Genomic DNA, 55,162 nt, shown 5'->3' on the forward strand with positions numbered 1-55,162 from the left:
CACACCCCCCCCTCCTCGCGCCGCCGGCCCCCCCGCGGCCCGCCGCCCCGCGCCCCCGTGCGCCCGCCCCCCCCCCCCCCCGGGCCCCCCGCCCGCCCCCCCCCCCCCCCCGCCCCCGCCACCGGTGTCAGTGGTGCGCCGGAGTTACCAGCACCACTCCAACCAGAGCCGGCGGGCGTTGCCGGTCAGTGCGACGGTGCCGGACTTACGGGTCGTCATCTTCCGCATGTCTGTCTCCTTCGGTGCGTGTGGGGGCGGTCGGCCGGGACTCGCGGCGACCACCGCCAATGGTGGTGATAATTCGTATGAACTGTCAAGGAATTGGGGACTCCGCTAATCAAAGAGCTTCGGGACAGAGGGCGCTGGGGAATCGGTCAGACGGGCAGGTTCCAGGCGGGGCCTTCTTCGGTGCCGATCCACACGCGCTGGCCGTCGCCGTCGATCGTGATGCCGAAGCCCTCCTGGTGGGGGGCGCCGTGTTGCTGCCAGGCCAGGATGGCGGCCTCGGCCTGGTCCCACAGGCGCAGGGGCCCGCGCTGGGTGACGATCCAGCCGCCGTCGGGGTTCGGCGCGGTACGGGCGTGGGAGCCGGTGGCGAAGTCCACCAGGATCTGCTGGTCTCCGGCGCCGATGATCTCGGCGGAGGGGGCGGCGAGCTGGGCGACCCACTTGCCGGTCCAGTCGCCCAGGATCGCCGGGTCGATCGCGCTGGACCGCGCGTCGCCGGAGAGCAGGGTGACGGGCTGGCGCGGGGGCCGGTCGTGCGGCCGGGCGACCATGAAGTTGACGTAGCCGGGCAGGAACCGGCCGCTCGCGCAGCCGGGCCCGGTGACGGTGAGCAGTGCGAGGCCGAAGGCGAAACTCCACCCGGTGAAGGTGGCGAGGATCCTGCCGCCGGGCCTGACCTGGTGGAGCCACGGGAGCGGGAGGTGGCGGATCGAGCAGGTCGCGATCAGCCGGTCGTACGGTCCGCCGTCGGCGTACCCGGCGAGGCCGTCGCCGATGACGAGGGTCGGAGAGTAGCCCGCGGCTCTGACCGCCTCCGCCGCCCGCGCCCCGACCTCCGGGTCGACTTCGACGCTCACGACGTTCCGTTCCCCGAGGCGGTGGGCGCCGAGGGCGGTGGAGTAGCCGGTGCCGGTGCCGATCTCCAGCACATGGTGGCCGGCCTCGACGTCGAGCTGCTGCCACATCCCCAGCACGAGGGAGGGCAGGGTGGAGGAGGACGAGGGGGCGCCGGCCACCGGCCCCCGGACGTCGGAGGGGCTCAGGCGCCCGTCGAGCTGGGTGACCAGCGTCTGGTCGCGGTAGACCCCTTCCAGGCGGCCGGGGTCGTCGCGCAGGACTGGAGCGTAGGCCGTGGGCACGCTTGCGGGCACGGGCAGGAAGTACTCGGGGACGAAGGTCTCGCGCGGCACGGCGGCCGCGGCCGCGCGCCAGGCCGGGTCGGTGAGGGCGCCGTCGGCGGTGAGCCGGTCGACGAGGGCAGCGCGCAGTTCGGCGGGGGTGCTCACGGGTTGGTGCCTCTCTGGAGTCGGTCGGCCAGAGCCTCGGCGGGGCGCGGCCTGTCCCCCGCTGTTCCCGTCGCCGTCGCCCTGACCGGTGCGGGTCGGGCTACTGGTGTCGAAGCACAAGCAGGTCTCCACACTGAGTAGTTGAGAGAATGCCTACCGTAGCGCGCATGCTGTTCGCCATGGGCGCCGGCCAACCTCGGCCGCATCCACCAACGGTGGCAAGAGCCGGTTCGTGGGCGGGCGGGGACGGTCGTGCTGGTTCAGGTGATGGGCCGGGGCAGGGCTCGCAGTCGAGGCAGACGATTCCATCCGGTCAGGAGACCGTGGAAGCCTCGCCACCCACGACGTCGACTCCGACAGCCTTGAAGGCTGATCCGACACCGTCATTGCCGAACAGGACTGACAGAACTCATAGTTGGAGCATGCGTGAGCTGATCTATCTGTCCGAACGGAAGCTGAGCCAGTTCGTCGATGACGGAAAAGACGGACGCAAGCGGCGCGTCAATCAGATAGGGGCGACCGCGCCCATGGGGTTGGGCGGGCTTCAGGTCGGGCTCTCCGAGTCGAAGCCCGGCGACCACCCGCGACTGGCCGAGGTCGTCCGCCATCTCGAAAAGACCAATCCGGCACCGAAGTCGTTCACCGACGAGGACCTGCGGCCAGGACAGTGGGTGCGGTTCACCGCCGACATGAACTACCAGATCTTCCACGACCCCGAGGGACGCCGCGGCCCGGACATCTCAGGACCCCCTGCACTGCTGTTCTGGGATCCCCAGCCACCCGACAGCGATGTCGCTTGGCCCACCCGGTTGCTGCTGCACGGATCACCGGAGCACCTCGTCGGCACCCGCGCGGAAGAGGTACCAAACGTCACATCCCGTCACACCGCGGTGATGTCTTCGCCGATCGGCCTGGTCGACTTCCTCACGGGACTGACCCAGCAGGGCTTCTCGCAGACCTTGTGGTTCACGCTGAGAGACCTGGACCAGCGCTATCCCGCTGAGATCGCTGCCAGGGTGACCGGATACGCGCGTGTGACGGCGAACGTCAGAGTCGACGACTCACCGTTCAATGACAGGGAGGCGGCCAGGGTCGTGGTCGCGAGCCCGCTGTTCGTGGAGTTGGCCAGGTAGGGGCAGGAAGTGATCCATCGAGGTCCAGGTTCCCGACGCCCGCTTCCTCCACCGGGCCAACCGATCAGCCCGGACCGACGCCGAAGGTCCGCAGTTCGTAGTAGTCGCCGCCGTACGTGCCGTCGGGTCCCTTCTGGAGCATGGAGGCCACCGGGCCGGAGCGGTGGAGCGGGCTGTCGACGGGGGCCCGGCCGGCGGCGAAGGCGGTGTCCACTCGGGGCTTCATGGCGTCCAGCCAGGTCTTGGTGGACTCCGGTTCCGCCCCCGGATGATCCAGACCGGCGCAATCATGGAGGAAATCGGCTTGCTTCGCGGCGGTGGCCGTCACGTGGCAGGACCAGGTCGTCAAGTCGCCGTCGATGGTCCACGTCTCGGCGATCCACATCGCGGTGTTCCCGTCCTCCTTGACGCCCGAGGCGTGCCAGACCGTCGGCCGGCCGGGGAAGTCGACCTTCTCCCGGGCCTTCATGGTGATGCCCCAGGTGGTGGCCACGTGGTTCAGGTACGACTCGCCGGTGTACCCGGCCTTGATCACCTGGCTCCTGACCGTCGGAGCCTCGGCGGCGGCCACCGGCTCGGTGGGCCAGTCCGCCGGACTCCCCACGCTCGGGGCGGCGCTAGAGGGTGCTGCCGTACCGGCCGGGGGCGGTAGGTCCGGGCCTTCGCCTGGGCCGGGCCGGGTGACGGCTTCGGCTCCGGGCCGGTTCGGCTCCTTGTCGTGCGAGGACGAGCAGCCGACCAGGACGGCGAGAGTCGCTGCGGCCGCGGCCAGGCGCGTCACGGGGTGAGTGGGACTCAAGAACGGCTCCTTCGGGCTACGGTGTCGCGCGGTCGACCGGAACGGCCCCGGGACGCCCGTGAGTCAGGCCGGTTGCTGGTCCGTCTCTGCTTTTGAGGGGACCTGGATTCGGAGCTGGGGCCCGGCGGTCATGTCAGCTTAGGGATGCTGGTCGATGGGCGTCAGCTCGTACAGGGTGTTCTGGAGCACGAGCGCCACGGTCGGCTGCCGCAACCGGAAGCCGTGCGGTGGCGTCCACCCGGATACGAACGGTCACCCAACCGTCGTACTCATGGGGGGATTTCCACACATGCCGGTCAATGACGCCGTACCCGTACCACCGCCGCACGGCACCCTGTCGCCCTGCCCCGGCTGCGGGCTGACCGACCAGGTCCGCAGCGTGCCGGCGGTCCACATGAGCGAGCGGCGCAACGTCACCGTGCGCAGCTCCGGCAGCGACGGCCGGACCGAGACCCGCGAGGAGGTCTCCGTCCTCGGCCGGGCCCTGGCGCCCGCGCCGCCGAGGACCAGCACCACGATCCAGGCGCTGGCGGCTCTTGGCTTCGTGGTGCTGGTCGGGGCGGTCTTCACGTTCATCCAGGGCACCATGGCGCGCGACGCGCCCGTCCACCAGAAGCCCGACCTCTCGCCGCCGGACTGGGTGACCAAGCACCCGGGGTTCCCGAACGACTTCCCCACCGACCTCCCGGGCTACCTTCCGAAGGCCGCTCCGGCGTCCCCGGCCGCGCACGTGGCGGCCCCGCTCGCCGACGCGAACGACGCCCTGGTCCCGCTCTGGGGGTCGTGCCTGATCCTGGCCGCCGCGATCGCCCTGCTGGCCGGCGCGACCGCGCTGTTCCTCAGCCGGCGGCGGCGTCTGGAGGGCCGGCCCCAGGCCGAGCGGCTCTGGAACCAGGCCTGGTACTGCGCCCGGTGCGGCACCGCTCACTTCCCACCCACCGCCGGGCAGGGCGCCCAGGCACTCGTCCTCGCGGACTTCCGCAAGGCGGTCTGGACGGCCGGCGGTTACGGCGACCTCGCCGAGCAGTACCGGCCGTAGGCACACGTCCGCCCGGCCCCACCAAGTCGGCTGGCCCGGCCGGGGCGGGCGCGCGTCTGGGGGGTGGGTGAGGCGGTTCGGGCTGGTGGCGCCGGGTCAGCGGGAGGGGCCGATGCCCCAGGCGGCGGCCCGGGCGGCCGCGGCCGCGCGGTTGGGCAGGTCGAGCTTGGCGAGGATGTGCTCGATGTGGGTTCCCACGGTGCGGGGCGTGATGTGCAGGCGCTCGGCGATCTGGCGGTTGGGGGTGTGCAGCTCCTGTCTCTCGTTGACGTCACGGAGGCACTGCCGAGCCGATGGCACGCCGCTTCCCCGCCCCCGTGCCGCGCACCAGTCTCCGCCAGCCCGGCCGCGACGCGCAGCCCGATCCGTGATTTGCCCCCGACCGGTTCGTCGTCGGATCAACGCGAACTCGCCTACAGGACAAGCGTGTTGTGACACCGGGGGGGCGACTCGCGGCCGGATCCTGGGGGACGAAGGGCAGGTATCCCGCTATATGGTCGGCTGGGCACTCGGGATCCGGGGTACCGGTCATCGACGGAAGCGGGGCTGGAATCGTCATGGTCAGGTCTGTGGTGCGGTTGATCACCGGGGCACCGGGAGCGGGCAAGTCGACACTTCTGGGCCGGCTGCGGGAACGGCCGGTCACGGTGGTCGACTTCGACGAACTGCCCGACGAGGACGGTCGGTTGCTCGGTATCGACATCACCTCCCCGGACGCGTCCGGCACCTGGCCCGACTACAACCGCCTGTGGGTACGGATCGCGGGCATGCTCGCGCGGGGAGGCGGGCCCGTCCTCGTCTCCTGCCCCCTCACCCCGGCCGAGTGGGAGGCCGCCGCGGCCGATGTGCCGGACGCCCCGGAGGTCGTCTGGGCGCGGCTGGACTGCACGGACCACGACCGCCGCGTCCGGTTGGCCGCCCGCGGCTGGAGCGCAGAGCAGGTCGAGGAAGCGCTCCAGGACGCCGACGAACTGCGCGGACTCGTCCCCACGGCCTTCACCAGCTCCGACCGTGCCCCGGTGGAGGTCGCCGAGGACGTCCTGCGGTGGATCACCGGCTCCCCCGACGCCTGATCCGGCGGCGATCGGAGCCGGCTCCCCCTCCCCCTCCCCCGGCCGATTGACGGGTGTCGGGGGTCGGGTACCGAGTGTCGGGTGTCGGGTTGACGAGATCGTTCGTACTCGGGAGCATGTGTCGCCGCGCGCGTGCGCGGGTGTGTGCAGACCGGATTCGTGGGGTGTGGGGTCATGAGGTTCGTGGTGTCCGAGCGGTGCGTGGGACGGGTCGGGCTGGCCGTCGGCGCGGTACTGGTGTTGGCGGCCTGCGCGGCAGGCGGGGGCGATGCAGCGTCGGCCGGTTGGCCGGGGGCCGCCAAGTCGGCGTACGGCCCGGGCCCCACCGAGGCGGTCGACTCCGGCAACGCCGTCAGCACCGTCAACTCCGTCAACTCCGTCAGCACCGTCAGGGCCGTCAGCGCCGCGTTCGGCAAGGCTGTCGGGACCTCGGCCACCGGGCCCGGCCCGGTGGCCGAGGTCCGGCAGGCCGGCGCACCCGCGACCACCCTCTCGATCACGGAGGGCGAGGTCGGCGAGGTCGGTCCGCACGGGACGATCACCTACCCGTCGGTGACCAGCTGCCTGGTCGTCACCGTCTACCTGCGGGACGGCGGCAAGGTCGGCGGCCATGTCAGCCTGTTCCAGGTCCCGGGGAAGTACTACTCGGACGAGGTCCTGCCGGCCATCAAGCGTGCCGTCGGTGGCCGACGGGTGGCGTCCGTCGACGTCAGCGGGGCCGTCGGGGCCTGGAACCCCTCGTACCTCCAGAAGGCCATCGAGCGGTACACCGACGGGTCGGTCCCCGAGCCGACGGGCGACGCGAAGGCGATCGGTGACGCGGTGGCCAAGATCCTGGGCGGCAAGCGCGGGCAGGTCACCGTCCAGGACGTGCCGGACGGCGACATCGTCAGGTGAGCACCACGTCGACGGCCCGGCCCCGTACGCGAGGCGAATGACCACGGCCCGCGCGTCATGGCCTCCGAGGAGAACGAGCCGACGGGGCACCGACCACCGGGGCGCGGGCCCGGCCTTCGGGGGGACGGGACACCCGTCGGCCCCACTCAGAGCGCCAGTTCGACCAGGCCTGCGAGCAAGCCGACCACGATGCCCAGGACCACCACGGCCGTAAACCCGATGAGGAGACCGAACAGCAGGGTCATGAACTCCGGGGCCTCACCACGCCGGACACCGACCAGCAGCCAGCCGGCCGGCACCGCGCCCATGACGAGGGCCATGCCCGCGCCGATGCCGTACTTCACGGCGGGCGCCGACGACGGCTCGTAGGCCACGCCCCGCACCAGCCGCACCGGGAGCCGGGTGCCGGCCCGGTGCTTGCCGGCCGTGCCGCTCACCACGATCGGGCGGGCCTCGTCGGCGGAGGCGCCGACCGGCGTGAACTGCCCCTGGCAGTCGGTGCCGTCGCTGTAGCCCTCGCTGTCGGACACCTCGTAACAGTGGTCCACCAGCACCACGCCGTCCGGCGGGCCCAGCCCCATGGCCGCGCCGATCCGCTCCGCGCTCAGCCACCAGGCCAGCCACACCGCCCCGGTCAGGAGCGCCACCGCCAGCAGCCCCGCCACCGCGCGCACCGCCACACGCGCTGCCACACCCCACACGCCGCCTCCCCGCGCACGCACCACGACCGCCGCCCCCGTAGTTGCTGCCGCGCCCACCGCCCCGCCGCGAAGCCGCGCGAGCCGAACGGACCGCACGGACCGCACGGACCGCACGGACCGCACGGACCGCACGGACCGCACGAGCCACGCGAGCCACGCGAGCCACGCCCGTGGTGCAGGTTCTGCCCGACCGCCGGGACCGGCGCGGCCAACTGAGGATGTCAGCAAGGGAGTTGACACGCAATGCCCCACCCGGGCCCGGCGGCACCCGACGCCGGTGAGCGGCGCGGCGCCGGACGAGCGCGCCCGCGCGCACGCGGAGGCGGTGCCGACGTGGCGGAGGCCGCGGGCCGGGCCGCTCCTCTCCTCAGTTCGGCGCGGGCGCCGCACCGTCGAGGACGAGGTCGATGATCCGCCGGCTCGCCCGTTCCGGGTCCAGCTGGTCGGTGCTGCCCGATGCCATGCGGGCGAGGAGGGGGGACACGAGGAGTTCGGAGACCAGGTCGAGGTCGATGTCGGGGCGGATCTCGCCTCGTTCCACGCCGCGTCGCAGGACACGGTTCATGGCACTCCGGCGGGGAGTGACGATCTCCTCGAAGTAGCGGCTGTGCAGCCGCGGGAAGGTTGCGGCCTCGGCGTTGAGAGCGCGCAGCATGCTGCTGGCCCGTTCGTCAACGACGCGCTCGGCCAGGGCCCGGAGAAGGACCGCGAGGTCGGCGCGGGTGTCGGCATCGGAGTCGGCCGGCAAGGGCCGCGGTTCGTTGATCGCCTCCAGCACGTCGAGGTAGAGCTCGTCCTTGGTCTTCCAGCGCCGGTAGACGCTGTTGCGCGAGACCCCGGCCTGCTTGGCGATGGTCACCAGCGACAGGCCGCTGAGGGTGGCGCCCGAGGCGACCATGCCGAGGACCGCATCGATGATGGCCGTGTCGGTGGCGGGGTCACGCTGCCGGCCGCCGCGGCGACTGGGGAGTTCCGGGCTCTGGCGCTGATCTTGTGACGCTGCCGATGTCAGTGACAGCTGTGATTATGGCTCGCGTGTTCTTCGCGGAGCTTCGAGGTGCTGTTCCCTCATCTCGCTGGTGTCGTGGTGGAGTTGGTCGAGCGGGCTGTGGCCGGGGCGGTCACGAGCATGCGCGAGCCCGCTCGGCGGGTGCGGACTGTCCGCACTGCGGTAGTGCGTCGGACCGGGTGCACGGCCGGCACATGCGACGGCTCGCGGATGCCGCGGTCGGTGGTACCAGCGTGGTGATCGAGCTGCTGGTTCGGCGGTTCAAGTGCCCGAACCCGGCGTGTCGGGCGGTGACGTTCGCCGAGCAGATCACGAGGCTGACCAGCCCGCATGCCCGGTACACCCCACTGGCGCGTGAGCAGTTGACCTCGATCGCTCTCGCGTTGGCCGGACGCACGGGCGCCCGTCTGGCCGGGGTATTGGGCCTGCGTGTAGCCAAGGACACCCTGTTACGCCTGGTCCATGCCACGTCGGAAGGTCCCGTCGGACAGATCCGCGTGCTCGGTGTCGACGATTTCGCGCTACGCAAGGGCGACTCGTACGCCACGATCCTGGTGGACCTGGAGACACGCCGCCCGGTGGACGTGCTGCCCGGCCGGGATGCCGAACCGCTGGCCGCCTGGCCGAAGGGCCATCCGGAAGCGGAGATCATATGTAGGGACCGGGCCGGGGCTTATGCCGAGGGCGCCCGCAGCGGAGCCCCGCAAGCGGTGCAGGTCGCCGACGCCTGGCATCTGTGGCACAACCTCGGCGAGGCCGTGGATAAGACCGTCTCCTCCCACCACGTCGGTGTCCGGACCGTATTCGAGAATGGCGTACCGGCTGCCTCACCGACCAGCGACGACATCTGGCTGACGCCCCATCAGTCGACACCGGCTGCGGGGATGCTCGACGTCTGCGGACGAGAACGCCGCCTGGTGACCCGGACCAAGGAACGCCACACCGCCGTACGACAGCTCCTGGAGGGCGGCAGCACGCTGGAGAACATCTGCCGAACACTTCAGCTGGACCGGTCCACCGTGCGCCGCTTCGCGCGCGCCACCAGCATTGACGAACTGCTGGTCAAAGCGACGAACCGCTCCACCATCCTGGACGAGTACAAGCCCTACCTCCACCAGCGGTGGAACGAGGGCTGTCACAACACGGCCGAGCTCCACCAGGAGATCGTCACCCTGGGCTTCGCCGGAAGCATCCAGACCGTCCGCCGCTACCTCCGCCCCTTCAAGGCCACCACCGCCGCACCACCCGCGCCCCGCCCGGCTCCACGGCCCCGCCGCATCGTCCGCTGGATCATGATCGACCCCGCAAACCTGACAGCCGATGATGCCGTCGACCTTAAGGAGATCCAGGCCGGCTGCCCCGAACTCGACGCCGTCACCCACCACGTCCGCGACTTCGCCGCCATGATGCGCGACCTGCGGGGCGACCAACTGCCCGCCTGGATGGAACGCGTCCTCGCCGACGACCTGCCCGCCCTGCACTCCCTCGTCAATGGACTGAGCCGCGGCATCGACGCCGTCACGGCCGGGCTCTCCACCCCGTGGAGCTCTGGACAGGTCGAGGGACAGGTCACAAGGGTGAAACTGCTCAAAAGGCAAGGATACGGACGAGCCAACCTTGACTTCCTCCGCAAGCGTGCACTCTTGACGCCCTGACCAGACTACGTCACAGGATCGGCGCTGATCTTGTGACGGCCCGGATGTCGACCTGGGCCGGCACCCGGCAGCTGAGCCGCAGCTCGCTGGCATGATGGGAAGTCAGGCGTAGTCAGCAGTGGGTTGGGCAAGTCTGGGGCCACCCATGTGTGGGGTCCGAATGTAGTCCTCGGGAGGCTTGGGAAGGATCTGCAGGCAGGCTGCGGAGCAGGCGTTGACCAGGAGCGGCAAGACGTCGGTGGCAACCCGCAGCGAAATCCATGCCTGGTGGATCTTGGTTCCCTCCAGCGACCGGTCACACGCGCTGCACCTTCGGAGTGCCGTAGCACCCCATTCTCCGGGGTCGACGTCGTCGAGGTTGAGGTCTGCGGTCTCCACGCCGCCAGGTTGGAGCGGGGGGAACGGTGGGCGGAGCTTCTCGTTGCCGTACAGAGCGCGTGTGCTCACAGTGCTGCGTTTCAGGCTCGGGCACCTGATCAGCTCGTACGGGAACCAGTGCAGTCGGTAGGAGGTGTACGGGGTAAATTCCTGCAGGCTGCTCATGGCACCGATCTCCGGAGGGATCCGAACCAGATTGCTGCCGTAGAGGATGAACTGCTTGACGGCGGTGAGCTTCGCGATGCTGGGCGGCAGGGTGACGATCTGACGTCGCTCTCGGGGACTCATCTCCACCAACGGCCGAAACACCTCCCGTCCGTCGGCGGCGGCTTCCTCGATCAGCGCCAGGAGATGCTGCCAGGCCGGCGAAGATGTGTCCTGACGCTCACTGTGGAAGCCCACCCGTCGCCGGTTGCTCACCCGGCCCTGGTCGAAGCACGTGCAGACGTCCCGGTAGGACTCGCTGCTGCCCGGGACCGAATTCGCCGTGTTGCCCCACCGATTGGTGTGCGATGCCGGCTCTGCTTCATTCGCCATGGCACCAAAGATACGAAGACGCGGGCGAGACGGATCAGTGGGGCCTGCGGCTTGGCCCGATCACAAGATCAGCGCAAGAGCCCGTTTTCCGCCTCCCTTTCAGCCACCTATGATGGCCGACCCCGCGCACCACACCGGCATGAGGATCGGAACGTCATGAACCGCGAACCAAACCCAGCCATCCTCTACCCGGACGTGGCCGCCCACGGCAGCCTGGCCGCAGCACTCCAAGCCGAAGCTGCGGCCCAAGGCATGTCCCTTCCCCTGGCCGTGACCTCGTCCGATCCACTGCGTCATGCCACGATCACCAGTGTCGTCCCGCATCGACACTCGTCCTACGTCGCGGCGTGGCATCACGAGCGGAACTGGGCCTTCTGGGGCTCGTCCAACGACAGACTCATGATCTGCGGCAGCACCAAGGACATACGCGAACTTCCCCAGGTGATCCGAGGCTGGGCCGAGGGGGCCAGCCTCGACGAGATCAGGAAGACCGCGACCTTCGACCTCCTGACCGGTCGTTTCGAGGTGCCCGACAACAACCCCGCCGACGTCATCGCCTCGGAGTGGCAGTGGCTGCTGAAGGAGGCCGATCGCGCCGACTGGCCGCAGTACCAGGCGCTCGTCGAGTCCGCCCACGCCGAACCGAAGCTCCGCAGGCTCTACCCCTACACCAGCCACTGGGCTCTGGGTTTCGCCGAGAAGCCTGACGGCCCGTACACCCCGTCCTTCGTCTCCATCGGGTCACCCCACGGAGCCGGCGACTACACCATCAGAGAGTGCTGGAACGGCCCCGCCCTCCACCACGTCACCACAGCCGCCGAAGCGATCGCCATCGCCGTCGAACGGATCCCCGCCGACCTGCTCCAGAGGTCTTCCGAGCACCCTGTGCGAGGCTCCTGAAAGCGACATCAGCCACCCAGAAGGTGGTCAGGATGTCAGCAGGACTCGTTTCCGCAAGAGGCCGGGCTGGCTTCGCCCTCCTGCGGAAACATGTTCTGCTCGCATCCTGAGCTGATCAAAGAACTCACGGATCACGTGAGTAGCCGGAAGCCGGATTGCTTTGACCATGCCCTGAGGAATTCTGCGGAGCCATACACAGCCGGCCACGGCCAAGTACCCGTCGTCGTGGCGACCATCCCTGGAAGACCGTCCACGATCGCTCTCTGCCCCTGGGCCAACTCGGCGTTGGCGAAACCCCCGATCACATCCATAATTGCCACGGTCAGCAAGGCGGTCGCGATGTGGTCGATCGGCTCGTTGGCAAGAGCGATGACATCGACCGCATGCGTTGGTGTGAAGCCGATGAGAGCTTCCTGATCGACCTCGTCGGGGTGCTCAGCCTCGAAGATCGACTCGTCGCCGACACCAGGCCCCATGAGCGAGACCACGAACGGCCGATGGCCATCGACTTCACCGGCGTCCGTAATGCCCAAGCTCTCCACCTGGAGCTGGATCTCGTACTCGCCGACGAAAGGGCAGCAATGGGCGACAGGTCACCGAGGGAGCTCATCCACCTCGCTGATGACGAGGGGAACAGCGTCACGGTCAACGTCCTGGGACGTAACCTCAGGTGGTCCGCCGGGATCGATGCCGAGATCGTCGTCAAGACGCCCTTCGTGTCCGGCCGCATCGACCTGGCGTTGTCCGTTTCGAAGCTGGAGAGCTGGACCGACGCGCTGGACCGGCTCGACGCCGGCGAGGACGTTGCGTGGATGGAGATGAGCAGAGGGCCGTCCATCTTCATCCAGCTCACCGGCGAACGTGACTGTCCGGAAGTGGTCGTGGAGGACGAGTCCAGGTCCATGGTCACCGTGCGGGTCCCGCTCGTCCCGCCGGACGACTGGATCGCCGACCATCGCCAGCGTCTGCGCCAGGTGATGGATCACTGGGTTCCGATGCTGTCGAGGTAGGAAGACAAGCTGCCGCCGACAGATGAGTGCGCATCCGAGAGTGAGGAAGACTTCGTAGATGCGTCGCGGATCTCCCGGCGGATCCACAGACGGCGGAACCAGCACAAATGGACGAACCCGCGCTCTACGAGCCGACGTTGAGTGCCGACTCCGGAGCCTGGGAGGTAGCGCGTCGGGCGATCACCGGCTTCACTCCGAGGGCCCGGACGAGGCGGCGGTCCCTGTCGTGTTCGTAGCCGCGGTCGCCGAGCACGATCTCCGGGCGACGTCCGGGGGCGTCCGCGCCTGCCGCGTACTGGCGGCACGGCATCAAATAGTGGGATGAGCTGGGTGACGTCGTTGCGATCGCCGCCGGTCCGGATGCCGCTTGTGCCCGGGATGCCGAACCCGACGCTCGGCCTTGGACAGCAGTGGCTCGACCACTACCCACCACTCGTCATCGACGTCTCACGGCTTCGGTCGGGGCACCCCGCACCCCCGGATCAACGCTCCCGGGGTGCTCCAACCGCCTCGGAGGTCATTTCGTTAGGAGTTCTGAGGCGGCTTCGGCCGACGGCCGCAAACCGGTGCCGAAGCGGCGGAGTGCTCTACCGGTCGCGCCGGGCGCCGGGCGTCGTCGGGTGGCTGAGCGCCACGGCGGCCTGGACGGTGTTCGCCTGGTGCTCTGCCTGGCGGGCGACGGGCAGCCAGGTCGGCTGGAAGCGCCGCTGGTACTGGGCGCACCAGGTCTGGAGGAGGTGGTCGAGTCGGGCGGTGGCCGGTGGGGTGGGTGCCTTGGCCGCCTCGGCGGCGCGGCGGAGCAGTGCGGCCGCGCGGACCGGGATCCGGTGGGCCCACAGTTCGATGCCGGCGAGCTTCGCCTCCGTCATGGGCGTCGGGTGGAGGAGGCGCTGTCCGGCGGCCTGCGGGTCCCATTCGTGGGCCAGTTGTCGCGCTGCCGTCAGCGGCGTGCGCGCGGCCCGGAGCAGGGCGGTGTCGCCCAGGTGGGGCAGAGATTCGTCCAGCAGGTCGGTGAGCAGGCGGCCTCGTTCCCGGACCTGGTCGGCGCAGGCGGTCAGGCGCGCGTGGGGGTCGTCGGCCGGGCGGGAGTCCCCGAGGTGGGCGCTGGCCCAGGCCGGCGTCTCGACGATGACCGTCTCGCCGCCGTGGCGCTGGGGGGCGAACCAGGTGGTGGCGCGGACGCCTCCTGTCGCCTGCCGGGGCTGGGCGGGGTGAGGTCGGTCGGGGTGAGGTGGCGCCAGCATTCCGGTGCTGCTTTCCTGCTGGTCGATGTGGTGCGGCGCCATCATGAAGACGCCCGGGCCCGCTTCGCGCAGCCAGAAGGCGTCGTAGGGGCCGGTCTCGACCGGGATCCCGAGTCCGGCGGCGGAGGTTGCGAACGGCTCGGCGAGGCCGGCCGGATCGCAGGTCGACTGGAGGAAGGTCCCGCCGACGTCGGCGCTGTGGAGGGAGAACTGGAGGGACGGTCGGAGGTCGTCGATCAGGTCGAGGAGGACCCGGCTCTCCGGAAGTCTCCCGCCGATCGCCGGCGCCCACTCGGGCTGTTCCTCGGCGGCGGGGCGGAAGTAGTGCTCGAAGTACTCGGGCAGGCTTCGGGTGCCGGCGCCGACCGCTGCGAGGCGTGCCCCGTCGGGGTCGAGGCAGAGCAGGAAGTTCCAGGTCACCGCCTGGTGCAGAGACGGCTGCGCGAGGACCCGGTGGGCCAGTTCCACGATGCCGGCGCGGCCGGAGAACTCGTCGGCGTGCGCACCCGTCACGATCAGCACGTTGGTGGTGGCGGTGGCGCGGCCGATCGTCAGGAGCACCAGCGGCCGGCCGGCGCGGGATGTCCCGACGGTGCGCACGCGGCAGAGTTCCGGGTGTCCGGCGGCCAGCAGGTGTGCTGTGTCGGCGAGTTCTTCCAGCGTGGGGTACCGGTCGTGGAGCAGGACCGCCCTGCCGGCGCTGGTCGACGTATCGGTCAACATCGGTGCCCTCCCCTGTACGCCCGTCCCGGCCTCGCACCAACGGCGGCCGGCTCGTACTGATCACTACCCGTGCTGTGGGGAGCGTATGACGCCTGCTTGGCAGTCCGGTCCGCGCACCTGGTGCTCCAGGGTGACGGACACTCATCAGCTATCGAATCCGACTATCAGAAGATCGGGTCATCGAATTCCATGATGCCGATCCTTCCGAGGTTCTTGGCCACAGCGCGCCAGTCGCCACCGGTCTGCCTCAGTATCATCCTTTCGACAAAGGCGACGATCTCGTCGATTTTGCACGACTTGGTGATGACCAGCCCGTGCCCGGGGACCGTTCCGATCTCGTCGACCAGGCGCGAGAGGTGGCCCGGCGTGCAGACCGTGAACCCCAGCGTCTCACCGCCGTTCCCCCCTTCAGGCCCGACATACGCCTCCAGCAGGAAGGCGAAGCACTCCGGGTCGTCCGGAGTGAAGTCGTCCAGATCCACGTCCGGACTGCTGTATCCCTTGATGTGCGCCCTCATGGAGTCCCCATTCCGGTGATGTCGAGGTGGATGTCACCTTGCCATGAGCCGGACTTCCGGCCCGCAAACGTATTCGAGGTTCACAGGAGGCACGGCTCCGTCAGGGGCGGTGCCGGTGACCCGAAAGCGGCGGCCCGCACCTCGTGGTGCAGGCCGCCGCCCGGTGTGTGCGGCGTTGTCAGGCCGCGGTCCTCAAGGCCCGGCGTCAGCCATCCGCACCCTCTACCAGGACTCCACCCGCCACCAGCCGCACGTCACCGGGTACGCCCACTGGCTGCTCAGCCAGGGCGGCGAAGTCCGCACCGCCCCCACGATCCCTCAGCGCATCGTCATCGCCGACCGCCGCGAGGCCCTCGTCCCCATCGACCCCGAGGACCACCGCAAGGGCGCACTGCACGTCACCGAACCCGGCATCCTCACCGCCCTGCTCGACCTCTACGAGCAGGCGTGGAACACCGCCGTCCCGCTCGGCGCCGCATCCCCCGGCGACCCCACCACCGGACTCACCGCCACCGAGCGCGAACTGCTGCGCCTGCTCGGCAACGGTCTCACCGACGACACCGCCGGCCAGCGCCTGGGCATCTCCTCCCGCACCGTCGGCCGCCACATGGCCTCCATCATGGAGCGGCTCAACGCCAGCAGCCGCTTCGAGGCCGGCATCAAGGCCGCCCAGAACGGCTGGCTCTGACCGGCCTGAGTACGCCGTGTCAACCCGCAGCTCCCCGATGGATTGTCACAGTCCCGTCCTCGCGATGTCCTGGTGATTGTGACGCCGTGCCTGCCACCAAAAAGCACTGACCGACCGTCATGGTGGGTGTCCAGCAAGCCAGCACGCACTGTCATCGGGGAGCCACCATGTCCGTCCGCCGCCGTCGCCCGCTGCTCGTCACCGCCGTCCTCGCCGTCGGCGCCGGACTCGTCCTGACCGCCTGCGGGCCCGACAACACCGACCAGGCCGCCGGCCCGAAGGCCTCCCCCACCACCGCCGCCGTCACGCCCGCCCCCACCGGCGCGGCCCCCGCAGCCGGGTCACCGACCGCCCCGGCCACCGCGGCCGCGTCACACACCCCCACCAGCGCGCCTCACACGCCGTCCGGCACCAGCCCCTCCACCAGCACCCGACCCGGCGGCGGCAACGCCCCCACCGACGCCACCCCCTGCGACATCAACAACCTCTCCATCCACGTCACCGCACGCCCCGGAGCACCCAGCCAGCGGGTCATCGACGTCCACAACACCGGCGCCAAGGCCTGCAGCCTCAGCTCCTCCCCCGGCGTCAACCTGGGCAACTCCACCGCCCGCGACCAGAGCAACAACATCCGGCCGGTACTCGCCAGCGGCACCCTGCGCTTCCCCGTCCCCGCCGGCCAGAACGCCTACGTCGTCATCGACCTCAACCCCAGCGGCGCCACCACCGGCACCACCCCCGACATCAACGAAATCAACGTCCTCGCCGACCAGGACGACACCAACATGCCCCTCGCCGCCACCCACAACTTCCCGCTCACCCCCGACACCCGCGTCCTCAACCCCCACATGGGCAACTACCGCGCCACCGTCGCGGAGGCCGTCACCTCCATGGCAGCCGCCGGCAAGTAACCCCAGCGAGGCGGCGAGGCCGCGAGGTCACGGGCCCGGCCGGTGTTCCGGTGCGACGGTGATCAGCGGGTGGAAGTGGGCGAGTTCGGCGGGCTCGTCGACGGGTTCGCCGTCGGCCTCGATCCATGCGTGGGCGCGGAACGGGGCGGTTCGCACGCCCGTGCGCCAGGTCGGCCAGGTGCCGCGTGTGCGGCACAACAGCGCTGCGGCGATGGAGCGTTGGAGACACCCCTGGCCGGCGCAGCGCATGCTGAGGGCGACCACGGCCTGCCGGGCGGCCAGGGCCTCGGCCCGGCCGGCGGGGCGGGCGCCGCGCCGCAGTGCGCTCATCAGCCGGCGGATCCGGGCCGGGGGGAGCCGTTCGACCAGCCGGGCCGCGCCGATCGCCGCGAGCACGGCCGGCCGCAGGTGCCAGGGCGGCCGGCCCACCTTGTCGGCGTGCGCGTGCAGGCTCATCCGGTGACCAGTCCGGCGGTGCGCAGGCTCTCGTGCAGCCGGTCGACGTCGGAACGTGCCCGGGCCGCCGTGACCGGGAACCGGCCGCCGAGGTCGGCGGCGATCTCGTCGGCGGTCCGGTCCTCCAGCAGGGACCGCAGGATGAGCAGCCCGGTGCGGTTCAGCTGGAAGTAGCGCCCGGAGCGTTCGTCCAGGACGACGGCGCCGTCGTCGGTCGGGGTGAGCGTCACGTCGGGGCGCAACCGGGTGGCCATTCAAGCTCCTTGAACGGTGGTCGGGGAAGCGGGGCGCGGGCTCGCCCCGTGGGCGCGCAGCCAGTGCTCGCAGGCGAGCGTCGCGTCCAGGGCCGCGTAGGAGGTGCCGGGCGGGTACAGCCCGAGGCAGGCCTGCCGGAGGGCGTCCGGGTCGACCAGTCCGGCGCGGGCCAGGGCGCTGTCGTCGATGAGCGCGGCGAGTTCGGCGCGGTGGCGGGCGAGCCCCTGGTGGGTGTCCGGGCTGAAGTCGCCCTTGCCGGTGCGCCGGAGGAGGTCGGCCGGCACGTCGGGCGCGACGGCCGCGGTGAGCAGCGGCTTGTACGCGAAGGGCGTTCCGCGGGTGGCGGGGTCGGCGGCCAGGCAGGCGTCCAGGACCTGGTCGTCCAGGAAGGGCACGCTGTACGGCGTTCCCGCGCGGGTGGTGGCGTCGATCAGCTGCCGCATGGCCGCCGCGCTGTGCCGGACCATGCGCAGCGCCTGGTGCTGGGCGTGCTCCGGCGCCAGCGGTTCGGAGCCCTGGGCGGCCCGCAGCTGTTCGCGTACCAGTTCGGCCGTCCGGGCGGTGGCCCAGGGCGGCAGCCGGGGTGTGATCCCCCAGCCGAGCAGTTGGGTGGTGCGCGGCGGGTCGGGGTGGGTGAGGCGGTCGGCGGCGCGGGCGAGCCAGGCCGGGTACGGCCGGGGGTCGGTGAGGGCGCTCAGGGCGTCCGGCAGCGTCCAGCGCAGGCGGGCCCGGTGTCCGCGCAGGTGGCGGGCGGCGGTGGCCGGGTGCCGTGGCAGGACGGTGCGCAGGTAGGCGGGCAGCGCCTGCAGCACCTCGTCGCCGCCCTCGCCGCTGATCCGCAGCCGGGCGCCGTGCTTCGCGAGCAGCCGGGCGACGGCTTCGTCGCGGGCCCTGGTCCGGGTCCAGGCGAACGGTTCGTCGCCCTGCGGCCCGGGTGTGTCGATGCCCGCGAACATCGCGGGAACGTCCTCGGCCGCCAGTACGAGGCGCCGGCCGGGCAGGTGGTGCGCGGCTCGCTGCGCCCAGGCGGCGTCCTCGTGGTGGGGGTCGACGGAGCCGATGGTGACGGTGAGCAGTTCGGCCGGGCCGGTGGCGGCCAGGAAGCACAGGGGTGTGGAGTCCAGCCCGCCGGAGAGGTCGGCGGCGATGAGCCCGCCGTCCCTGGTCCGGGTGTCGACGGCCCGGTGCAGGGCCTGGCCGAGCGCCGTCGCGGCTTCGGGCCGGGCGCGCCGCGGGGCCGGCGGGTGCCAGTGGGCGAGGCTGCGGGCGGGGCGTCCGGGGGCGAGCACGGCCGCGTGGTTCGGCGGCACGGCGGTGACTCCCGGCCACAGGGGCAGCGCGTCGACGGGGTGCGGCAGCGGGTCGGCGAGCCTGAGGGCGAGCCGGTCGAGGGACGGGGCAAGGCCGGCGGCAGCGGCCAGGACGTCGGCCCGGTCGGACAGCACGGGGACGCCGTCGACCTCGGCCAGGTGGAGTCGGCGCAGTCCGGAGAGCGAGCCGCGCGCGGCCACGGTGCCGTGCACGGTGGCGAGGAGGTGGAAGCTGCCCGCGAGGTCGCCGCCGAGGGCGAGCACGTCCCGCGGGTCGCGAACGCGTTCGGCGTGGCGGCGCAGGCGGTGCGGGTCGGCGTCGGAGGTGCCGAACACGGCCAGCGCGACCGGTCCGGCCTGGGCGGTGACCGGCTCGTCGGCCGGCCACTGGCCGAGGACCCAGGGACGCCCGCTGGGGTGGTGCAGGGCACGGCACTCTGCCGTGCCCCACACCGCGGCCGTCGCGGCCCCGGCTTCGGTGTCCGGAAGGACCACGAACCAGGTCCGCGGGTGACCGCTCATCGGCCGGTTCCTCAGGGAGCGAGGTAGTAGCCGTGGACATCGGACTGGTTGCCGATGTCGAAGCCCCGGGTGAGGTCCGCGAAGTCGCCGAGTTCGATCAGCATCGGGGGCTCGTACACGTCCTGCGTCGGGGGCTCGTACACGTCGGTCATGACGATGTCCTCTCGTTCACAAGGAATGGGACGCGATCACCGGCCGGTCGAGTACAACTCTTCTCTGCCGACTCCCCGATGGACAAGCGGTGCCGGAGGCTTCGGCCGGAACCTGACGGTCCCCCACCTGGGGGGCCGGGGCCGCTGCCGGGGCTGCCGGGCACGTGAGTGCCGGTCCGCGCGCACGGAGGGCGGAGGGGCTGGATCCGGCCAGAGGGGAAGGCGGGAGAACGCGGACCCGCCGCTGGCGTGGCCGCCGCGAGCTCTTGAAGCCCCGGACGTCACCAGAGGACCGGCATGCTCCGCAGGCCGAAGACGATGTCGTTGTGCTTGAAGGCGGACGGCGCCAACGGCCCGGCCAGCCGCAGCCCCGGCATGCGGCGCAGCAGGGTGGCCAGCGCGACCTGCAGCTCGATCCGGGCCAGCTGCTGGCCGATGCACTGGTGCGGACCGAACCCGAACGCCAGGTGTGCGCGGGGCGGTCGGCGCAGGTCGACGGTGTCCGGGGCCGGGAACACGTCCTCGTCCCGGTTGCCGGACGGGATCGCGGCGACCAGCCAGCTCCCCGCCGCCACTTCGGTGCCGCCCACGGTGACGTCCTCGGTGGCGTACCGCAGCAGCCCGAACTGGATCACGGACAGGTAGCGCAGCAGTTCCTCCACGGCCGTGCCGATGGTGTCCGGGGCGGCCCGCAGCGCGGCCGCCCGCTCCTGGTCCGCCATCAGCACCAGGGCGCTGAGCGCGATCATGTTGGCCGTCGACTCGTGCCCGGCGACCAGCAGCAGTACGCCGAGCGTGGCCAACTCCGCTACGGTCGGGGGGTTTTCGGTCGCCTCGCCGCGGACGATCAGCCGGCTCAGCAGGTCGTCCTGCGGCTCGGCCCGGCGCCGGAGGACCAACTCGCCGAGGTAGCCCTCCAGCCGTCGGGTCGCCGCGTCGCGGGTCGCCGCGTCGGCCTCGAAGCCGATCAGCACCTCGCTGTCGCGCTGGAAGGACTCGTGGCCGTCGTAGGGCACGCCGAGCAGCTCGCAGATCACCAGCGACGGGATCGGCAGCGCGAAGTCCCGGACCAGGTCGGCGCTCGACCCGGCGAGCATCGCGTCGACGTGCCGGTCGGTGATCCGCTGGACGGACGGTCTCAGCGCCTCCATCCGCCGCATGGTGAACTCGCCGATCAGCAGCCGTCGCAGCCGTGTGTGCTCTTCGCCGTCCAGCTGGATCATCGAGCCGGGGGCCGGGTCGCGCCGGTCGTAGGAGGGCAGCATGTGCATCGATCCCGCGCCGCGGGAGCTCAGCCGGGGGTCCGTGAGCACGCTCCGGATGTCCTCGTGGCGGCTGACCAGCCATGCGTCCATCCCGGCCGGGCAGCGCACCGGTGACACCGGCGCGTGGGCGCGCAGCCGGGTGTAGACCTCGTCGGGGTCGAAGGGGCGGGAGTCCGGCCGGGTGACCGGGAATTCGGGGACTTCGGAGGATTCGGGGGCCGGGTCAAGGCCGGGTTTCGTCATGGGTGACGGCTCCAGGATGACGGAGGGAACGCGCATCGCGCCGACGCGTACGGGGCCAGCTCGTGCGGGGCAGGCCGTCCTCACGGACCGGGGCGGGTCCGGCGCGGCGGCCGCGTGGCCGGCTGAAGCGTCGGACCGCCGGGCGTTCGACCAGTGTGTAGAGGGCCGCCGCGAGGACGAGGCTGATCGCGACGGTGAGCAGGATGTGCACCAGCCGCGTCGACGCGGCGCCGCCCGCCGTCCCGCCCGTGGCGTGCACGCCGTCGATCGGGCCGTACTGGATGACGAGGTAGTGCACGAGGTAGAGGGCGAACGAGATCTCGCCGAGCCACACCATGGTCCGGCCGCTGAAGGGGGTGCGTGCGGTACGTACGTCGGCGGCGGCGCCGGCCGCGATCAGCAGGGCGAGTGCGGCCGCGGTCGGTCCGGCGCAGAGTCGGAACACGCCGGGCAGGTTGGACTGGACCACCACGCAGGCGGTCGTCAGGAGGAACGCCGGCGCCATGCCCAGGCGGATCCACCTCCCCGAGATCACGATGCGCGCCATCAGGATGCCGAGGACGAATTCGAGCATTCGGGTGAAGGGCAGGCTGTAGGCGAACCAGGACTGCAACTCGGCGATCGCCGGGTCCCATGAGGTGGCCGGCCGCGTCGGCAGCAGCTGGGCGGCGAACGGGACGGCGATGATCGCGATGGCGACGCCCACCGCCCACGGCCACAGCCGCGCCGGCCGGATGCGCCCAACGAGACGGACGAGCCAGGGGAACGCGAAATAAAAGACCAACTCGCAGCCGAGGGTCCAACTCGGCACGTTGATTCCGGTCAGCCCGCCGAGGGCGTCGAAGTTGGGAATCCAGGGCTCGATCAGCAGCAACGGCGGAATCGTGTTGATCGCCATGATCGGTACGCCCGCGGCGGCCATCAACGCCACGGCGGCCGCGAAGGTCGTCAGGTGATTCGGAAGGATCTTCGCCAGGCGTCGGCGCCAGAACAGTGGGGCGGTGTCGTTCGGGTCGGCGACCCAGGTGAGGATGAAGCCGCTGAGCACGAAGAAGAACGCCACCCCGACCGGTCCGAGGGTCGTGATCAGGTACGGCAGGCCGGGGTGTATCGATCCGACGATCTGACCGGCCAGGTGGGATATCAGCACGGCGAACGCCGCGATGAATCGCATACCGGTCAGCGACGGCAGGCGGCTCGGACGAGCGGACGGTTCCGGCGACTGCATCACCGCTTCCCTGTCGATGACGATATCCACGACACCAAGGCTTCGTGTGGAATCCGAGCCTGTGCGCAGAGTGTCCTGTGCGCAGAGTGTTTGGGCCACTATCAAATGGCCCCGCCGGAACGGTCAAGCGGATTTTCTCGATGCACCGCATCGCCTGTCTTCCAAGACGCAGAGCTGGGGCGGGAGTTCACCCACGTCAGGCCCCGTACCGGTCGGCGAGTGCGCGGGCGGTCGCGGCCAGCCGGGCACGCAACTCCGGTGGTTCGAGGACCTCCACGTCGGTGCCCAGTCCCAGGAACTCGTTGTGGGCGTGGCCGAGGGACTCGATGGGCACGGACGCCCTGGTCCAGCCGTCCGCCTCGACCACCCCCGAATCCGCGACCGCCCGGTCGAACGCGCGGCCGAGCTGCTCGCGGCCCTGGGCGACACCGCGCGGCGACAGTCGCACCGTCGCCTCCGCCGTGTGCAGCCCGGCGTGGAAGTCGGCGAGCCAGCCCCGCCAGTGTGCAGCCAGGTCGAAGCTCGCCGGAATCTCGAACTCCCCTTCCAGTTCCCGTAGTTCGAGGATCTGGTCGACCCGGTACGTACGCGGGGTGGCACCGTCCGTGGCAGCGACCAGATACCAGCGGCCGGCCTTGAGGACCAGTCCGTACGGCTCCAGCCGCCGTTCCACCTCGGTGGGCGCCTTCCACCGCCGGTAGCGGACCCACACTCTGCGCCGGTCCCAGAGCGCGGCCGCGACGGCCGCCAGGTGCGGCGTCTCGTCCACGTCCCCGTACCAGCCGGGCGCATCGAGGTGGAAGCGCTCCTGGATCAGCCCGGCCCGCTCGCGGAGCTCCGCCGGCAGGGCGGCCCGCAGCTTGAGCTGGGCGGCCGCCAGTACCTCGCCCAGGCCCAACTCGGCCGCCGGGCCGGGCAGTCCGGCCAGGAATAGGGCCTGCGACTCGTCGGCGGTCAGGCCCGTCAGCCGGGTGCGGTACCCGTCGAGCAGCTGGTAGCCGCCGCCGTGACCGGCCTCGCCGAACAGCGGGACCCCGGCGGCGCCGAGCGCTTCGAGGTCCCGGTAGACCGTGCGGACCGACACCTCCAGCTCGTCGGCGAGCTGCTGGGCCGTCGTCCTTCCCCGGTTCTGGAGGAGCAGGAGCAGTGAGATCAGTCGGCTGGCGCGCACGACTGCCAGTATCCACTGACAGGAGGTGTCAGTGGACCGGTCCTAGCCTGCGGCCATGATCGATTCCGACTTCCAGTCGCAGGCCGCCTCGTGAGCATCGTCGAACTGCGCCAGTACACCCTGCACCCAGGTGCCCGCGACACCCTGGTCGCCCTCTTCGAGCGGGAGTTCGTGACCGGACAGCAGGCGGTGGGCATCACCGTCGGCGGCCGGTTCCGGGACCTGGACGACCCGGACCGCTTCGTCTGGCTGCGCAGCTTCCCGGACATGGCGTCGCGGGCCCGAGCACTGCACGCCTTCTACTACGGGCCGGTCTGGCAGGAGCACCGGGACGCCGCCAACGCGACGATGGTGGACTCGGACGACGTCCTGCTGCTGCGCGGCCCGGGCTTCACCGCCCCGGCCGACGCCGGACCGGTCGTCGCGACCATCTGCCACCCCCTGGACCCCGCCGCCTTCGCCGACCACTTCGAGCGGCGCCTGCGCCCGGAACTGGCCGCCCGGACCCCGCCGTTGGCGGTTCACCGCACCGAACACGCGGAGAACGACTTCCCCGCCCTTCCCGTACGGGCCGGCGAGGACGTCCTGGTCTGGTTCACCACGGGCGACACCGCCCCCCTGCCGGACCTCTCGGCACACCTGCACTCCGCCCCGCAGCAACTGCACCTCTCGCCCGTGCCGCAACACTCCCGCTGAAGCCTGTCGCACAGGGCCGTGGGTGGGCCTGCTTCGCCCGCCGGGGACGGGTTGTGCGAGGTGGCGACGGCCTGCACCACTCCGGTGCGGGCTGTCGCCCCCCGCTTTCGGGCCTTTCGGGCCGGTGGCCGGCGGGAACGGAACAGTCCGGCTGGAGCGCTACGAAGCGGCTGGCGGTTCCACCCGGGCGTGCGTCTCCGGCGGCACAGGGAAGCGCCTCAGCAACTCCTCCATCCAGGCGGCCGGATGGGTGGCCGTCGCCGCGCCACCGGGGAGGGCACGCGCTCTGCGGATGCCCTCGATCAGTGCCTCGACGGCGGCCTCGGCGGTATACCGGTCGGCGACCCACTGACGGCCCGCCCGCCGCACCTCGTCCTGGCCGGGCAGGTCGAGCAGCTCAAGGGCCCTGTCCGCCAACCGGTCCGTTTCGAGCTCCGGGATCCGCCACGCGGACGGCGAGTCGAACAGCTCCGCTCCGCCCCCGGCGGCGTAACCCGTCACCAGGCAGCCGCTGGCCATCGCCTCGGCCGGCGGCAGTCCGAAGCCCTCGCCCTCGGGCGCTCCCAACGCGATGAACACCGACGTGTCGGACAGGACGCGAGCGACCTCCTCGTGGGGGACCGCGTGGATGTCGTACAGGTCCACGCCCTCGGACCGCGGGTCGGCGTGCAGCAGACGGCGGAGCAGCGTGGTCTCGATCGGGCGCTTGCGGGACATCCACGCGATGCGCCGAACCCGCTCGGTCGACGCCGGTCGGAACAACTCGGTGTCGATGACGTTCGGCACCAGGTGCGGTTCGAACTCGGGCAGGGCCCGGCGGAACATGTCGACGCCCGCCTTCGAGATCGTCCACAGAGCCGGCCGGTCCGACCAGCCCGGATACGGGCCGGGGTCGGGGCAGGTCAGGAAGTTGACGTAGTGCCCCTGCGAGTAGATCACCTTGTGGCCGCCGGGCGCCGGGTCGTGGCCCGGGACCACGCTGACCTCGTGCAGCACGAGCACGTCCTCGGGCCCGAGGTCCAGGGTCATGCCGGACAGCGTCGGCACGTCGTCGTCGAACCACGTGTAACGGAATCCCGGCGTGGGCGTCCATCGGAACGCCTCGACGCCGACGGCCCGCAGCAGCGAGACCTGCTGGTTCAGCACCCGGATGCCGCCCAGCGGGAACTGGAACTCGAACGACGCGTAGATCACCCGGCCGGTCACCGTACCTCCTTGAGAAACAACGATCGGCGGGACCGGACCACGAGGGTTACGGGCGTGGGCGGTTGGGCCAGGGCGGCGGCGTTGCCCTCCTGGGGCCGTGGAGCAACGTCCGTGCACAGCGGGCTGGTCCTAGCCCGTACTCATACGCTCAGGGTGACAGCAATGCCCTCGGATGTCACCGGCCCGAAGCGGCCGGGGGCCGCCACTCCCGCCTGAGCAACCCGAACACCCACGAGTCGGACACCTCGCCGTTCACGACGCAGTCCTCCCGCAACGTCCCTTCACGCACGAACCCGACCTTCTCCAGGACCCGGGCGGATGCCACGTTGCGCGTATCGGTCTCGGCCTGGACCCGGTTCAGGTCCAGTGCGTCGAATGCCCACTGCAGCACGGCGGTTGCGGTCTCCGTCGCGAAGCCGTGGCCCCACATCGCCTCGTCGAGGCAGTAGCCCAACGACGCGCTGCGGTAGTCCGGGTTCCATCCGGTCAAACCGCACCAGCCGACGAAGGCCCCGTCGGAAGCACGCTCGACGGCCACCCGTGCCCCGGTACCTTCGTCCGCCATCCTCCGGCACATCGCGAGGAAGCGCTCGGCGCGGGCCTGTTCGGTCCACGGCGGGGAGTCCCAGTAGCGCATCACATAGGTGCTGCTGTGCAGCGCGAAGAGGGAGTCCGCGTCGGCCTCGGTGAAGGGGCGCAGTCGCAGGCGAGCGGTGTGCAGGACGGGGGTGGTCAAAGTCATGCGCACCATCTTGTGTCCTCTCGGGCAGTCAGAACACCGAATATCCCTTACGGCGCAGGTGGCAGCCGGACGGGAGGAAGCGGAGGCCCTGCTACCGGGGGCCGTACACCGTGCGGCGACCCCGGATAATGGCCGTGGCCGCAGGCCGGCGGCGCCGGCGGCCTCGATCGATGGAGAGGCGGAGGACGGATGACCCTGAAGGAAGGCCGGCGCGTCAGGTTGGCCGAGGATCTCGGGATCGGTGAGGCGGTCGCCGGGGAGCCCGGGGCCGTCGTCGGGTTCCTCTCGCTGGGATCCGGGTTGGAAGGCACCGTCGAGCGGGTGGACGGGGAACTCCCGGAGAGCCATGAGGTTCGCGAGTACCAGCGGCTCAAAGCGCTGTTCGAGGACTACGGGCACACCATGCCGGCGGCGAGCCGCGAGCGACTGGAGGCGGAGATCGCCGCGCTGGAGCCGCAGTGGACCGCGCACCGGGAACGGGGGAGCCGGGTGACGGTCCGGGTCCGGCTGGACAACGGCTTCGTCCTCGACGGGGCGGACCAGGACATCCTCACTCCGCTGTGAGGGGGGACGTCTCCGGGGCCTTCGTCGGGACGGGCGGCCGCCCGGGTGCTCCTACACCGCGCCAACTGACAAACGATGGACAGGCGTTGCGAACGGTGCGGTGAACGGCGCGGGCAGCCTCGTCCATCGTTTGTCTGTCGGTGCGGCGCATCGTTCACCACGGCGCGGGACACCGCCCGCGCCACCCACCGAAGGCACACCGAATCGAGGGAACCATGCGTACCTCCGCACGCTTCGCCGCGCTGGCCGCGGTCAGCGCCATCGGGCTCGGCACCATCGCCACCGGCACCGCCCAGGCCGCCCCGGTCACCTCCCAGGCCACCGTCCAGGCGGCCCGGAGCACCACCGTCCACCTGCACAACGGCACCGGCTGCGCGCTCTCCCGGACCAACTACGGTCTGTCCCACGGCATCTGGACGCAGGGCCAGGAGCCGCCGCAGACCCTGGGGAACACCGGCGACGCCACCTTCCAGTCGGAGAGCAACGGCTTCCTGACCGGCACGGAGGGCTGGGCGACGTTCACCACGTACGGCTGCGAGGAAGGCTGGCGCAACAACAACACCGTCGCGCTGCACTGGGCCAACCCCTACACCGGTTCCAACAGCTACGACGAGAACGGCACCAGCAGCGTCTTCCGCACCACCCGTGAGAGCGGCTCCGGCAACAACGCCGACGTCTACTGGGGCGTGTGGAAGAACTGATCCCGGCCGTCGGGCACCGCCAGGGGCAGGCAAGCGCCGGCAGATAGTCCAGGACCTGTCCGGCCCCCGCCCCCCGGCCCCTGTGTCGGGTGATCCGGCGCCTGTACCGCCGCACCGCTCGTCGCACGCCGCCGCATGAGAAGCATGCAAAGCACGAAAAGACGGTGCCCCGCCACTGGGTGCCGAACGGCCCGGGCCGTTCGGCACCCGCCGGGCGCCGCACCAACCCCCTCCGACCAGGTAATTCGATGGCGCGCTGCGCGCCGAACCCCGACCCTGGTCACCGTGCCAGAACCCAAGCATCGGATCCGCGCCCTCCACACGGCCACCACCGTGACCGTCTACCAGGCGTACCCTCCGGAGATCGGCCTGCCCGCCGCACAGGACGGCCACTTCCCGGCTGCCTGGAAGAGGGACCGGATGACGTGGATCAAACCGTCGTTCCTGTGGATGATGTACCGCTGCGGCTGGGCGGCCAAGGAGGGCCAGGAGACCGTCCTCGCGATCGAGATCACCCGCGAGGGCTTCGAATGGGCGCTGGCAAACGCCTGCCTGGCCCACTACGAACACGGGCTGCACCCCGACCGCGCCACCTGGAAGCGCCGGCTGAAGCGGGCCCCGGCCCGGGTGCAGTGGGATCCCGAACGCGATCTGCACCTACGGCCGCTCCCCCACCGCTCCCTCCAGCTCGGCCTATCCGGCGAGGCCGCCGAGCGCTACGCGGAGCAGTGGATCGTCTCGATCGACGACGTCACCGCACTCGCGCACGCGGTCCGGGCCCAGGTGAGGGCAGGTGCGCTGGAGGCCGCCCGGCGGCTCCTTCCCGCCGAGCGCCCCTATCCGGCGGGCGATGCGCTGCTGAACCACCTGCGCGGCTGAGCCGGTCCCGAGCGCACGGGACCACGGGGTCTCCGGCGGCCGCCCCACCCCGTCAGGAACGTACGAGCCGTCGGCGATCAGCCGTCGGCGGCGAGGCGGTTCAGCCACTCCCCGAGCAGCTGCTGCTCGGCGCCGCTGAGCGTCGTCTGTTCGGGCAGTGCGGCGCGCAGGGCACGGGCGGCGCCGGCCGGGCCCGGCTCGTGCACGGCCGGCTGCCGGTTGGTGACGGCGGCGACCATGCACTCCCGGAGGGTGGTCAACAGGGCCGGGTCGCGCCGCTCCTGGGGCAGGGACAGCCAGGTGAGCACGGCGCCGCGCGCCGTGGCGTGGATGATCTGGGCCGCGAGTTCCTCGTCGACGCGGAGCCAGCCGCCGGCGGCGAGGCGCCGGATGCGGCCCATCAGGATCTCCATGCCGGCCTTGAAGGCGGCCGAGGTGGTCCCGGCGGGTTCGGTGTACATCAGGGTGTACAGCGCGGGGTTGGCCAGACCGAACTCGATCGCGACGTCCCAGCCCGCTCTCAGGTCCTCGATCGGATCCCGAGGGTCGGGGTCGACGTGCTTGGTGGCGAGGAACGCGGCGAAGCCGTGCGCGGCCACCGCGTCGAGCAGCCCGTCCTTGTCGCCGAACAACCGGTAGATGGCCGGCGGCTGCAGGCCCGCCGCGTCGGCGACCGCGCGGGTGGTGACCGCGTCGCGGCCTCCGCGCGTCAGCAGGCCGATGGCGGCCTCGATGACCCGCTGTCTGGTCTGCTCCCGACCCGGGGACGCGGTGGCGGTCTCAGCGGTGGACGCGGTGGACGCGGTGGCGCCGCCCCTGTCGCGTGAAGGCGATGACATGAATCAACGATACCGCATCACTGGTTCCATCGATATTATCGGTGATACGTTGAATGTGTTTCCACTGGAACCAGCTCGTTGCGACACTGGAGCACACCATGATCATCGTGACCGGAGCCACCGGACAGCTGGGGCGTCAGATCGTCGAGAGGCTGCTGACGCGCGTACCGGCGGCCCGCATCGGCGTCAGCGTCCGCGACCCGCAGAAGGCACAGAACCTCGGAGACCAAGGGGTACGGGTACGCCAGGGCAGCTTCACCGACGCCGCCGGCCTCGCGCACGCCTTCGAGGGCGGCTCGCAGGTCCTCGTCGTCTCCGTCGACAGGATGGGCGAGGAGTGCGTCAGGCAGCACCGCACCGCGATCGAAGCGGCCGTCACGGCGGGCGCCTGTCGCATCCTCTACACCAGCCAGATGGGGGCCGGCGCGACGTCGCACTTCCAGGCCTGCCGCGACCACGCCGCCACCGAGGAGGCCCTGCGCACCTGCGGCGTGCCGTTCACCTCGCTGCGCAACGGCTTCTACGCCGCCAGCGCGGCGCACTTCCTCGGCAACGCGGCGCAGTCCGGCCGGCTCGCGCTCCCCGCGGACGGGCCGGTCGCGTGGACAGCGCACGCCGACCTCGCGGACGCGGCCGCCGCCATCCTGGCCGACGAGGGCCGCTTCGACGGCCCCACGCCGCCGCTCACGGGCCGACAGGCGCTCACCTTCGACGACATCGCCGCCATCGCCACCGAACTCACCGGCCGCACCATCACGCGGACCACCGCCCCCGACGACCGGTTCCGCACGCAGCTGACAGGCCAAGGCGTCCCCGCGGAAACCGCCGGCCAGTTGCTCGGCATCTTCGCTGCCAGCCGCGCCGGCGAGTTCGCCACCACCGACCCCACCCTGGCCGACCTGCTCGGCCGCGAGCCCGTCACCCTGCGCACGGTGCTGCGCGAGCACCTGTCCGAAAGCTGATCCACCCAGGACACCAGGCGCCGGATGCCGGCTGCCGGTACCCGACCCTGGCCGCTCGGCGCGCTCGGCCGGACCAGTCACGGGAACACGCCGACGGAGGACAACGGCGTGTTCCCGTGACCGGGATGCCGCTACGCCCCCTGGTGGCCGGGTCCACGACTCCGTGGTGCAGCGCCACCGGACCGTACGGCCCAGTCCGGACGGCCCAGGACGGTGCCCGTGCGGTGTGCCGGCCGACGAGCGTACTGCTGACCCCGGCGCCCATGTTCGTCAGGCCCACGTTCGTCAGGCCCGCGGCGCCAGCCCCGCCACCAGGTCTCCCGCCGTCAGCCGTTCCAGCTCCTCGGCCGCGGCGTCCACCGGCCCCGGGTAGAGCCGGTACAGCGCCCCGGACAGCTTCTCCGGCGCCGGCACGTCCCCGTCCACCAGCGCGACGAACGCCCGCCGCCCGTCCGGAAGTGCGGCCGAACCGGCGCCGTCCTCGTCCCGCAACGCCCGCAGCCGCGCCGCGAACGCCCCGACGCCCTCACCGCCTCGACGCTGCCACCGCCGCACGGCGCCGCCGTCGCGACCGCGCACGTGCACCTCGTCGCTGCCCGCCGCCCGGGCGCAGGCGACGTCCCACAGGGTGGCCCGGTTCTCCGGGCCGAAGTGGGCGAGCATGTCCCGGCTGAGCGCGCCGACCTCGGCCTGGTGCCGGTAGACGCTGTGGTAGCCGCCGTCGGCGCCGGTGTTGAGGTCGGTCCAGGTGTACCGCCGCTCCGCCAGGTCGACGATCATCGGCACGGACACCTTGGCCTCCGCCCACCGATTATTTTCAGCCGCTCCGGAGCAGGAAGTCGGACCAGTCCTGGGCGGTACCCGCCACAGCCCGAGTCGGAGTCAGGAGATCGAGCGCATGATCGATTTCTTCAGTAGGTTGACGGGCCGACACACGCACACGTGGCGCTCCGCGCGGAGTGACCACACACGGGGGAGCGTCCGGCAGGCTGTGAGGCGGTCTGCCGGGCGGAGCTCCCAGGGGATGGAGAGGGAGATGGCAGGTAGTCAGGAATCGCACAGCGCGGTATTCGTCCTGCTGGCGGACGGTGAGCCACCGGCACCAGGGGAGAACCCCGGTGGGGAAGGGCTGGCGGGGCTGATCGTCGCGGTCCTGGAGCGGGTGGGCTGGACCACTGGTATGGGAGTGCTGGGAGTGCTGGCCGTCCTCGCCGGGGGCGCGTGGATGTGGGGCCGGGCGCCGAAGGCCACCGGCGAGGAGAGACCCCGGGTCCGATAGGGCGGCGTCTTCCTCCCCAGGCCGAGATCCTTCGGGCGCCCCACCCTGCCTACGCCGCCGTCCGGGACCGCCTCCCGGAGGGCGGCCCGGACGGCCGGGCACCCCGCTCCTGAGGGAGGACCCCAGGTGTGCCGGCCCGGCGGAGTCACCCGGTCAGGAGACGCGCTTCAGCTGCCAGGCGTTGTTGTTGAAGCTCGGGTTCGACCAGGCGACGCAGCTGCTGGTGTAGTACGAGCCGGTCTGGACCCAGCCCGCTGGCGGGTAGGTGGTGGAGCAGGCCTGGACCACGGTGCCGACGGGCAGTCCGGTGAGCTGCTTTATCTGCTTGATGTTCGGGCTGAAGCTCTGCGTGCCGCAACTGCTGCTGTAGCCCCAGCTCACGTCGACGTAGCCGGCCGGGGTGAGAACGCTTCCGCACGAGCTCGTGACGTCGCCCGGGGCGGCCTGGGCGGGCGCGGCGGTCAGGGCGAACGTCGCCGCGGCGCCGGCGATGGCCATACAGGTGCGAAGACGGATCATGGGTGAGGGCCCCTTCTGATCACGGGTGGGTGGCCGATCAGGCCGTGGAGCCATTCCTACGGTCTGATCACCGGTTTCGGATAGCGGCTTTCAGGCCTAAAGGCCCCCGGGCAGGACGGGGGCCGGGCGCTCCGGGCGTCGGGATTTCTCCTGCGGTATGCGAACTTGTGCGGTCGTATCCGAACTTGATGCGATTTCCAGCCCTTCACCTGTCACACACACCGGTGAATGCGCCCCGAAACCAGGACGTGGACGACCGGTCGTCGCTTCTCCTGGGGGTCCTGCCCGGATCGGGCAGATGTCCGCCGACCATGAGAGTGGGGATCAGGTGGGGACGAGAAGGAGAAGGAAGGGCGTCGCGCGGGCCGCGGTGCTCGCCGCCGCGCTGTGCGGCGGCGGGGCGCTGACGGCGCCGGCGGCGTTCTCGCAGACGGAGGACGGGACGGTGACGGTCCGGGTGATCCGGGCCGTGGACTCCTCCGGGGTGTGGACGCCCGCGCTGGAACCGGGGCTGGCGGGCGTGAAGGTGACGCTCACCGGCGAGGAGCGGGCCCACGTCGAGGGCACCACCGGGGCCGACGGGACGGTGACGCTGACGCCGCCGCGGAGCCGGGAGCACGGCGGCGGCGCGTACCGGGTGCAGGTGGTGAATCCGAAGCCGGGCGTGCTGTTCCCGGCGTTCGCCTCGCGGCAGGGGCTGGACGGCGCGCCGAACCAGCTGAGCTCCAACGAGGAGTTCGTCGACCTCTCCGGCGGCAGGAACGTCTCGTACACCACCGGGCTGTGGTACCCGGGGGACTACTGCCAGCAGAACGCGCCGCTGGTGACGACCTGCCAGAACACCACCTGGGGAGGCGGCGCGCAGCGCACGCTGGTGTCGTTCCCGTACCGCGCGCGCGGCCAGGACGGCGTGGACGTCAACGTCACGAACCTCGCGACCGACGCGCAGACGGGCACGCTCTACGGCATCGCGTGGAACAAGGCCGACCGGCGGATCTTCTCCTCGGCGGCGGCCAAGCGCACCACGGACTACGGCCCCGGCGGCGCCGGCGGCATCTACGTGACCGACCCGGCGCAGGGTCGGACCACCCTGTTCACCACCGTCCCGGACGCCGGCGGCACGGCGCACGGGCCGGGGACGGACGACGCGTTCCTCGTCGCGCCGGGCAAGGAGAGCCTCGGCGGGCTCAAGGTGACGAACGACGGCAGGGACCTGTTCGTCGTCAACCTCAACACCCGCACGCTGTACCGCTACGACGCGACCGCGCCGACGGCCGCGCAGCCGAGGGGCGTCTACCCGATCCCGGACCCGGGCTGCGCCTCGGCCGGGGACTGGCGGCCGTTCGGCCTGGGCCTCCAGGACGACGTCGGCTACCTCGGCGGGGTCTGCTCGGGCGAGTCGACGGGCAAGGCCTCGGACCTGCGGGCGGTCGTGCTGCCCTTCGACCTGGCCACCGGCCGGTTCCGCGCGGCCGTGCTGGACCAGCCGCTGGACTACCCGCGCCAGTCGACCGTCGGCTCGGGCCCGTGCGACGGCGCGGGCTGGTTCCCGTGGACGAACACCTACCCGACCACGCAGAACGGCCAGACCTGCGCCGGTTTCCGCGCGCAGCCGGAGCCGGAGCTGGGCGAGGTCGGCTTCGAGACGGACGGCTCGATGCTGCTGGCCTTCCGCGACCGCATGGCCGACCGGGCGACGGGCCAGTCGGGGTCGGGCGCGGCGGTGGGCGAGGTGCTGTCGGGCGGTGACCTGAACAAGGCCTGCCTGAGCGGCGGCACCTACGTGCTGGACGCCAACACCGGCTGCGGGCTCTCGCCCCGGGGCACCCGCTTCTTCGACACCAGCCGGATGGGCGTCCACCACAACGCGGCCTATGCCGGGATGGCGCTGTCCAAGGTCGAGAACACCATCGGGACCTCCGGGTTCGACCCCAACAGCACGGCCTTCGGCTACGGCACGTCGTTCGTCCAGCGCGACGGCAGGCAGGACCCGGCGTTCGGCCTGCGGCTCAACGCGGCGAACGTGCCCGCGCCGTTCGGCAAGGGCGCCTCGATGGGCGACCTGGAGGTGCTCTGCGACCAGGCGCCGCTGCAGATCGGCAACCGGGTCTGGTACGACGCCGAGCACAAGGGCATCCAGAAACCGGGCCAGCGCCCGGTGGAGGGCGCCACCGTCCACCTGTACGACGGGCCGGGGAAGCTCGTCGGCACGGCGCGGACGACGGCGCGCGGCGAGTACTACTTCGACGACTCGAACGTGGACGGCGGGCTCAAGCCGCACACCAAGTACACGATCCGGCTGGACAACCCCGCCGACTTCGCCCAGGGCGGCCCGCTGTACCAGTGGGTGCCCACCCGGCACGACGTCGGCGACAACCCGTTCATCAACTCCAAGGGCGTCGTCCCGCCGGGCGCAACGTTCGCCGAGCGGGAACTGACCACCGGCGGACCGGGCCAGGACGACCACACCTACGACTTCGGGTTCCGGCCGCAGGAGGGCACGCTGACCCTGGTCAAGCACGACCAGGACGGCAAGCCGCTGGCCGGGGCGACGTTCCAGCTGTGGCGCTGGAACGGCGGGCCCGGCTGGCCGCAGACCACCGGCGGGCACAAGGATTCGCCGGTCGGCGATCCCTGCGTCACCGGGGCGGACGGCATCTGCCGGATCGTCGTCGGGCCGGGGACGTACTACTGGGTGGAGGTGAGGCCGCCCGACGGCTACGCGGCGCCGACCGTCGCGATCTTCGGGCCGCTGGTGCTCACCTGCGAGACCCTGGACGACGGGATCACGGTGACGGTCGTCAACCGGCTGCTCCCGTCGGTCGGTTCGGGCGCGGCCCCGCCGTCGCCGGATGCGGTCTCGACCCCGTCGCCGGCCCCGTCGCCGAGCCCGACGTCCTCGGTGGCGGCGGTGGCGGCGGTGACGTCCTTGTCGCCGCCGTCGCCGAGCGTCTGGCCGTCCCGCCCCGCTGAGCGGCCCGGCGGCGCGCTGCCGACCACCGGGGCGGGCAGCGTGCTGCCGCTCGGCGTGACCGGTGCGGCGGCGCTGCTGGGTGCGGGCGGCGTGCTGGTCGTGGTCGCGCGCCGGCGCGGGGCGCGGCACACCTAGTGGAACCAGGCCGGGCCCGTGGCGAGTTCGACGGCCACGGGCCCGGCCCCGGGTCACCATCCGGCACTCGGACGCAGGAAGCTGACCGCCGGGCCACCGGGCTGGTGCGGTGAACGGCTCGGCCGTCGCTCGTACGGGTGACGGCCGAGCCCGGATCGCGTCAGCAGTCGGGTGGGATGCGGATGGCGAGGCTGCGGAAGAGATCGTGCACGCTGTCCTCGGCGTACAGGACCTTGCCGTACACGACCTCGGCGACGCCTGCGGGGTCGACCTCGTGACCGGCCGCTGCCGCCCAGGACAGTGCGTGCTCCAGCACCTCGGTGCGGTCCGCCTCCCAGCGGGCGGTGACCACCTCGACGCATTCCTGCCACTCGGCTGCGGTGAGCTCCTCGTCGTCCTCGCTGACCCCGAACTCCTCGAACACCCCGGACTCCACCGCCAGGCGGACGTTGAGTTCCGCACTCCACAGCTCGCCGCCCGGGGCGCAGCCGCGCACGATCGCGTAGTCGCTCATGACGACCTGGCACACCAGGACCGGCGCACCGAGCGCGTCGGCGGCCTGCCTCACCTGGCCGTCACCGATCTCCTGGTCCGCATCGGGCCGCAGTCTCATCACCCGCCAGCCGTCGGGCCAGTCGGTCGGCTCGCACAGGCTCCTCTTCTCCGGTGGAAGGTCGAACAGTTCCGTCACCGTCCGGTGCGTGCGTGCGAGCACGATGTACCCGTTGAAACCCATCAGCCCCACCCCTCGGGAGTACTCGGTGGCGCCAAGCTATCCGGCCCGACCGACAGCCCCGAACCCCGTACGCCGCGATCGGCGGCGCCCCGGGCGGCTTCACCCAGGGCAGAACGCGACTCCCTTCCCCCCGCGCCCCGGATCCCTAGGCTGGAGGGGTGAGCACTCATGCGCCGAACGAAGCCCGCGTCATCCCCCTGCGCCCGCACACCTCGTCGCCCGGTTCCGGCGGGGCGACCCGCGCCCCGCAGCGGCCGGCGGGAGCCTCACCGGCACCCGCGCCCGCGCCCGCGCCCGCGCCCGCGCCGAGGGAACCCCTGTGGCGCGACCTCGTCGGCGACGCGCTGCGCCGCGAACGGCTCGCCCAGGAACGGACGTTGAAGGACGTGGCGGAGGCGGCCCGGATTTCGATCCCGTACCTGTCGGAGCTGGAGCGCGGGCGCAAGGAGGCCTCCTCCGAGGTCCTCGCGGCCGCCGCCCGGGCCCTCGGACTCGGCCTCGCCGACCTGCTCTCGCTCGCCCAGGACGAGCTGACCCGGCACACCCGGAGCCACGTGGGCCGGAGCCAGGTCGGCCTGGGCGGGGTGGGCGGGGTGGGCCGGGGCACGGTGGGCCGAAGCCGGTTGGACCGGAGCCGCACGTCGCCCACGGCGCAGTACGACGGGCTCTGCCTCGCCGCCTGACCCGGCCTCTCCGGGCCCGACCCGACCTGTCCGGGCCTGAGCTGGCATGCCCCGACCGAAGGCCGGTACGACGGTGGTGCGCCCCGCCGTACCGGCCACGGCCGCGCGGAGTCAGCCGAACGCGAGCCGTCGGCTCAGCACCTCGTCGGCGAGCCCGTAGGCAACGGCCTCCTCGGCGGTGAACACCTTGTCCCGGTCCATGTCCGCCCGCAGCGTCGCCACGTCGTGGTGCGTGTGCCGGGACAGCACCTCCTCCACCTGCGAGCGGGTGCGGACCATCTCCTTCGCCGCGAGGCTGAGGTCGGACACCGTCCCCTGCCGGCCGCCGCTGGCCGGCTGGCCGAGCAGCACCCGCGCGTGCTGGAGCACGAACCGCCGCCCGGGGTCTCCGCCGGCCAGCAGCACCGCCGCCGTCGACGCCGCCTGACCGACGCAGAACGTGGAGATCGGCGCCTGCACGAACGTCATCGTGTCGTAGATCGCCATCAGCGAAGTGAAAGATCCACCAGGCGAGTTGAGGTAGATCGAGATCTCACGTTCCGGACTCTCCGACTCCAGGTGCAGGAGCTGCGCGATGACCACGTTGGCGACCCCGTCGTCGATCTCGGTGCCGAGGAAGATGATCCGCTCGTTCAGCAGCCGGCTGAAGACGTCGTAGGAGCGCTCGCCCTGCGCGGTCCGCTCGATGACGTAGGGAACCGTGTACGACCCCATGTCACAGCCCCATCCGTCGGCGCGACGCGGCCGGGCGGATGTCGGCGACCGACTCCACCACCCGGTCCACGATCCCGTACTCCCTGGCCTGTTCGGCCGTGAACCAGCGGTCCCGGTCGCCGTCCCGCGCGATCGTCTCCTCGCTCTGCCCGGTGTGCTCGGCGGTGATCCGCTCGATGGCCTTCTTGGTGAACTGGAGGTTCTCCGCCTGGATCTCGATGTCGGCGGCGGTGCCGCCGATGCCCGCCGAGGGCTGGTGCATCATGATCCGCGCGTTCGGCAGCGCGAGCCGCTTGCCGGGCGCCCCCACGGTGACCAGGAACTGGCCCATGCTGGCGGCGAACCCCATCACCAGCGTCGAGACGTCGTTCGGGATGAGCCGCATGGTGTCGTAGATGGCGAGCCCCGCGGTAACCGACCCACCGGGGCTGTTGACGTACAGGCTGATGTCGGTGCGCGGGTCCTCCGCCGACAGCAGGAGCAACTGCGCGCACACCCGGTTGGCCGACACGTCGTCGACCTGGGTGCCGAGGAGGACGATCCGCTGGGCGAGCAGCTGCGCCGCGAGGTGGTCGTCGAAGCGGCTGGGCGGCGTGCCGCCCTCCTCCGCGCGGGGCGCGAGCGTGGTGAGGGGAGTCATCCGGTCTCCTTGTCGAGATGCCGAGGCGTCGAAGTGTCGAGGTGTCGAGGTGTCGAGTCGAGGTGTTGGGGCGGGCTTGCCCTCGACTCCACTCTTGACCCCGGGAGACCTCCGGATGCGTTTTCTCTGCCCGCCGCAGATTCGCCACGGGCAGACACGGGCAGACACGGGCAGAGGCGACGGCCCGGGCCCGGCTGCGGCCTGCTCGGGGCCCAGCCAGAGCCGGGCCCCGAGCAGGACGGTCAGAGCGGCAGGCCCTGCCAGCCGCCGAAGCTGGTGGGCGTCGTGCCCGCGCGGTAGTAGACGCGGCCGTCCGAACCGATCGCGAACACGTGGAGGACGCCGCCGCCGTCGACGAGCGCGGCCGGGTGGTCGAGGACGGTGCCGCCGAGGTCCTGCCAGGTGCCGTAGCCGGAGTTCGGGGCGGTCTGGGCGGTGGTGCTCACGCCGCCGCCGCGGTTGCGCTCGAACAGGACGACCCGTCCGCCGAGGGTGGCCGCCGCCGGCTCGCCCACTCCCCCGTGTCCGCCGAGGGGGGCCGGGGACTGGCTCCACTCGCCGCCGGGCCGGGTCTGGTAGCTGACCAGCATCGCCCCGGTGCCGACCTCGCGGTAGGCGAGTTCGATGCGGCCGTCCTGGTCGAGCGCGGCCTTGGGCGGGCTGGCCGGCCGGGCGCCCGGGATCGGGGTCGGGCCGCCGAAGGCGCCGTTCGGAGCGGTCTGCCACCAGCCGAGGATTCCGGTGCGGGTGCTGGCGAACACCTCGATCGCGCCGACGCCGTTGCGGATCGCGGTGACCGGGTCCTGGAGGTCGGTGCCGCCCAGGTCCGTCCACGTTCCCGTCCACACCCCGCCCGGGGTGGTCTGCCAGATGCAGCTGAGGCCGCCCCCGCCGTTCTTGACGAACAGTTCCAGCCGCCCGTCCTGGTTGGCGGCCACCACCGGCACACCGACCTGGTCCTCGTTGCCGAGCCCGGTGTTGGGGTTGCCGTGGTCGGCCCAGCTGTTCCACCACCAGCCGTTGGGCGCGCCCTGGGGCAGGGAGATGATGTGGTGATCGGTCAGGCGGCGGGCGAAGACCTCCAGCCGGCCGTCGGCGTTGGTCCCGACCGCGATGCCCGGCGCCAGTCGCCCGCCCGGGTCGGCCATCCGCACCGGACCGCCCCAACTGCCGTCCCCCTGGCGCCAGTACGTGTAGAGGGCGCCGGCCCGGACGACGAAGACCTGCGGCCGGCCGTCCTGGTTCAGCCCGGCCCAGGAGGTGCCCCGCGACCAGCGGTAGTACATCCGGGAGAACCAGGCGTCGGAGTAGTTCCCCGAGTGGTCGTGGCCGGCGTACTCGGAGACGAACACGCCCTTGGCGCCCGTCGTCGCCGGGTCGAGGTTCACCGGGGAGTCGCTGATGTTGTAGTCCCGGTAGTTCACCTGGATCAGCCCGCCGCCGTACAGCAGGGCCGCCTGGCCGGCGAACTTCGCGGCGGAGACGTGGTCCGAGTGGTCGCCCGAGTATCGCCTGTCCGGGAGTTCGTCCTGGGCCCGGAGCACGGTCGGCTGGTACGTCACCATCAGCTGTCGCAGCACCTCGACGACGTCCGCCGCCGTGTAGGTCGACGGCCCGGACAGCGGGCTGCCCACCGGGACGACCGTGGTGTCGGTGCCCCCGGCCAGGACGGCGCCGAGCCCGGCGTCGTGCAGGTTGAGGAAGATCAGGTGCACCTGGCGGTCCTTGAGGACGTACCGTTCGACCTGCTTGCCCGCGACGGTCCACGCCTCGACCGTCCAGTGCCCGACCTCGTCGGTCGCCGGGTCGGTGTCGCCGACCCCGGCCATCCGGGAGTAGGCGTTGACGGCGCCCATCTGCCGGTTCCAGGTGCGCAGCGGCTCGCCCGCGGTGTCCCAACAGACCGTGGCGCACGGGTCGCCGGTCGCGTTGCCCGCGGTGACGAACACCGTGACGGACGGGGTGCCGAGGGCGATCGCGTTGGACAGGTCCGGGTTCATGAACAGGATGTCGTCGTCCTCGTGCGCGACGACCTGCATGAACAGCGGCCCGGAGGCGGCGGCCGGGGCCGCCCCCACGGCCGCGGCCGCGCGGGTCGCGGTCCCCTTGGCCAGGACGGGCGCGGCCAGGGCGGTGAGCGCGACGGAGGTGAGGAGTTGCCGTCGTCCGATTGCCATGTGATTCCCCCCAATTCGAGATCGGCATGTGATCACGCCAGGAGGAGATTAGCGCATGGTCGGGCAGGCAATGCCCTGGACTGCATCGAGCAAATTACCGGAGGGTGAAGTCAATTGACGAAGGATCACGTCACTTCGTTCACTTCCTGCCCATCGGACGCATTTCCGGAAGATCCCGTTCGCGCACGGGTGGAATCGGAGCGGCGAACGCTTCAGTGACGGCGCGGTCAGCGCCGCCCTGGCCACCAGGACGCCGGTCGACGACGGCCTGCACTCCGTCGGACCGGCCGATCTGCGCGGCGTCGAGGGCGGCGCCGGAACGCGCGTCCGTCAGCCGAGCGAGTCCACCAGCTCGGCGATCGCCGCCAGCGGCTGGTGGGCCGCGAGTTCGGCAGCCAGGTCGGCGGCGTTGGCGCGGTAGGCCGGGCCGGCCAGGACCCGGTCGACGGCCTCGCGCAGCTCCGGCTCGCCCGGGCGCCCGGTGCGCAGGTCGATGCCGACACCGCGCCAGGCCACCCGGGCGGCCACCTCGGGCTTGTCCTCGCTGCCGCCCGCGACCACCAGCGGCACCCCGAAGGCCAGCGCGGTGTGCACACCTCCGTAGCCGCCGTTGCTGATCAACACGTCGGCGTGCGGCAGGAGCCGGTCGAACGGCAGGTAGCCGGCGGCCCGCACGTTGTCCGGCAGGCCGCCGAGCGCCTGTGCCAGCAGCTCGGGCCCGTCCGGGCGGACCGTGGCCGCGACCACCAGCAGGTCGGGGCGGTCGGCCAGCGCGCGCACCGCGGGGACCAGCAGCTCGGTCAGGTCGTCATTGGCCAGGGTGCCCTGGGTGACCACCACGACCGGGCGTTCGGAAGCCAACTCCGGCCACCACTGCGGCAGTTCCACCTCGCTCCGGTTCTGCGGCGCCAGCGCGCCGATGTAGCGAAGCGAGGCCGGCGCGTCGCTACGCGGGTACTCGAACCCCGGGACGGTCAACTGCAGGTAGTGGTCGGGCCCGGTGACGGCGGCGTTCACCCGGGGCCCCGGCGGCAGCTCGGCCCCGACCGCGGCGAAGACCTCGGCCGCGTACTGCCGCAGCGGCTCGCCGCGCAGCGCCGCCTCGGCGTTCAGCTCCCGGTTGCGGGCCATCCCTTCCGGTCCCGCCTGGGGCGCCAGCGCGAGCCCGAAGGGCGCGGTGTCGACACTCTGCAGCATCGGCGGGGACACCCCGATGCCCACCACGGCCGGCCGCTCGCCGCGCGGATGGGCCAGCGCCAGAGCCACCGCGCCGTGGAAGAAGCAGTCACCGAGCACGGCCGTGGCCGGGAACTCCGCCAGCAACGCGCGCAGCGCCCGGTACCGCGCGGGCACCGGGTCGATGAAGATGTTCCGGGCGTCGAAGGCCAACCGCTGTGGCCCGGGCGGCAGTTCGGCCCGACCCGGGAAGGAGTCGTTGATCCGGCGGTCGTCGAAATCCGCCTCCGGCGGCAGGGCGACGAAGCGTGCCCCGGTCTCCTCGGCGGCCTCCGCGAACCGCGCCCCGCCGAGGAAGACCACCTCGTGCCCGCGCGCCACCAGGTCGGCGGTGATCGCCAGCATCGGCGCGGTGTGCCCGTGCGCGGGCATGGCGGCAGTGATGATCCTGGACATGTGAAACCCCCCATAGTCGTTCGTCGGCCGGTCCGTGCACACCCCGTGGTCGTCCCCCGCGCACCCGGCCCACCGCGCAGGCTAACCCACCACGCCGCGTCCGCCCGACACCGACGGCGGGGCGGCGCGGCGGGGCGCGGCGGGGCCGGTGGGTCCAGTGGGTCCGGTGGGACGGGCGGGGGTGCCCGTCCCACCGGCTCGTCAGCTCGTCAGCTCGTCAGCCACGGTCGTCAGGAGACCACCTCAGCCGGGCAGAGCCGCTGGGTGCCCGGGCGCCCGCGCACGGCGGCGTCCACACAGCCGCCCGGCAGGCCGTCGTGGACGGTGGTGCCGAAGTTGGCGGTGACGGTCAGCGTGCCGTCGCCGAAGACGGTCCGCTGCACCAGGTGGTCGCCGGTCAGCCAGCGGAAGGAGGTCAGCTGCCGGGTGCCGGCCGCCTGGTGCAGCGGCGCGAAGTACTGCTGCAGGGCGGCCAGTTCCCGGAGGTTCTGCCCGTCGTGCGGGTCCTTGTCGCTGAGCACGAAGTTGAGCGGGGTGTTGTAGAGCATCGCCAGCAGCGCACGCGTGGTCTTCTGCTCCGGCAGCTTGCTGAAGGGCAGTTCCCAGCGTTCGACGTTGACCAGCGAACCGTGCAGCGCCGTCTCGTACAGCGGCACCCGGTACCGCGGGTCGTACATCGCCTTCAGGGCGGCGGCCACCCGGGCCTGGTGCTCGGGCTTGAAGTCGGTGGTGCGCACCGGCTTGAAGAAGGTGGCGGCGGCCTGTTCCGGGGCGTAGCCGCCCCAGGCGCCGTCGTCCTTGGGGTCCTGCGACCCGTTGTCGAAGTGCCCGGACTCCATCGCCCACAGCCGCCCGTCCACCGGGGTGCCCGAGCCGTGGTCGAAGGCCAGCACCTGGTTGGCCCAGGAGCCGGCGGACTCCGAGCCCAGGACCAACGGGGCGGGCCGGCCCGTGGACGCGTCGTACGAGCCGTCCGTCAGGCGCCGCATCCGGGCGAGCCGGTTGGCGCGGTCCTCGTCCATGGTCATCGCGTGGCCGGGGTCGAAGTCCCGGAAGAGCTCGCCCGCCGCGTCCACGTCGAGGAAGTAGCTGTCGGCCCCGTTGGCGACCAGCGAGCGGGTGCGGTCCGCGAGGTGGTGCTGCTGCGGCTCGGCCTGTTCGAACGCCTGCGAGCTGAGGTAGCAGCCCTTCTTGTGGAAGCCGGGTTGCGGCGTTCCGTCGGCCCTGAGGACGCAGAACCGGGGGTAGACGTCGTCCGGCCAGACGGAGTTGGGGGACGAGTCGTCCGTCTTCTGCTGGCCGTTGGCGAAGGAGTCGTAGGGCCCGACCAGGTAGCCGGCGGCCTCGGCGGCCTTGACGTCCTCCCCTGTCATCGGGGAGTCGTCGGAGTCGTAGCCGAGCCAGAGCCGGGAGACGCCCAGTTCCTTGAGCCGGTCGAGGTAGGCGGGCCGGCGGGCGCCGCCCCAGGCGTAGGCGTGGAAGGCGCCGAGCAGCTTCGCGGTCTGCGGGTTCTGCTTGATCTTCTCGCTCAGGCTGCCCAACTGCCCGTGCTCCGAGAGCCAGTTGCGGTAGTCCACGGCCGGGGCCACCGGGGAGCCGTCGGTGAGGGAGAAGGCCACGGTGTACGCGCCGGTGCCGTTCCCGGCGGAGAATCCGTGCTCGGCCGTGGCCCGCAGCCGACCGTCCTGGGAGGCGAACGTCAGCGACGTGCCGATGTCGGTGGGGACGATGTAGCTGACGCCGGCCCGGGCGGAGCGGAGCGTGTAGCCCCACATCGGCATGGACAGCTGCGAGCTCAGCTCCTGCTCCTCGCCGACCAGCGCGCCGTCGGAGGAGTTCCAGAACGGGTCGTCGACGGGAACGGACAGCCCCTCGCCGCGCGGGAGCTGGACCTCGGCGGCGGCCGGGTCGGTGGCGGTCACCGGCCACCGCACCGAGGTGTCGCCGCCGCTCCCGGTGAGGGCGGTCCCGGTGGGGGCGGTCCCGGTGGGGGCGGTCCCGGTGAGGGCGGTCCCGGTGAGGGCGGTCCCGGTGAGGGTGACCAGCAACCGCCCCTGATCGGCGCGGGCTTCGGCCCGCAGGCCCTTCTCCGGATACGACCAGGCGGCGCCGCTCGCCGTCCTGACCGGGGCGCTCGCCCTGCCCAGCCCCTGGGCGGCCGGATCGGACAGCAGGACCACCCGCCCGTCCTCGGTCCGGGCCTCGGCCCGCAGCGTGGCCGCGTCGATGGTGGCGGTGCCGCCGCGTACCGGCACGTCGACGCGCCCGTCATGGACCCGCACCCGCGTCGGCGAGGCGGAGCTGTCGGAGGCGCTCGCCACGGTCGCGGACACCAGCGCGGTGGCCATGGCGAGGACGAGAACGGCGCGCGGAACGTGCCGGCGGGCGGGGCCCGCAAGGGATGACGTATGAGTACCGGTGTGCATGACACAGTGATACGGAGGACTCCTAAGAAGTCCTTAAGAACCGACCATTGACCACTGGTCACGCTGACGGCACCCCAGCTCGGCCATGGCCTGGGCGTGGGGCGAGGGACGCCGTCAACGCCTCCGCAGATCGAGCGAGACGACGGTCAGCCGACGCAGTTCCTCCGGAGCGTCCGGGTGCCGCCCGTCGGTGATCTCCGAAAGGGTGCCGAACGAACCGGGGTAGACCATGACAGAAAGGCCTTCCTGGACAAGGCACGCGAATATTGCGGACTCCTCCAGAAAGTACTGTGCGGACATTTCGACCCGCCTCTCCAGGTCGGCCTCGGCAACTCGGCCGGCATACCTGGCGTGAAAGCGCCGCCCGAACGCATCCACGGACTCCCGGAAGTTCCGGTCGGCCCGGTGGTAGTCGGTGAGGCTTCGATGGTGCTTCGCGTAGGAATCCCACTGCTGCACTTCGGAGCAGCGCAGGAACGTGAATTCGGTCTGCTCGCGTTCGGCCGCGAACAGGGCCCGGGTGTCGGCGATGAAACGGTCGCCCAGGGCCAGCGCCCGGGAGAGCGCCTCGCCCTCCGGCAGGCCCCGGGTGGACGCCAGGGTGATCCGGTGGATGCTGTCCCCGACCAGCACCGTGCAACGGGGGAACCGCCCGGCTGTCCAGCGGAGCATCGCGGCGAGTTTGTCCGGAGCGAAATTGCCGTTCTCCAGGCTAACGCCGAGGAAGCACTGCCCCTGATCCGCCAGTCCGGTCCGCCGGGCCGGAGGGGAGACCGAGTCGACACTCGCCTTGTAGGAGGTTTTCGGTCGATTCTCGGAAATTCCTGATATGCCGACAGGAGTCTGTTCGTAAGGAGGCATGCGAAAACCCCTCCGGACTGTCGAACGAGTGAGCGACTGATCGGTACGGGGTTGACGTTAGATTTCGCCTGACCGACCGTCAAATTGCTTCAACTCACCTACGACTCAGGGGCAGTGAGGCATGGGTGTGCCAGGGCCCCTGACCTTGGCAGACAGCCGATGACACCAGGGTCGGCCGTCACGGGGGCCCCGGCGACCCGTCAGCGCGCGGCTCGTCCGAGGCCGTCGAGGATGAGGTCCAGTCCGAAGGTGAACTCGTCGCCGTAGGCGTATCCGGGGCGCATGACGTGGGCGGTCGCGATCTCGGCCAGGTACGGGTACTCGCCTGCGCCGAAGCCGCTCACGATGGAGTCCGCCAGTTCGGCGGTCTCCTCCGGGGAGTCGAAGGGCAGGGTCTTCTCCTGCAAGGCGAACCCGTAGATGTAGCTGTCGAGCACCGAGACGGCGTGGGCGGTCAGGGCGAGGGAGAACCCGGAGCGACGCAGGCAGCCGAGGACGGCGTCGTGGTGACGCAGGGTGGCCGGGCCCGGAGTCGACCGTGACTCCATCAGTCCGATCGCCCAGCGGTGGCGGGACAGCACGAGGCGCAGGGAGATCGCCCGCTGCCGCATCGCCTGTCGCCAGTCGTCGCCGGGCACGGGCGGTTCGACCTCGCCGAAGACCAGGTCGACCATGCCGTCGAGCAGGTCCTCCTTGTTGGCCACGTGGTTGTAGAGGGACATCGCCTCGACTCCGACGGCCTCGCCGAGCTTGCGCATGCTGAGCGTCTCCAGGCCCCCGGCGTCGGCCAGTTCGACGGCGGCCCGGAGCACCCGCTGGCGGGTGAGGGTCGCCCGGGTCGGCGGCGGGGTCGACTGCGCACTCTGGGTCGGCTTCGGGTCGGTACGTCGGGGCACGGTGGACGGTCGCTTCCTCTGGTGGCCTGCCATCGTTGCGAGCTTACGCCGTAAGTGCTGTACTTACAGCGTAAGTGAGCGCCAGCGGAGACCGGGAGCAGCGACGATGCGGGACATGCGCGAGCCGACCGCGACCACCAGCGGGAGCAGCAGCGGGGCGGGGACGATGGCGGCCGTCGTCCAGGAGCGCTACGGCGCCCAGCCGGAAGCCGTGCTGCGCACGGCGCGCCTCCCCCGGCCCGGCCCCGGACCCGGCGAGGTACTGGTCCGGGTGCGCGCCTCCAGCATCGACCGGGGCACCTGGCACCTGATGGCCGGACTGCCGTACGCGGTCCGGCCCGTGAGCGGGTTACGCCGGCCGAAGCTCCCCAATCCCGGCCGCAACCTGGCCGGTGTCGTCGAGGCGGTCGGCCCCGGCGTGACCGGGTTCGCCCCCGGCGACGAGGTGTACGGGACGGCGGCCGCCGCGTTCGCCGAATACGCCGTCGCCCGCCCCGACAGGATCGCCCCCAAGCCGGCCGCGCTCACCTTCGAGCAAGCGGCGACGGTACCCGTCAGCGCGCTCACCGCACTGCAGGCGGTACGCGACAAGGGCGAGGTCCAGCCGGGCCGACACGTCCTGATCACGGGAGCCGCCGGCGGCGTGGGCACCTTCGCCGTCCAACTCGCCCACGCCCTCGGCGCCCTGGTCACGGCCGTCGCGAGCACCCCCAAGCTCGACGCCGTACGGGCCCTGGGCGCCGACCACGTGATCGACTACACCCGCGAGGACTTCCTCGCCGGCCCGCGACGCTACGACACCGTCATCGACATCGCGGGCAACCGCAGCCTGCGCGACCTGCGCCGCGCCCTCACCCCCCGGGGCAGGCTGGTCATCACCGGCGGTGAGACGAACGGCCGTTGGCTCGGCGGCACCGACCGGCAGCTCCGCGCGCAGCTCCTGTCCCCGTTCACCGGCCGGCACCTGGGCACCTTCATCGCCTCCGAACACGCCGACGGGCTCCGCGACCTGACCGCGCTCATCGACGCGGGCACCCTCAGCCCCGTCGTGGCCCGGGTCTACCCCCTCACCGAGACCGCCGCGGCCGTCCGCCACCTCCTCGACGCCCGCGCCACCGGCAAGGTGGCGCTCACCCTGCCCGCCGAATGACCAATTCCTGAGCGCTGACCGACAGTTCGCGGTTTCGGCGAAATGCTCAGACGGTCCTCAAATCCGACCGGAAGGTCTTGCCCCGCTGCGCTGGATGAGTGACGGTATGTACCGGCTTCGTTTACAGAACGCAACCTGAGTCGCCCGGATGGCGGCGTGTCGTGGGGGAGATCAGCGTGGCCGAAGACGCCGACTACATCATTTCGCCGCCGACGGGCCCGGGCGGTGATGGCCCGGCAGGCGCTGGGGCGGCCCATCCTGCTGGGCCGCCGCCGGCATCCGGCGCGACGCCGTCGCCGGGGCCGTCGCCGCAGTCGCCGCCGCCGGTTCCGCAGCACGCGCCGACGGCAGGCCTGGGCAGGTCCCGGCTCGCTCGGGTACCGCGCCACTGGCAGCTGATCGTGGCCGCGGTCGTGCCCTGCCTCGTCCTGGCCGGCGTCGGGTGGTGGTTCTGGCCGCAGCAGCCGACGAACCTGCCGCCGCACGTGGCCGCGGGTACGGTCCAGGCGGACCTCGTGAGCCCTGACAGCGCCAGTCGGCTGGCCGGGACGACGCTGGTCGCCGGCCCGCAGTCGAACCGTCCGCACGCCCCGCTCGCCGTGTCGCCGTCGGAGTGCGCCGTCGCGGCGGGGCCGACGACCCAGTCGGTCTACGGGCAGGCGTGGACCGCGTTCCTGTCGGCGACCTACCAGGACGCGGGGACCACGGGCGCCTACACCGTGAACCAGGTCATCGGCGTGTTCCCGGACGGCGAGAAGACCGGCGCGGCCTTCCAGGCGCTCACCGACGGTCTCGCCAAGTGCCCGTCCTCGACGGTCACCGACCAGGCCGGTCGTACCGCGAAGTGGGCCTACACGGCCCACCCTCCGACCGAGGTCGCCGTGGCGTGGACGGCGGCGCAGGACGGCGCACAGGACGGCGGCGCGCAGTGGGCCTGCCACCACCAGGCGCGGGTGAAGGGCACGAGTCTGGTCCAGGTCGCCGTCTGCCAGGCGGGCGACGGCCAGTCGACCACCGCGAAGCTCGCCGACGAGCTCACCGGGAAGGTGAGCGGATGACCGCGTCCCCGTACGACCCGGCCGCTCGCCGCCGGCGAACCGTACGCACGACTGTGCGGACGACTGCGCGGACGGCCATCCGGACGGCCGTACGGCGCGTCGTCCTCCTGGCGCTGGCGGCCGTGCTGGTGCCGGTCGTCGGCGCGGGGGCGCCTGCGTTCGCGGCCACCGGCGCTGCGGCCGTCCTGGCCCAGTCGGGCGGCGTCGCTGTCCTGGTCCCGTCCGGGGACGTCGAGGCCGCCTCGGCGCAGCTGGTCCGGGAGATCGAGGACTTCAACCGGCAGGAAGCGGAGATCGCGCAGCAGGAGAAGGCCGTGGTCGCCGAGGCGGAGCAGATCACCAAGGATGCCGCCGCCCTGCGCAACGACACCGCGGCGTTCGAGGCCAAGGCCACTGCCGCGAAGCAGAAGGCCGGCAGCTTCGGGACGCGCGCGGCGGCCCTGGCCTCCAGGATCGACGCCCACAACAACAAGCCGCACACCTTCCAACTGCCCGCGCAGGCCGCCGCGTCCAGCGCGTACGACGCCGAGGCGAGCGAGCTGAGGAGCGAACAGGCGCAGCTCCAGGCCGAGAAGGGCAGTCTGGAGAGCGAGCAGTCCCAGCTCGGGCAGGAGGAGTCCAAGCTCGGTTCCAGGCAGTCCCAGCTCAGCGCCGCCGCCAAGGCCCAGGAGGCGAAGGCCAAGGAGCTCCAGGCCAAGGAGCAGCAGCTCCAGCCCCGGGCGCAGCAGTTGCTCCAGCAGATGGCCCAGGCCACCCAGAGCCTCGCCGACAATCCACCGGACCCGGCGGCGGCGATGGACCAGGGCGGTGACGCGGCCGCCCCTCCGCAGCACCGCGCTCAAGCCCCGTCCCCAAGGCAGAACCAGAGCGAGAACCAGGGTCAGAGCCAGTCCCAGAGCCGGAGGCGGGGGGTCGACACCGTCGACACCTCCGACGCCGCCGGCACCGCCGACAGCCCGTACCAGCAGCCCCGGACCTCCGCCCTGAGGGCCTACGCGAAACAGGCCGGCACCACCGTCGACATGCGCCCGGGCACGGCGTACCTGCTGCCCGAGGCCGTCGGGCAGCTTCCCGCCGCACAGGCGGCGCAGCTCGGCAGCCCGTCCATCGCCTACGACGGGCTGGTCCGCAAGCCCGACGGGAACTACACGGCCCTCCAGGTGCAGACGCCGGGGGCCGCCGCGGCCCCCGCCCTGGAGGTCTTCAAGACCGCCATGAACCGCCGCGGCAAGCTCGTCGCGTACAAGGCCGGCGTGAAGCTCGTCATCGACGAGATCAAGACCGTCCAGCCGGCGCCGGAGCCCCCGGAGACCGGCCCCGGGAGCCCGTCGCCCTCCCCTTCCGGCAAGGCCGCCTGCCTGACCCAACCCCGGGGCAGGCCGAGCGGCAGCGGATGGATCCTCAACACCGAGCAGCCCGTGCCCAGCCGCAACCGGAGTGCGGGCCCGAGCCCCTCCGGCACCCGGGCCCCCGCGCCGGCCACCAGGGCCGGCAAGGCGGAGGCCTGCCTGACGAACCCCCTGGTCAAGGGGGACGAGGCCGCCGGCGACATCACGGGCTGGGAGGACGCGAACGCGCAGTCCCCCGGCGGTGGCCTCGCCCGCTGCCACCTGATCGCCAACGTCCTCGGGGGGAGGGGCAGTCACAAGGAGGACTGGATCAACCTCGTCCCGTGCTACCAGCTCGGGCTGAACATCAAGGGGATCAGCATGAGGATGTTCGAGGCGAGGGTCCAGAAGGAGGTGAACGCGCTGTCCGCGGACGGGAACGCCGCCGTGTACTACGTGGTGACGCCCCTCTACCGGGACGACAGCAGCACCATCCCGTGGGGCGCGAGCATGAGCGCCACGGTCCAGTTGCCCGACGGCACGTCACTGCCCGTCTTCAACGAGCAGACCCTCCTGAACATCCCCGAGAACGGCGGGCCCGGTCTGGGGAACTGAGACCGGGCAACTGGGGGCCGAGGAACCGGAACCGGTACGGCTGGGAGGCCGGCATGACCCGCACCACCCCGCCGAGGCCGGACGACATCGTGGCGGCCTTCCCACAACTGGCCCCGCTGGCCCGGACGGCGACCCGGCTGCACCCGCGGCCCGGATCGCCGTCCCCGCAGGAGAGCTCGGTCGGAGGTCCACTGCTGTGGCCCGCCGCCGAGCCGTGGCCGCACTGCGAGGGCACGCACCGGGTGCCGGCCGTGCTGCCGGCGACCTCCCCGGCGGATGTCCGGCTGTTGCGCGGGATCCGGGCGGCCGCCCGGGCCCGGCCACCGGGCGCCCGCTCCTACACCCCGCAGGAGCGCGCCGTGCTGGCTCGGGCCGGCGCCGGCCGCCCGTGCCCGCAGGGGCCGGTCGCGATGCTGGCCGTGGCCCAGCTGTACGTCCGCGAGGTGCCCGACCTGCGTCCGCCCGAAGGCGCGGACCTGCTCCAGGTGCTGTGGTGCCCCTTCGACCACCCCTTCGACCGTCCGTTCGACGACCCCTTCGACCGCCCCTGGGGGAACATGCCGAGGACCGAGCTGTTCTGGCGGTCCGCCACCGCGGTCGGAGAGGTCCTCACCGCGCCTCCGCAGCCGCCCGCGATCCAGTACGAGGACTACCTGCCGCAGCCGTGCCTGGTCTCCCCCGAGCAGGTCACCGAGTACCCGCTGGCGGCGGAGCTCGACCCGGACCTGCGCGCGCAGGTCCGGGCGTGGAGCGCGCGGCGGAAGACCGGCGCGGAGCCGGGCAGCGCCTACGACGGGGCGGAGGACGGGTACTACGACTGGGAGCTGTCCGTGGCCCCCGGTTGGAAGGCCGGCGGCTGGGCGCCCTGGAGCTTCACCGATCCCGTTCCGCAGTACTGCCGCGCCTGCGGCTGCCGGATGGACCCGATGCTGACCATCGCCACGAAGGAGCACCGCGCGGACGTCCACAGCTGGATCCCGTACGAGGACCGGGCCGCCGCGAACCGGGACGCCACGACCTGGGCCGCCGCGAACCGGGACGCCGTCCACCCCGACCCGGCGACGCCGACCATGATCACCGTCGGCGACGGGTACAACCAGCAGATCTACGCGTGCCCGGCCGCCCCGGACCACCCGCACACCGCACTGCTGCAGTAGCCGACCGGAGCCGCCGCGCTGCGCCCGGGCCGACGCCCCGCGACCCGAACGGAGCATGCCGCGCCCGGAAACTCGGCCGCCCCGCCGCGGGCGACGGGCGGCGGGAAGCGGCCGCGCCGGTGCGTGGACGTCGAGCGGCTGGTGGGGCGGTCGCGGACGCGGATCGGCAGAATCGAGGTGTGGGGGCGGCCCCGGCTGCGCCGCAGGCGGTTACGTGAGAGGACCATGCCATGCCCGACTTCCACCCGAAGCACGATCATCTGATCGTCAAGCCGATCAGGGTCTCGACCCCGCAGGACCCGGAGACGTGGACGGGCGAGGTGGTGGCGGTGGGGCCCGGCCGACAGCTGGGGAGCGGCAAGCCGCACCCGGTGGACGTCAAGGTCGGCGAGAAGATCCTCTTCAACAGGCTCTCCGGATCGGAGATCCGGGTGGAGGGCGAGGAGTACGTCGAGCTTCCCGAGGACGAGATCCTCGCGCTCTCCGCCGAGTAGTCCCGACAGCCCCGACAGCCCCGACAGCCCTGACAGCCCCGACAGTCCCGAGCCGCTGTACCACCGTGCCCCCGAGACCCCGAGACCCCCTTGGAGATTCCCGCCATGACCGAGCAGGCACCGGCCCGGATCGGCGTCACCGGATTGGCCGTGATGGGCCGCAACCTGGCCAGGAACTTCGCCCGCCACGGCTATCGGGTGGCCGTGCACAACCGCACGCTGGCGCGGACCACGGCGCTGCTGGAGGAGTTCGGGCACGAGGGCGAGTTCGTGGCCGCCGAGACCACGGAGAAGTTCGTCGCGGCCCTGGAACGCCCCCGCCTGATCGTGATCATGGTCAAGGCCGGGGCGCCGACCGACGCGGTCATCGACGAGCTGGTGCCGCTGCTCGACGAGGGCGACGTGGTGGTGGACGGCGGGAACGCGCACTTCCTCGACACCAGGAGGCGGGAGGCGGCCCTGCGCGGACGCGGCCTGCACTTCGTGGGCAGCGGCATCTCCGGCGGCGAGCAGGGCGCCCTGGAGGGGCCGAGCATCATGCCCGGCGGCACCCCGGAGGCCTACCGGGTCCTGGGACCGCTGCTGGAGGACATCGCGGCCAAGGTCGACGGCAAGCCCTGCTGCACCCACGTCGGACCGGACGGCGCCGGCCACTTCGTCAAGATGGTCCACAACGGCATCGAGTACGCCGACATGCAGCTCATCGCCGAGGCGTACGACCTGCTGCGGCACGGTGCCGGACTGCAACCCGACGCGATCGCCGAGGTCTTCCGGACCTGGAACGGCGGCCGCCTGGAGTCCTACCTGATCGAGATCACCGCCGAGATCCTCGCCCACACCGATGCGGCGACCGGGAAGCCCTTCGTCGACATCGTGCTGGACCAGGCCGAACAGAAGGGCACCGGCCGCTGGACCGTCCAGAGCGCGCTGGAGCTCGGCGTGCCCGTCAGCGGGATCGCCGAGGCGGTCTTCGCCCGGGCGCTGTCCGGCAGCGTGCCGCTCCGGCAGGCCGGCCGGGGACTGCCCGGCCCCACCGAGACCTGGCTCGACAGCGCGGCGTCGGACCGGTTCGCGGACGACGTCGAACAGGCGCTGTACGCCTCCAAGATGGTGGCCTACGCCCAGGGCTTCAACCAGATCCAGGCCGGCAGCGCGGAGTACTCCTGGCAGATCGACCCCGGTGAGATGGCCGCGATCTGGCGCGGCGGCTGCATCATCAGGGCCCGGTTCCTGGACCGGATCAGGGCCGCGTACGAGGCCGACCGGGAGCGTCCCACGCTGCTGACCGACGCGCATTTCCGGGACGCGCTCGGCTCCGCGCAGTCGGCCTGGCGACGCGTCGTCTCGGCGGCGGTCGAACTCGGCGTGCCCGCCCCCGGCTTCGCGACCGCGCTCGCCTACTACGACGGCCTGCGGGCGGGGCGTCTCCCGGCCGCACTGGTGCAGGGCCAGCGGGACTTCTTCGGCGCGCACACCTACCACCGCGTCGACCGGGACGGGACCTTCCACACCCGTTGGGAGGTCGAGGGCCGCCCGGAGGAGCAGCGCTGAGACACCCGCAACCACCGTGCGGGAGCGGCATCCGGACAGACCGGCGCCACAGAAGGCACAGAAGGCACAGAAGGCACAGAAGGTGATTCCGCAGTCACCACGGGTAGGAGCGGGGCGCAAACCACCTACCGTCAGGAGACCTCCATGGCCCAGCAGGCCGACCTCATCCTCCACGGCGGCGAGATCGTCACCGTCGCCGAGAACAGCGGAAGTGACGCCCTGCATCCCGAGGCCCAGGCCGTAACCGCGGCCGAGGCCGTGGCCGTCAAGGACGGCACGATCGTCTTCGTCGGCCCCCGGCAGGAGGCGCTGGACCAGTGGCGCGGCCCGCACACCGTCGTACGGGACCTCGAGGGCCGAGCCCTGCTGCCCGGCTTCGTCGACGCGCACGGGCACCTCGGCGGCATCGGTCTTCAGGCCACCATCGCCAACCTGCTGGCCGCGCCGGACGGCGACGTCACCGGGCTCGACTCGCTGAAGGACAAGCTGCGCGCCTGGGCCGGGAGCACGGTGGGCGCCGACTCCGAGTGGATCGTCGGGTTCGGGTACGACGACGCGATGCTCGCCGAGGGCCGCCACCCCACCCGCGACGACCTCGACGAGGTGTCCACGGACCGCCCGGTGCTCGCCATCCACCAGTCCTTCCACCTCGGCGCGGTGAACAGCCTCGGCCTGGAACGGCTCGGCTACTCGGCCGCCACGCCCGACCCCGAGGGCGGGGTGATCCGGCGGCGCGAACTCGCCGTCCCGCCCGCGTACGGCGAGCCCGACGGGGTCCTGGAGGAGAAGGCGTTCACCCCGGCCTCGGACCTGGCGCTCAAGGGGCTGCCGGAGCGGGAACTACTGATGCTGTTCGTCACCGGCGCGGCCACGGCGGCGAGCTTCGGCTTCACCACCGTCCAGGAGGGCGGCACCACCCTCGACAACCTCAAGGCGCTGCGGGACACGGCCGCCGCCGTGCCGTTCGCGGTCGACGTGGTCGCGTACGTGAAGGCCGGCGAGGCGATCTCCTCCGCGCTGGACGACCCGATCGGGGTGAGCGACGAGTACGTGGACGGCGTCCGCGTGGCCGGGGTGAAGCTGGTGCTGGACGGCTCGCCGCAGGGCCGCACGGCGTGGCTCACCGCGCCGTACCTGACGCCGCCGGCCGGGAAGCCCGAGGACTACTGCGGGTATCCGGCGGAGCCGGACGGCGCGGTGGTGGACAAGCAGGTCAGCACGGCGGTCGAGCGGGGCTGGCAGGTCCTGGCGCACGTCAACGGCGACGCGGCGATCGACCAGTTCCTCCGGGCGGTCGAGGCGGCCGGGCCGGGCCGGCGCCCGACCGTGGCCATCCACGCGCAGACCGCCCGCGAGGACCAGGTCGAGGCGTTCGCCCGGCTGGGGATCGTGCCGTCCTTCTTCTCCATGCACACCTACTACTGGGGCGACTGGTACCGCGGGACCGTCCTCGGCGAGGAGCGGGCGGCCACCATCTCCCCCGCCCGCTGGGCGCTCGACCGCGGCCTGCGCTACACCTCGCACCACGACGCGCCGGTGGCGCTGCCCGACTCGATCGCCGTGCTGTCCAGCCAGGTGACCCGGCGCACCCGAACCGACGGGGTCGTCCTCGGGCCGGAGCAGCGGGTGTCGGCCCTGGAGGCCGTCCGCGCGATCACCCTCGACGCCGCCCACCAGTACGGCGAGCAGGACCGCAAGGGCAGCATCGAGGTCGGCAAGCTCGCGGACCTGGTGATCCTCAGTGCCAATCCGCTGACGGTCGACCCGGAGGCGATCCGCGACATCGAGGTCGTCGAGACGATCAAGGCGGGAACGACCATCCACCCGCCGGCACCCGGCGCCCGGGCCGCCGCGACCCCGGCCACCGCGCCCACCCCGCAGTGGGGCTGCTGCTGAGCGTCCGGGGCCGGGCCGGGGAGCTCCCGACACACGTATTCCGACACGAGACGAGGGCGTAGAGCAATGGTGTCAACCACGCAGCAGGGGCGCTTCGTAGGCAAGGCGGCCGTCGTGACCGGTGGGAGCCGCGGGATCGGCGCGGCCGTCGCCCGGCGGTTGGCTGGCGAGGGCGCGGCCGTGGCGATCGGCTACCGGGGCAACCAGGAGGCCGCGGACGCGCTGGTGGCCGAGCTCGCCGCCGCGGGCGGCCGGGCGATCGCCGTCCGGGCCGACGTCGCGGAGCCGGAGCAGATCGCGGCGCTGATCGAGCGGACGGTG

At 71.9% G+C, this 55,162-nt stretch carries 54 protein-coding genes and 1 pseudogene (1 of these 55 only partly in view); 25 read left to right on the forward strand and 30 right to left on the reverse strand.

Annotated features, from left to right (window positions below; genetic code table 11):
• Positions 1–374: 374 nt before the first annotated feature.
• Positions 375–1,514 carry an ATP-grasp peptide maturase system methyltransferase gene (tgmC, locus tag ACFVTF_RS03865; protein WP_387808566.1) on the reverse strand — a complete coding sequence of 380 codons (1,140 nt, stop codon included), beginning with the start codon at positions 1,512–1,514 and terminating at the stop codon, positions 375–377.
• A gap of 422 nt (positions 1,515–1,936) precedes the next feature.
• Between tgmC and ACFVTF_RS03870 the strand changes: the two genes are divergently transcribed.
• A complete protein-coding gene (locus ACFVTF_RS03870) occupies positions 1,937–2,647 on the forward strand; it encodes an SAVMC3_10250 family protein (RefSeq protein ID WP_387808568.1) in 711 nt (236 codons plus the stop codon).
• Between the two features lie 64 nt (positions 2,648–2,711).
• Here the strand turns inward: ACFVTF_RS03870 and ACFVTF_RS03875 are convergent, their stop codons facing one another.
• Complete coding sequence (locus ACFVTF_RS03875) at positions 2,712–3,251, reverse strand: hypothetical protein (protein ID WP_387808571.1); 540 nt, start codon at positions 3,249–3,251, stop codon at positions 2,712–2,714.
• Between the two features lie 484 nt (positions 3,252–3,735).
• On the opposite strand from ACFVTF_RS03875, the gene ACFVTF_RS03880 reads away from it, so the two are divergent.
• Positions 3,736–4,485, forward strand: coding sequence for a hypothetical protein (locus ACFVTF_RS03880; RefSeq protein ID WP_387808574.1), 750 nt, complete (start codon positions 3,736–3,738; stop codon positions 4,483–4,485).
• Between the two features lie 96 nt (positions 4,486–4,581).
• Here ACFVTF_RS03880 and ACFVTF_RS03885 read toward each other — a convergent pair whose 3' ends face one another.
• Positions 4,582–4,785, reverse strand: a complete 204-nt coding sequence (locus tag ACFVTF_RS03885; RefSeq protein WP_387808577.1) for a LuxR C-terminal-related transcriptional regulator — start codon at positions 4,783–4,785, stop codon at positions 4,582–4,584.
• A 257-nt stretch (positions 4,786–5,042) separates the two neighbouring features.
• Here ACFVTF_RS03885 and ACFVTF_RS03890 point away from each other — a divergent pair, with 257 nt between their 5' ends.
• Together ACFVTF_RS03890 and ACFVTF_RS03895 are read left to right on the forward strand one after the other, a co-directional pair.
• Positions 5,043–5,558 (forward strand): AAA family ATPase, encoded by a 516-nt coding sequence (locus ACFVTF_RS03890; protein WP_387808579.1) that lies wholly within the window; start codon positions 5,043–5,045, stop codon positions 5,556–5,558.
• 174 nt (positions 5,559–5,732) lie between these two features.
• Positions 5,733–6,455: a hypothetical protein gene (locus ACFVTF_RS03895; RefSeq protein ID WP_387808582.1), complete on the forward strand. Its 723-nt coding sequence runs from the start codon at positions 5,733–5,735 to the stop codon at positions 6,453–6,455.
• A gap of 146 nt (positions 6,456–6,601) precedes the next feature.
• On the opposite strand, the gene ACFVTF_RS03900 is transcribed toward ACFVTF_RS03895, so the two are convergent.
• On the reverse strand, positions 6,602–7,147 hold the full coding sequence (locus tag ACFVTF_RS03900) for a hypothetical protein (RefSeq protein WP_387808585.1): 546 nt from the start codon (positions 7,145–7,147) through the stop codon (positions 6,602–6,604).
• Between the two features lie 376 nt (positions 7,148–7,523).
• A complete protein-coding gene (locus ACFVTF_RS03905; protein ID WP_387808588.1) occupies positions 7,524–8,054 on the reverse strand; it encodes a TetR/AcrR family transcriptional regulator C-terminal ligand-binding domain-containing protein in 531 nt (176 codons plus the stop codon).
• Positions 8,055–8,182: 128 nt separating this feature from the next.
• Here ACFVTF_RS03905 and ACFVTF_RS03910 point away from each other — a divergent pair, with 128 nt between their 5' ends.
• Entirely contained in the window at positions 8,183–9,820 is a 1,638-nt protein-coding gene (locus tag ACFVTF_RS03910) for an ISL3 family transposase (RefSeq protein ID WP_387808590.1), read from the forward strand.
• A gap of 102 nt (positions 9,821–9,922) precedes the next feature.
• On the opposite strand, the gene ACFVTF_RS03915 is transcribed toward ACFVTF_RS03910, so the two are convergent.
• Positions 9,923–10,735, reverse strand: coding sequence for a leucine-rich repeat domain-containing protein (locus tag ACFVTF_RS03915; protein WP_387808592.1), 813 nt, complete (start codon positions 10,733–10,735; stop codon positions 9,923–9,925).
• A gap of 156 nt (positions 10,736–10,891) precedes the next feature.
• Here ACFVTF_RS03915 and ACFVTF_RS03920 point away from each other — a divergent pair, with 156 nt between their 5' ends.
• Positions 10,892–11,635, forward strand: coding sequence for a DUF6193 family natural product biosynthesis protein (locus tag ACFVTF_RS03920; protein WP_387808595.1), 744 nt, complete (start codon positions 10,892–10,894; stop codon positions 11,633–11,635).
• 131 nt (positions 11,636–11,766) lie between these two features.
• Here the strand turns inward: ACFVTF_RS03920 and ACFVTF_RS03925 are convergent, their stop codons facing one another.
• Positions 11,767–12,168, reverse strand: coding sequence for a DUF6368 family protein (locus ACFVTF_RS03925; RefSeq protein ID WP_387808598.1), 402 nt, complete (start codon positions 12,166–12,168; stop codon positions 11,767–11,769).
• On the opposite strand from ACFVTF_RS03925, the gene ACFVTF_RS03930 reads away from it, so the two are divergent.
• A complete protein-coding gene (locus tag ACFVTF_RS03930; RefSeq protein WP_387808601.1) occupies positions 12,133–12,645 on the forward strand; it encodes a DUF5959 family protein in 513 nt (170 codons plus the stop codon). The genes ACFVTF_RS03925 and ACFVTF_RS03930 overlap by 36 nt on opposite strands.
• 6 nt (positions 12,646–12,651) lie before the next feature.
• Here the strand turns inward: ACFVTF_RS03930 and ACFVTF_RS03935 are convergent.
• The 3 genes and pseudogenes from ACFVTF_RS03935 to ACFVTF_RS03945 form a co-directional block, all read right to left on the reverse strand.
• A pseudogene (locus ACFVTF_RS03935) lies at positions 12,652–13,001 on the reverse strand (IS5/IS1182 family transposase); the annotation flags it as partial.
• 231 nt (positions 13,002–13,232) lie between these two features.
• Positions 13,233–14,612, reverse strand: a complete 1,380-nt coding sequence (locus ACFVTF_RS03940) for a M14 family zinc carboxypeptidase (RefSeq protein WP_387808604.1) — start codon at positions 14,610–14,612, stop codon at positions 13,233–13,235.
• 164 nt (positions 14,613–14,776) lie between these two features.
• Complete coding sequence (locus ACFVTF_RS03945; RefSeq protein ID WP_387808607.1) at positions 14,777–15,130, reverse strand: Imm8 family immunity protein; 354 nt, start codon at positions 15,128–15,130, stop codon at positions 14,777–14,779.
• A 175-nt stretch (positions 15,131–15,305) separates the two neighbouring features.
• On the opposite strand from ACFVTF_RS03945, the gene ACFVTF_RS03950 reads away from it, so the two are divergent.
• Together ACFVTF_RS03950 and ACFVTF_RS03955 are read left to right on the forward strand one after the other, a co-directional pair.
• Positions 15,306–15,818 carry a LuxR C-terminal-related transcriptional regulator gene (locus tag ACFVTF_RS03950; RefSeq protein ID WP_387808610.1) on the forward strand — a complete coding sequence of 171 codons (513 nt, stop codon included), beginning with the start codon at positions 15,306–15,308 and terminating at the stop codon, positions 15,816–15,818.
• Between the two features lie 167 nt (positions 15,819–15,985).
• Positions 15,986–16,729: a hypothetical protein gene (locus tag ACFVTF_RS03955; RefSeq protein ID WP_387808612.1), complete on the forward strand. Its 744-nt coding sequence runs from the start codon at positions 15,986–15,988 to the stop codon at positions 16,727–16,729.
• 27 nt (positions 16,730–16,756) lie between these two features.
• Here ACFVTF_RS03955 and ACFVTF_RS03960 read toward each other — a convergent pair whose 3' ends face one another.
• The 7 genes from ACFVTF_RS03960 to ACFVTF_RS03990 all read right to left on the reverse strand — a co-directional run bounded on the left by ACFVTF_RS03960 (position 16,757) and on the right by ACFVTF_RS03990 (position 23,331).
• Positions 16,757–17,185: a lasso peptide biosynthesis B2 protein gene (locus ACFVTF_RS03960; protein WP_387808615.1), complete on the reverse strand. Its 429-nt coding sequence runs from the start codon at positions 17,183–17,185 to the stop codon at positions 16,757–16,759.
• A complete protein-coding gene (locus ACFVTF_RS03965; RefSeq protein WP_363586890.1) occupies positions 17,182–17,439 on the reverse strand; it encodes a lasso peptide biosynthesis PqqD family chaperone in 258 nt (85 codons plus the stop codon). The genes ACFVTF_RS03960 and ACFVTF_RS03965 overlap by 4 nt, the downstream gene beginning before the upstream one ends.
• The gene (locus ACFVTF_RS03970) at positions 17,440–19,272 is read right to left on the reverse strand and encodes an asparagine synthase-related protein (protein ID WP_387808618.1); all 1,833 of its coding nucleotides are present in this window, start codon (positions 19,270–19,272) and stop codon (positions 17,440–17,442) included. It lies immediately after the preceding gene.
• Between the two features lie 11 nt (positions 19,273–19,283).
• Positions 19,284–19,424, reverse strand: coding sequence for a lasso RiPP family leader peptide-containing protein (locus tag ACFVTF_RS03975; protein WP_331745180.1), 141 nt, complete (start codon positions 19,422–19,424; stop codon positions 19,284–19,286).
• A 281-nt stretch (positions 19,425–19,705) separates the two neighbouring features.
• Entirely contained in the window at positions 19,706–20,932 is a 1,227-nt protein-coding gene (locus tag ACFVTF_RS03980; RefSeq protein ID WP_387808621.1) for a cytochrome P450, read from the reverse strand.
• Positions 20,913–22,259, reverse strand: coding sequence for an acyltransferase family protein (locus ACFVTF_RS03985; protein WP_387808623.1), 1,347 nt, complete (start codon positions 22,257–22,259; stop codon positions 20,913–20,915). The genes ACFVTF_RS03980 and ACFVTF_RS03985 overlap by 20 nt, the downstream gene beginning before the upstream one ends.
• A gap of 97 nt (positions 22,260–22,356) precedes the next feature.
• Complete coding sequence (locus ACFVTF_RS03990; RefSeq protein ID WP_387808626.1) at positions 22,357–23,331, reverse strand: helix-turn-helix transcriptional regulator; 975 nt, start codon at positions 23,329–23,331, stop codon at positions 22,357–22,359.
• A 90-nt stretch (positions 23,332–23,421) separates the two neighbouring features.
• On the opposite strand from ACFVTF_RS03990, the gene ACFVTF_RS03995 reads away from it, so the two are divergent.
• The gene (locus tag ACFVTF_RS03995) at positions 23,422–24,027 is read left to right on the forward strand and encodes an NIPSNAP family protein (RefSeq protein ID WP_387808629.1); all 606 of its coding nucleotides are present in this window, start codon (positions 23,422–23,424) and stop codon (positions 24,025–24,027) included.
• A gap of 159 nt (positions 24,028–24,186) precedes the next feature.
• Here the strand turns inward: ACFVTF_RS03995 and ACFVTF_RS04000 are convergent, their stop codons facing one another.
• Positions 24,187–25,233 (reverse strand): glycosyltransferase, encoded by a 1,047-nt coding sequence (locus ACFVTF_RS04000; protein ID WP_387808631.1) that lies wholly within the window; start codon positions 25,231–25,233, stop codon positions 24,187–24,189.
• A gap of 175 nt (positions 25,234–25,408) precedes the next feature.
• Positions 25,409–25,975 carry a GNAT family N-acetyltransferase gene (locus tag ACFVTF_RS04005; RefSeq protein WP_387809576.1) on the reverse strand — a complete coding sequence of 189 codons (567 nt, stop codon included), beginning with the start codon at positions 25,973–25,975 and terminating at the stop codon, positions 25,409–25,411.
• Between the two features lie 189 nt (positions 25,976–26,164).
• Between ACFVTF_RS04005 and ACFVTF_RS04010 the strand changes: the two genes are divergently transcribed.
• The 3 genes from ACFVTF_RS04010 (at position 26,165) to ACFVTF_RS04020 (ending at position 28,119) form a co-directional block, all read left to right on the forward strand.
• Positions 26,165–26,539 (forward strand): hypothetical protein, encoded by a 375-nt coding sequence (locus ACFVTF_RS04010; protein WP_387808634.1) that lies wholly within the window; start codon positions 26,165–26,167, stop codon positions 26,537–26,539.
• A gap of 215 nt (positions 26,540–26,754) precedes the next feature.
• Positions 26,755–27,240: a hypothetical protein gene (locus tag ACFVTF_RS04015; RefSeq protein WP_387808637.1), complete on the forward strand. Its 486-nt coding sequence runs from the start codon at positions 26,755–26,757 to the stop codon at positions 27,238–27,240.
• A 285-nt stretch (positions 27,241–27,525) separates the two neighbouring features.
• A complete protein-coding gene (locus ACFVTF_RS04020) occupies positions 27,526–28,119 on the forward strand; it encodes a DUF4291 domain-containing protein (protein WP_387808640.1) in 594 nt (197 codons plus the stop codon).
• Positions 28,120–28,196: 77 nt separating this feature from the next.
• Here the strand turns inward: ACFVTF_RS04020 and ACFVTF_RS04025 are convergent, their stop codons facing one another.
• Positions 28,197–28,958, reverse strand: coding sequence for a TetR/AcrR family transcriptional regulator (locus ACFVTF_RS04025; protein ID WP_387808643.1), 762 nt, complete (start codon positions 28,956–28,958; stop codon positions 28,197–28,199).
• Between the two features lie 98 nt (positions 28,959–29,056).
• Here ACFVTF_RS04025 and ACFVTF_RS04030 point away from each other — a divergent pair, with 98 nt between their 5' ends.
• Positions 29,057–29,920: an NAD(P)H-binding protein gene (locus tag ACFVTF_RS04030; protein WP_387808646.1), complete on the forward strand. Its 864-nt coding sequence runs from the start codon at positions 29,057–29,059 to the stop codon at positions 29,918–29,920.
• Positions 29,921–30,205: 285 nt separating this feature from the next.
• Here the strand turns inward: ACFVTF_RS04030 and ACFVTF_RS04035 are convergent, their stop codons facing one another.
• Positions 30,206–30,700, reverse strand: coding sequence for a hypothetical protein (locus ACFVTF_RS04035; protein WP_387808649.1), 495 nt, complete (start codon positions 30,698–30,700; stop codon positions 30,206–30,208).
• Between the two features lie 256 nt (positions 30,701–30,956).
• Here ACFVTF_RS04035 and ACFVTF_RS04040 point away from each other — a divergent pair, with 256 nt between their 5' ends.
• Positions 30,957–31,199, forward strand: a complete 243-nt coding sequence (locus ACFVTF_RS04040; protein ID WP_387808652.1) for a hypothetical protein — start codon at positions 30,957–30,959, stop codon at positions 31,197–31,199.
• Positions 31,200–31,352: 153 nt separating this feature from the next.
• Here the strand turns inward: ACFVTF_RS04040 and ACFVTF_RS04045 are convergent, their stop codons facing one another.
• Positions 31,353–31,718 (reverse strand): hypothetical protein, encoded by a 366-nt coding sequence (locus ACFVTF_RS04045; RefSeq protein ID WP_387808655.1) that lies wholly within the window; start codon positions 31,716–31,718, stop codon positions 31,353–31,355.
• A gap of 328 nt (positions 31,719–32,046) precedes the next feature.
• Here ACFVTF_RS04045 and ACFVTF_RS04050 point away from each other — a divergent pair, with 328 nt between their 5' ends.
• Positions 32,047–34,827: an SdrD B-like domain-containing protein gene (locus tag ACFVTF_RS04050; protein WP_387808658.1), complete on the forward strand. Its 2,781-nt coding sequence runs from the start codon at positions 32,047–32,049 to the stop codon at positions 34,825–34,827.
• A 160-nt stretch (positions 34,828–34,987) separates the two neighbouring features.
• On the opposite strand, the gene ACFVTF_RS04055 is transcribed toward ACFVTF_RS04050, so the two are convergent.
• Positions 34,988–35,563, reverse strand: a complete 576-nt coding sequence (locus ACFVTF_RS04055) for a hypothetical protein (protein ID WP_387808661.1) — start codon at positions 35,561–35,563, stop codon at positions 34,988–34,990.
• 158 nt (positions 35,564–35,721) lie between these two features.
• Between ACFVTF_RS04055 and ACFVTF_RS04060 the strand changes: the two genes are divergently transcribed.
• Positions 35,722–36,246: a helix-turn-helix domain-containing protein gene (locus ACFVTF_RS04060; RefSeq protein WP_387808663.1), complete on the forward strand. Its 525-nt coding sequence runs from the start codon at positions 35,722–35,724 to the stop codon at positions 36,244–36,246.
• A gap of 111 nt (positions 36,247–36,357) precedes the next feature.
• Here the strand turns inward: ACFVTF_RS04060 and ACFVTF_RS04065 are convergent, their stop codons facing one another.
• The 7 genes from ACFVTF_RS04065 to ACFVTF_RS04095 all read right to left on the reverse strand — a co-directional run bounded on the left by ACFVTF_RS04065 (position 36,358) and on the right by ACFVTF_RS04095 (position 45,592).
• The gene (locus ACFVTF_RS04065; RefSeq protein ID WP_331745151.1) at positions 36,358–36,960 is read right to left on the reverse strand and encodes an ATP-dependent Clp protease proteolytic subunit; all 603 of its coding nucleotides are present in this window, start codon (positions 36,958–36,960) and stop codon (positions 36,358–36,360) included.
• Between the two features lies 1 nt (position 36,961).
• A complete protein-coding gene (locus ACFVTF_RS04070; protein ID WP_331745149.1) occupies positions 36,962–37,600 on the reverse strand; it encodes an ATP-dependent Clp protease proteolytic subunit in 639 nt (212 codons plus the stop codon).
• 242 nt (positions 37,601–37,842) lie between these two features.
• Positions 37,843–39,777 (reverse strand): PIG-L family deacetylase, encoded by a 1,935-nt coding sequence (locus ACFVTF_RS04075; RefSeq protein WP_387808667.1) that lies wholly within the window; start codon positions 39,775–39,777, stop codon positions 37,843–37,845.
• A 330-nt stretch (positions 39,778–40,107) separates the two neighbouring features.
• The gene (locus tag ACFVTF_RS04080; RefSeq protein WP_387808670.1) at positions 40,108–41,409 is read right to left on the reverse strand and encodes a glycosyltransferase; all 1,302 of its coding nucleotides are present in this window, start codon (positions 41,407–41,409) and stop codon (positions 40,108–40,110) included.
• A gap of 230 nt (positions 41,410–41,639) precedes the next feature.
• Positions 41,640–43,757 (reverse strand): glycoside hydrolase, encoded by a 2,118-nt coding sequence (locus ACFVTF_RS04085; RefSeq protein ID WP_387808673.1) that lies wholly within the window; start codon positions 43,755–43,757, stop codon positions 41,640–41,642.
• 192 nt (positions 43,758–43,949) lie between these two features.
• On the reverse strand, positions 43,950–44,696 hold the full coding sequence (locus ACFVTF_RS04090; RefSeq protein ID WP_387808676.1) for a tRNA-dependent cyclodipeptide synthase: 747 nt from the start codon (positions 44,694–44,696) through the stop codon (positions 43,950–43,952).
• Between the two features lie 200 nt (positions 44,697–44,896).
• On the reverse strand, positions 44,897–45,592 hold the full coding sequence (locus ACFVTF_RS04095; RefSeq protein ID WP_387808679.1) for a TetR/AcrR family transcriptional regulator: 696 nt from the start codon (positions 45,590–45,592) through the stop codon (positions 44,897–44,899).
• Positions 45,593–45,707: 115 nt separating this feature from the next.
• Between ACFVTF_RS04095 and ACFVTF_RS04100 the strand changes: the two genes are divergently transcribed.
• From ACFVTF_RS04100 to ACFVTF_RS04135, 8 genes are all read left to right on the forward strand, one after another.
• On the forward strand, positions 45,708–46,742 hold the full coding sequence (locus tag ACFVTF_RS04100; RefSeq protein WP_387808682.1) for an NAD(P)-dependent alcohol dehydrogenase: 1,035 nt from the start codon (positions 45,708–45,710) through the stop codon (positions 46,740–46,742).
• A gap of 413 nt (positions 46,743–47,155) precedes the next feature.
• Positions 47,156–47,800 (forward strand): sensor domain-containing protein, encoded by a 645-nt coding sequence (locus ACFVTF_RS04105; protein WP_387808684.1) that lies wholly within the window; start codon positions 47,156–47,158, stop codon positions 47,798–47,800.
• Between the two features lie 53 nt (positions 47,801–47,853).
• Entirely contained in the window at positions 47,854–49,743 is a 1,890-nt protein-coding gene (locus ACFVTF_RS04110) for a DNA/RNA non-specific endonuclease (protein ID WP_387808687.1), read from the forward strand.
• Between the two features lie 53 nt (positions 49,744–49,796).
• Entirely contained in the window at positions 49,797–50,900 is a 1,104-nt protein-coding gene (locus ACFVTF_RS04115) for a hypothetical protein (RefSeq protein ID WP_387808689.1), read from the forward strand.
• Between the two features lie 230 nt (positions 50,901–51,130).
• Complete coding sequence (locus ACFVTF_RS04120) at positions 51,131–51,394, forward strand: hypothetical protein (RefSeq protein WP_331745136.1); 264 nt, start codon at positions 51,131–51,133, stop codon at positions 51,392–51,394.
• 105 nt (positions 51,395–51,499) lie between these two features.
• Positions 51,500–52,945 carry an NADP-dependent phosphogluconate dehydrogenase gene (gndA, locus tag ACFVTF_RS04125; RefSeq protein ID WP_387808692.1) on the forward strand — a complete coding sequence of 482 codons (1,446 nt, stop codon included), beginning with the start codon at positions 51,500–51,502 and terminating at the stop codon, positions 52,943–52,945.
• Between the two features lie 144 nt (positions 52,946–53,089).
• Positions 53,090–54,841, forward strand: a complete 1,752-nt coding sequence (locus ACFVTF_RS04130; RefSeq protein WP_387808695.1) for an amidohydrolase — start codon at positions 53,090–53,092, stop codon at positions 54,839–54,841.
• A gap of 114 nt (positions 54,842–54,955) precedes the next feature.
• On the forward strand, positions 54,956–55,162 hold the 5' portion of the coding sequence (locus tag ACFVTF_RS04135; protein WP_387808698.1) for an SDR family NAD(P)-dependent oxidoreductase. 534 nt of this gene lie beyond the right edge of the window; only the first 207 of its 741 coding nucleotides appear in the window; it begins with the start codon at positions 54,956–54,958; its stop codon lies off the right edge, out of view.

Origin of the sequence: Kitasatospora sp. NPDC057940, assembly GCF_042887425.1 — a bacterium.
Lineage (GTDB): Bacteria > Actinomycetota > Actinomycetes > Streptomycetales > Streptomycetaceae > Kitasatospora.

What these genes read in the sequence shown, in the direction of transcription:
- ACFVTF_RS03870 (WP_387808568.1), top strand. Translation starts at nt 1,937, where the DNA reads ATGCGTGAGCTGATCTATCTGTCCGAACGGAAGCTGAGCCAGTTCGTC.
- ACFVTF_RS03880 (WP_387808574.1), top strand. Translation starts at nt 3,736, where the DNA reads ATGCCGGTCAATGACGCCGTACCCGTACCACCGCCGCACGGCACCCTG.
- ACFVTF_RS03890 (WP_387808579.1), top strand. Translation starts at nt 5,043, where the DNA reads ATGGTCAGGTCTGTGGTGCGGTTGATCACCGGGGCACCGGGAGCGGGC.
- ACFVTF_RS03895 (WP_387808582.1), top strand. Translation starts at nt 5,733, where the DNA reads ATGAGGTTCGTGGTGTCCGAGCGGTGCGTGGGACGGGTCGGGCTGGCC.
- ACFVTF_RS03905 (WP_387808588.1), bottom strand. Translation starts at nt 8,054, where the DNA reads ATGGTCGCCTCGGGCGCCACCCTCAGCGGCCTGTCGCTGGTGACCATC.
- ACFVTF_RS03910 (WP_387808590.1), top strand. Translation starts at nt 8,183, where the DNA reads ATGGCTCGCGTGTTCTTCGCGGAGCTTCGAGGTGCTGTTCCCTCATCT.
- ACFVTF_RS03915 (WP_387808592.1), bottom strand. Translation starts at nt 10,735, where the DNA reads ATGGCGAATGAAGCAGAGCCGGCATCGCACACCAATCGGTGGGGCAAC.
- ACFVTF_RS03920 (WP_387808595.1), top strand. Translation starts at nt 10,892, where the DNA reads ATGAACCGCGAACCAAACCCAGCCATCCTCTACCCGGACGTGGCCGCC.
- ACFVTF_RS03930 (WP_387808601.1), top strand. Translation starts at nt 12,133, where the DNA reads ATGGCCATCGACTTCACCGGCGTCCGTAATGCCCAAGCTCTCCACCTG.
- ACFVTF_RS03940 (WP_387808604.1), bottom strand. Translation starts at nt 14,612, where the DNA reads ATGTTGACCGATACGTCGACCAGCGCCGGCAGGGCGGTCCTGCTCCAC.
- ACFVTF_RS03945 (WP_387808607.1), bottom strand. Translation starts at nt 15,130, where the DNA reads ATGAGGGCGCACATCAAGGGATACAGCAGTCCGGACGTGGATCTGGAC.
- ACFVTF_RS03955 (WP_387808612.1), top strand. Translation starts at nt 15,986, where the DNA reads ATGTCCGTCCGCCGCCGTCGCCCGCTGCTCGTCACCGCCGTCCTCGCC.
- ACFVTF_RS03960 (WP_387808615.1), bottom strand. Translation starts at nt 17,185, where the DNA reads ATGAGCCTGCACGCGCACGCCGACAAGGTGGGCCGGCCGCCCTGGCAC.
- ACFVTF_RS03965 (WP_363586890.1), bottom strand. Translation starts at nt 17,439, where the DNA reads ATGGCCACCCGGTTGCGCCCCGACGTGACGCTCACCCCGACCGACGAC.
- ACFVTF_RS03970 (WP_387808618.1), bottom strand. Translation starts at nt 19,272, where the DNA reads ATGAGCGGTCACCCGCGGACCTGGTTCGTGGTCCTTCCGGACACCGAA.
- ACFVTF_RS03975 (WP_331745180.1), bottom strand. Translation starts at nt 19,424, where the DNA reads ATGACCGACGTGTACGAGCCCCCGACGCAGGACGTGTACGAGCCCCCG.
- ACFVTF_RS03980 (WP_387808621.1), bottom strand. Translation starts at nt 20,932, where the DNA reads ATGACGAAACCCGGCCTTGACCCGGCCCCCGAATCCTCCGAAGTCCCC.
- ACFVTF_RS04005 (WP_387809576.1), bottom strand. Translation starts at nt 25,975, where the DNA reads ATGACTTTGACCACCCCCGTCCTGCACACCGCTCGCCTGCGACTGCGC.
- ACFVTF_RS04010 (WP_387808634.1), top strand. Translation starts at nt 26,165, where the DNA reads ATGACCCTGAAGGAAGGCCGGCGCGTCAGGTTGGCCGAGGATCTCGGG.
- ACFVTF_RS04015 (WP_387808637.1), top strand. Translation starts at nt 26,755, where the DNA reads ATGCGTACCTCCGCACGCTTCGCCGCGCTGGCCGCGGTCAGCGCCATC.
- ACFVTF_RS04025 (WP_387808643.1), bottom strand. Translation starts at nt 28,958, where the DNA reads ATGTCATCGCCTTCACGCGACAGGGGCGGCGCCACCGCGTCCACCGCG.
- ACFVTF_RS04030 (WP_387808646.1), top strand. Translation starts at nt 29,057, where the DNA reads ATGATCATCGTGACCGGAGCCACCGGACAGCTGGGGCGTCAGATCGTC.
- ACFVTF_RS04035 (WP_387808649.1), bottom strand. Translation starts at nt 30,700, where the DNA reads ATGATCGTCGACCTGGCGGAGCGGCGGTACACCTGGACCGACCTCAAC.
- ACFVTF_RS04040 (WP_387808652.1), top strand. Translation starts at nt 30,957, where the DNA reads ATGGCAGGTAGTCAGGAATCGCACAGCGCGGTATTCGTCCTGCTGGCG.
- ACFVTF_RS04045 (WP_387808655.1), bottom strand. Translation starts at nt 31,718, where the DNA reads ATGATCCGTCTTCGCACCTGTATGGCCATCGCCGGCGCCGCGGCGACG.
- ACFVTF_RS04055 (WP_387808661.1), bottom strand. Translation starts at nt 35,563, where the DNA reads ATGGGTTTCAACGGGTACATCGTGCTCGCACGCACGCACCGGACGGTG.
- ACFVTF_RS04065 (WP_331745151.1), bottom strand. Translation starts at nt 36,960, where the DNA reads ATGGGGTCGTACACGGTTCCCTACGTCATCGAGCGGACCGCGCAGGGC.
- ACFVTF_RS04070 (WP_331745149.1), bottom strand. Translation starts at nt 37,600, where the DNA reads ATGACTCCCCTCACCACGCTCGCGCCCCGCGCGGAGGAGGGCGGCACG.
- ACFVTF_RS04075 (WP_387808667.1), bottom strand. Translation starts at nt 39,777, where the DNA reads ATGGCAATCGGACGACGGCAACTCCTCACCTCCGTCGCGCTCACCGCC.
- ACFVTF_RS04080 (WP_387808670.1), bottom strand. Translation starts at nt 41,409, where the DNA reads ATGTCCAGGATCATCACTGCCGCCATGCCCGCGCACGGGCACACCGCG.
- ACFVTF_RS04085 (WP_387808673.1), bottom strand. Translation starts at nt 43,757, where the DNA reads ATGGCCACCGCGCTGGTGTCCGCGACCGTGGCGAGCGCCTCCGACAGC.
- ACFVTF_RS04090 (WP_387808676.1), bottom strand. Translation starts at nt 44,696, where the DNA reads ATGCCTCCTTACGAACAGACTCCTGTCGGCATATCAGGAATTTCCGAG.
- ACFVTF_RS04100 (WP_387808682.1), top strand. Translation starts at nt 45,708, where the DNA reads ATGCGCGAGCCGACCGCGACCACCAGCGGGAGCAGCAGCGGGGCGGGG.
- ACFVTF_RS04115 (WP_387808689.1), top strand. Translation starts at nt 49,797, where the DNA reads ATGACCCGCACCACCCCGCCGAGGCCGGACGACATCGTGGCGGCCTTC.
- ACFVTF_RS04120 (WP_331745136.1), top strand. Translation starts at nt 51,131, where the DNA reads ATGCCCGACTTCCACCCGAAGCACGATCATCTGATCGTCAAGCCGATC.
- gndA (WP_387808692.1), top strand. Translation starts at nt 51,500, where the DNA reads ATGACCGAGCAGGCACCGGCCCGGATCGGCGTCACCGGATTGGCCGTG.
- ACFVTF_RS04130 (WP_387808695.1), top strand. Translation starts at nt 53,090, where the DNA reads ATGGCCCAGCAGGCCGACCTCATCCTCCACGGCGGCGAGATCGTCACC.